A 55,262-nucleotide genomic window follows, 5' to 3' on the forward strand; every position below is an offset into this window, starting at 1 on the left:
GTGATCTAGGTTTAGCGAACAGCGTTTGGCAGTGCTTTCAAGGGGTTAGCAAAATGAAATTAGAAATAGCACGAGGTTTTTTCCTTGGCCTCGCACTCAGCGTAACGGCAATCGCCGCCGCAGCCTGGCAGGAGCCCGGCCCACGCGTACTGGAAGCGCAAGCCTGCACCGCTGTGGAACCCTGTCCAACCGCGCCTTTGCGCAAGCAGGTACAACCCGCAGCCAACCCGGACGCCAACCTGCTGGTGCTAATGTTCGGCCTCAGCGCCGCGATGAAGGGCGAGCAGTAACGGCATACGCTCAGCCACTACTCGCGAAACGGGCCTACCAGTATTACCGGACGGCCCGCCATAGGAGTCCTCCGCGCAGTTCGAGCAATCTCCTCCTGCTTACCAGCATCACTTGCAAGCACCTAGATCCCCACTTGCTAATCGCTACCTGCAATATCGAGTGATGGCTAATATCGCTTCGCAGCTAAAGCCCCTCCTACAAGAACGTGGCGATACCAGCGGCCTTACATTCACGCCCCCACAATCAACCGCTCGATGATCTCCCGCCCCTCAGGATGCTCCGGCCCCCGAATCCCAAACTCCTCGCGCAACACCCTGAGCACCTCATCGACACTCTGCAACTGGACCCGCTCACTCGCCTGCCCCAGGCGGTGAATGGCGAAGCTGCCATTGTTAAGCGTCTTGCGCAGGCCTGGCCCGGTGCGGGCGGCGATCATCTGGCCGAGGAAAGGCGAATCCGGGTGGGTGCACACGTACCAATTTCCCACCACGTAATCGATATCCGCCACCTGCTGCAGATCGAACACATACATCGCCCGCCAGCTGCCGGCGACCAATGCGCGCAGGGTGTAGGTGTCGTCCACCAGCGTCAGGCGATAGGGCTCATGCGGTGTGGCCTGCTCAGCCTCGCTATCGAGTAGCAGTGGGCCCGTCGGCACCATACCGCCGAAGCCGACGTCGCTGATGTAGCGCACGCCATCGATGGTCACCAGCACCAGCATATGGGTGCGTGCCGGCAGGGCGTCTTCCGGCCCGCCCATCACTACACGGCCGGTCAGCCCACGCGCGTCGAAGCCCAGCGCCTGCAACAGCAGCAGGTACAGGCGGTTGAGCTCGAAGCAGTAACCGCCACGGCCCTGGCGTAGCAGCTTGTCCTGAATCGCGGCGGGTTCGACCTCCACCGGCACGCGCAGCATGCTGGCCAGGGTTTCGAAGGGGAATTCGGCAGTGTGTCGCGCCTGCAGCTCACGCAGAGTGTCGAGGTTCGGCGGCGGCGCCGACGAGCACCCCAGGCGCCCGAGGTAGGTGTGTAGATCCAGCATGAATGGCTCGGTCATCGCGCATCTCCCTTTCTACTGCCGGCTGTTTTACCAGAGGGCGGGGATAGACGTATGCGATGAGCCGCGTGGCGAGCTCGAGTCAGCGCTCTCGGTTTGCGGCAGTCGGCACACACAAATCGACAGAAATGCGCCAATCTATTGTTCATCGCACGAGCTTGCCCGAGGACTCCATGATGCGCCTGCGCCATTGCTGCACCCTTTCCCTGTTACTCGCCCTGGGCGGCTGCGGCGTCGGTGAGACGGCCGCCACGGCGACACTCCAGGCTGAGCAGGCCAAACAGGCTCAGCAGCAAATGGAGCAGCTCAAGCAGCAGATTGACCAGGCCAACGCGGCGAACACCCAGCGCCTGCAGGAGGCCATCGATCAGGCGCAGTGAGCGGCGTCTCCTGGGGGATTTCCATCCAGCGGAGCGCTGCTTGCAACGAGCAACGCGCCGCCTGACAACAAAAAGGCCGATCACGTGATCGGCCTTTTCGTTAGCGCTTCAACTCACTCAGCCATTGCTGGGGAAGGCGAACTGCGCCGCTTCGTGACTCTTGCGCGCCGGCCAGCGCTGGGTGATGGCCTTCTTGCGGGTGTAGAAGCGCACGCCATCCGGGCCGTAGGCATGCAGGTCGCCGAACAGCGAACGCTTCCAGCCGCCGAAGCTGTGGTAAGCCACCGGCACCGGCAGCGGTACGTTGACGCCGACCATGCCGACTTCGATCTCGTCGCAGAACAGGCGCGCGGCTTCACCGTCACGAGTGAAGATGCAGGTGCCGTTGCCGTACTCGTGATCGTTGATCAGCTGCATGGCTTCTTCCAGGCTGCCGACGCGGACGATGCACAGCACCGGGCCGAAGATTTCGTCGGTGTAGATGGTCATCTCCGGGGTCACCTTGTCGAACAGGGTGCCACCGACGAAGTAACCGTTCTCGTTGCCAGCGACCACCAGATCACGGCCGTCGACCACCAGCTTGGCGCCCTGCTCGACCCCAGCGTCAATGTAGCCCTTGACCTTGTCGCGCGCGGCAGCGGTGACCAGCGGGCCCATGTCCAGGCCGCAGGAGGTACCGGCACCGATTTTCAGCGCCTGGATCTGCGGGACGATTTTCTCGACCAGCGCATCGGCGATCTGGTCACCCACGCACACGGCCACGGAGATGGCCATGCAGCGCTCGCCGCAGGAGCCGTAGGCCGCACCCATCAGTGCGCTGACGGCGTTGTCCAGGTCGGCATCGGGCATCAGCACGGCGTGGTTCTTGGCGCCGCCCAGGGCCTGCACGCGTTTGCCACGCTTGGTGCCTTCGCTGTAGATGTATTCGGCGATCGGGGTCGAGCCGACGAAGCTCAGGGCCTTGACCTCAGGCGCTTCGATCAGCGCATCGACCGCGTCCTTGTCGCCGTTGACCACGTTCAGCACGCCCTTGGGCAGGCCGGCCTGGTTCAGCAGTTCGGCGATGAACAGGGTGGAGCTCGGGTCGCGCTCGGATGGCTTCAAGATGAAGCAGTTACCGCAGACGATGGCCAGCGGGTACATCCACAGCGGCACCATGGCCGGGAAGTTGAACGGGGTAATTCCTGCCACGACGCCAATGGGTTGCAGATCGGTCCAGGCGTCGATGTTCGGGCCGACGTTGCGGCTGTATTCGCCCTTGAGAATGTCCGGGGCGGCGCAGGCGAACTCGACGTTCTCGATGCCGCGCTTGAGTTCACCGACGGCGTCTTCGAGGGTCTTGCCATGCTCGGCGCTGATCAGTGCGGCGATTTCGTTCTCGTTCTGCTCCAGCAACTGCCTGAAGCGGAACATGATCTGCGCGCGCTTGGCCGGCGGGGTGTTGCGCCAGGCCGGGAAGGCAGCCTTGGCGGCGTCGATGGCCAGTTGCATGGTGGCGCGATCAGCCAGGCCGACGGCGCTGGTGGAGTCGCCGGTGGACGGGTTGTACACCGGGGCGCTGCGACCGTTGCCGGCAACGCGTTCGCCGTTGATCAGGTGCGGGATGTGGCTCATGGGGTTCTCCAAGGTCTGGCGTAGGGTGGATGACGCTCTTTTCATCCACCTTGGGGATTCGATGATTGGTGGATGGGTAAAGCGCCATCCACCCTACGGTTCAATCCAGTTTGTTCAGGACATCGCCAACGGCATTGAAGACGCGGTCGAGGTCTTCGATCTTGGCGTTGAAGGTTGGGCCGAACTGCAGGGTGTCGCCACCGAAGCGCACGTAGAAACCGGCCTTCCAAAGAGCCATGCCGGCCTCGAACGGACGGATCACCGCGTCACCGTCACGCGGGGCGATCTGCAGAGCGCCAGCCAGGCCGCAGTTGCGAATATCGATGATGTGCTTGGTACCCTTCAGGCCATGCAGCGCGGCCTCGAACTTCGGCGCCAACTCGGCGGACTGCTGGATCAGGTTCTCGCGTTTGAGCAGCTCCAGCGTCGCCAGACCAGCGGCGCAGGCCACCGGGTGCGCCGAGTAGGTGTAGCCGTGGGTGAACTCGATCATGTGCTCCGGCGACGGCTGCTGCATGAAGGTGTTATAGATCTCGCTGCTGGCGATCACCGCACCCAGCGGGATCGCGCCGTTGGTGATCTGCTTGGCGACGTTCATCAGGTCCGGGGTCACGCCGAAGAATTCCGCGCCGCTCCACTTGCCCATGCGGCCGAAGCCGGTGATGACTTCGTCGAAGATCAGCAGGATATTGTGCTGGGTGCAGATTTCGCGCAGGCGCTGCAGGTAGCCCACCGGCGGCACGAGGGCGCCAGCGGAGCCGGACATCGGCTCGACGATCACCGCGGCAATGTTGGAGGCGTCGTGCAGCTCGATCAGCTTGAGCAGTTCATTGGCCAGTTCCACGCCGCCAGTTTCGGCCATGCCCTTGGTGAAGGCCATGCCCGGCTGCAGGGTGTGCGGCAGGTGGTCGGCGTCCATCAGTTGGCCGTACATCTTGCGGTTGCCACCGATGCCGCCTAACGCGGTACCAGCGATGTTGACGCCGTGGTAGCCACGGGCACGGCCGATGAAACGAGTCTTGGAGGCCTGGCCTTTGAGGCGCCAGTAGGCCTTGGCCATCTTCACCGCGGTGTCGGCGCACTCGGAGCCGGAGCCGGTGAAGAACACGTGGCTGAGCTCGCCCGGCATCAGGTCGGCGACCTGCTCGGCCAGTTTGAACGACAGCGCATGGCCGAACTGGAAGCCCGGCGAATAGTCGAGGGTACCGAGTTGCTTGGCCACGGCCTCCTGGATTTCCTTGCGCGAGTGGCCGGCGCCGCAAGTCCACAGGCCGGACAGGCTGTCGTAGACCTTGCGGCCCTGGTCGTCGGTCAGCCAGCTGCCTTCGGCGCCGACGATCAGACGCGGGTCGCGCTGGAAGTTGCGGTTGGCGGAGAACGGCATCCAGTGCGCATCCAGCTTGAGCTGGCTGGCCAGGGACGGGGTTGCGGTCTGCGGCATGTTCATCGGAGGAGCCTCGAGCTGGCGGCGTTTGGAAGATTTGTAGTCCGACAAGCCATATAGGCAACATGCGAATCGCGGCTAAAGCCGCTCCTACAAAAACCTGTCTGTTGCCAGCAAAGGTGCCACGGGCATAGAGTCAGTAAAACAGTACTCTTCTTATCTTCAGTTCAAGGCCTACTAAACAAATGAGCAGCCGCCGCCCCGATCCGCTGGCCCAGGTCAGCGACTTTGAAATCCGCCTGCTCAAGCTGTTTCGCAGCGTGGTGGAATGCGGCGGTTTTTCCGCAGCCGAAAGCGCCCTGGGCATCGGCCGCTCGGCCATCAGCCAGCAGATGAGCGACCTCGAACAACGCCTCGGCCTGCGCCTGTGCCAGCGCGGCCGCGCCGGTTTCGCCCTGACCGAGGAAGGCCGCGAGGTGTACCAGAGCACCCTGCAATTGCTGGCGGCGCTGGAAAGCTTTCGCACCGAGGTCAACGGCCTGCACCAGCACCTGCGTGGCGAGCTGAACATCGGCCTGACCGACAACCTGGTGACCATCCCGCACATGCGCATCACCAACGCCCTGGCGCGGCTCAAGGTGCAGGGACCGGACGTGCGCATCAACATCCGCATGACGCCGCCGTCAGAGGTGGAACAGGGCGTGCTCGACGGCCGCCTGCATATCGGCGTGGTACCGCAGGTCGGCGCCCTCTCCGGCCTGGAATACCAGGCGCTGTACGACGAGCGCTCGCTGCTCTACTGCGCGGTCGGCCACCCGCTGTTCTATGTCGATGACCAGCAGCTTGAAGACCAACGTCTCAACGCTCAGGAGGCCATCGCCCCGACCTTCCGCGTGCCCCCCGAGGTGCAGAGCCACTACCAGGCGCTGAACTGCACGGCCAGCGCCTCGGACCGCGAAGGCATGGCCTTCCTTATTCTCACCGGGCGCTATATCGGCTACCTGCCGGACCACTATGCCCAGGCCTGGGTCCAGCAGGGTCGCCTACGCGCGCTCAAGGCCAGCAGCCGCTTCTACGACATCAACCTGGCAGCGGTCACGCGCAAAGGCCGCCGTGCGCACCTGGTGCTGGAGAGCTTTCTCGAGACCCTGGCTGAGGCCTGACCGCACACCAAAAAAGCGCTCGAGCACCAATAACGGGCAAGCCCTTAGTCCCGGTGGCCCCCGAACAACCCAGTCGAAACCAGACTTACCGCTGCAGAACGCCGATATCATGTCGCCATATTAATGACGGCAAGTTTCTTGCTGGCAAATCGCCTGGGCGATGATCGCACTGCGCTTACTCCCTTCGCATGGCCGGCCACTCGGCTGTCGTTACTCCTGGTTCTCGAGGCTCATGATGTTCTTCTTCAAACCGGTTCTGGCGTTGATGAACCGCGCGCGTTACGCCCACAAATTCCTGCTGATCTTTACTGTGTTCATGCTGCCCTACTGCTGGCTATCGGTGAGCAAGCTACTCGACGTCAACGCCACGCTGGAGCAGTCGCAGCACGAGCTACAAGGCCTGCAGACCATCGAGCACTACCTGCCGGTGTATCGCCAGGCCCTGGAGCAGGCCGGCATGCATGTGATCGGCTATGCGCGTAACAAGGACGACGCCAAGCAGGAGATCGAGCGCCGCAGCCAGAGCTTCGTCGCGGCCATCGCGGAACTCAATTCCAGCCTCGATAGCGGCGTGTTCGCCGACATGAAGCTCGCCGAAAGCGACCCCGGCTTCAGCCTGGACAAGAAACTGTCGGTGCAGGGCCTCAGCTCGCAGATGATCGAGCACGTCGCCTCGGTGCACGACCTGAGCGCCAACATGCGCGAGATCGCCGCCTTGTCCAAGTTGAGCCAGGACAGCAACCCGCGCATCTACCGCAACGTAGACCTGCTGCTCAATCAACTGCTGCCGCTGTACGAAGTGCTGACCCAGACCCGCACCTATGCTGGCTACATGACTGCCTACGGCTTCCTCGAATCCTCGTCGCGTTCGGCCATCACCAACCAGCTCAGCACTCTGCAACGCTACGCCGGCGGCATCGAGGCCAAGGGCAACGCCGAGGCCCAGCAGTTGATGACGAGCGCCGCGCGAGATGCCGCCGAGCAATACAAGCGCGAGATCGTCGATATCTATACCCGGAGCGGCTACTTCGACCAGAACGCGGTGGAACACTGGCTGCAGCGCTACGAATCCTATGCGCCGCAGGCAGCCGAGCTGGACAAGGCCGCGAGCCTGCTGCTGGAGGAAACTGCCGGACTGCTGCAGGCTCGCACCGACGCCGACCTGCGCGAACTGGTGCTGTGGGCTGGCACCCTGCTGGTGGTGATCGCCTTGCTGGTGTACCTGTTCGTTGGTTTCTACCTGTCAGTGCGCGGCGCCATTCGCGACCTGACCAATGCCACCCGACGCATGGCAGAAGGTGACCTGCGTCAAAGCGTGAAGACCGCTGCGCGTGACGAGCTGGGCGACCTGGCCCAGGACTTCAACGAGATGCAGACGCGCATGAGCGAGCTGATCGCCCAGGTCGCACGCTTCTCCGAAACCACCCTGGACAAGGCGCAGAGCGTCAGCGACAGCGCCTCCACCAGCCAGCGCAGCGTCGAGCGTCAGGCCAATGAACTGGAGCTGATCGCCACCTCGATGAGCGAGCTGGTCAGCAACGTTCAGGAGGTCAGCCAGAACTCCCACGTGACTGCCGACAAGGCCAATACCGCGGGCGAGAAATGCCGCGAAGGCCGCGTGCAGGTCGATCACGCCGTGTCGCGCATCAACCAGCTGTTCAGCGAGATGGACGACTCCATCGGTGCCATCACCTCGGTAGAAAAGGAAAGTGAGGAGATCGCCAAGGCCGTCGACCTGATCAAGAGCGTCGCCGAGCAGACCAACCTGCTCGCCCTCAACGCCGCCATCGAGGCCGCACGTGCTGGCGAACAGGGCCGCGGCTTTGCCGTGGTCGCCGACGAAGTACGCAGCCTGGCTATTCGCTCCCACGAGCTCACCGGCGAGATCGACCAGACCATCGGTCGCCTGCGCCAGCAAGTCGGCAGCGCGGTGAAGACCATTCGTGGCAGCCACCAGAGCGCGGCGCAGAGCGTCGAGCAGATCACCCTGACGGCGAACATCTTCGAGCAGATCACCGGCAGCATGGATCAGATCATCGACCACAACATCCAGATCGCCTCGGCCGCCGAGCAGCAGGCTGCGGTGGTTCAGGGCGTCGAGCAGAACACCCTGGAGATCAAGAGCCTCAGCGACAGCAACGCCCATGAAGCGCAGAGCACGGTGAACGTCAGCGACGAGCTGACCGGCATGACCCGCAACCTGCACAGCCTGATTGCCAACTTCAAGGTATGACCCGCGTGGCCGTCAGCGAGACCCGATCACGGCCGGCCTGGGGTGACGCAGCCGACGCAAACGGGCTTTTTCACGCCGTAATGCTTGTCACCCAGGCGGTGCTGGGGTATCTGTGCAAACGCCCCGCTCCCTGATCAGTCCGGAATCGCCTCATGACCTTCGAAGTCCCCGCCCACAGCGCCAACGACAAGCCCGCCGGACGCATCCGCCAGAAGAACGAAGAAGCCATCATCAAGGCTGCCGAGGAAGAATTCGCCCGGCACGGTTTCAAGGGCACCAGCATGAACACCATCGCGCAGAACGTGGGCCTGCCCAAGGCCAACCTGCACTACTACTTCAACAACAAGCTGGGGCTGTACCTGGCGGTGCTGAGCAATATCCTCGAGCTGTGGGACAGCACCTTCAACAACCTCACGGTCGACGACGATCCGGCCGAGGCGCTGGAGCATTACATCCGCGCCAAGATGGAATTTTCCCGGCGCCAGCCGAAGGCTTCGCGCATCTTCGCCATGGAAGTGATCAGCGGTGGCGACTGCCTGTCGCAGTACTTCAACCAGAACTACCTGGACTGGTTCCGTGGCCGTGCCGCCGTGTTCGAAGGTTGGATCGCCGCCGGCAAGATGGACCCGGTCGATCCGATCCACCTGATCTTCCTGCTGTGGAGCAGCACCCAGCACTATGCGGACTTCGCCTCGCAGATCTGCCGTGTGAAGCAGAGCTCGCGCCTGACCAAGCAGGACTTCGAGCAAGCCTCCGATCAACTGGTACAGATCATTCTCAAGGGCTGCGGCCTGACGCCTGCTGCCAAAGCCTGATGGCCTTCACTCTGCTCGGCCCTTGTGAATACCGCGAGGAGATTCGCAAAAGCCGCTTCATCGCCCTCGCCGCACCGATTGCCAGCGCGGCCGAAGCTCAAGCCTTCATCGACAGCCGCAGCGACCTGGCGGCCTCGCACAACTGCTGGGCATGGAAAGTCGGCAACCAATATCGCTTCAACGACGACGGCGAACCGGGCGGCACCGCGGGCAGGCCAATCCTCGCCGCCATCGAAGGGCAGGACTGCGATCAGGTCGTGGTGCTGGTGATTCGCTGGTACGGCGGCATCCAGCTCGGCACCGGCGGGCTGGCCCGCGCCTACGGCGGCAGCGCAGCGAAATGCCTGCAGGCCGGCGAGCGCCGCGAACTGGTGCTGCGCCAATCCTTCACCTGTCATTTGCAGTTCGCCGAACTGCCCTTGTTCAAGGCACGCCTGAACGAGTTCGACAGCCTGATCGAGAGCGAGAATTACGACGCCACCGGCGCACGCCTGCAACTGGCCGTGGCGCCGGCCGAGCGCGCCGCGCTGGAGCGTTTGCTGGGCGATATCAGCCGCGGCCGCGAAAGCCTGAGGGCGCCATGAAGCGGACGACTACTGCACTGCTGCCGCTGCTATGGCTGGCCCTGCCGGCCCAGGCCGAAGTCCTGGAGCAGTTGCAGAAGCATTACTATGACCTGCAGGTGGCGTCCGGCGAGTCCCTCAGCCGCGCCATCGACCAGGCCTCGCCGATTAGTCAGAACGGCCAGATCTACCACGCCTATACCCGCTGGAAGGTGCAGTGGAATTTCTGGTGGCGCGAGCAACGCGACGGTCGCTGCCAGATCGACCTCACCCGCACCCGGTTGAGCGCCACCATCACCCTGCCCCGCCTCGGTGGCGGCGACGCACAGCAGCGCCAGCGTTTCGAACAGTATCTGGGCGCACTGCGCGAACATGAACTGGGCCATTACCGCATCGGCCAGGCGGCGGCCGCCGAGATCGACGCGGCGCTGCTGGCGACACCTGAATACCCCAGTTGCACCGAGCTGCAACAACAGGCCAACCAGCGCGCCAATACCGTGCTGCAACGGCATGTCGAACATGAACGCCGTTACGACCGCGACACCGGTCACGGCCGCAGCCAGGGCGCCTGGTTGACGGAATAACACTGCAGCAAAAATGTAGGAGCGGCGCCCCGCCGCGAATCGTGCCTGGACGCACTCGAAAAGCTTCGCCCCGGGGCTGGCCTCCTACAAGGGATTGCCGTGCCGGGCTTATCGGATCGGCATTCGCTATGCTGATCTTCTTTCTCATCCGCAATGGAGCCTGACATGACTGCCCCCCGATCCATTCTGATCATCGGTGCCTCACGTGGCCTCGGCCTTGGTCTGGCCGGTGAATTCGCCGCCCAGGGCTGGGCCGTGACCGCCACCGTGCGCAGCGCCGCGCAACAAGCGCCGCTGCAGGCACTGCCCGGCGTGCGCGTAGAGCAACTGGAGATGACTGATCCGGACAGCCTCGAGCAGTTGGCCAACCGCCTAAGCGACCAGCGCTTCGACGTCATCTTCGTCAATGCCGGGGTCGCCGGCCCCGAGCACCACAGCACTGCACAGGCCAGCGCCGAGGAAATGGGTCAGCTGTTCCTGACCAACGCCGTCGCCCCGCTGCGCGTGGCCGAGCGCCTGCTGCCGAACCTGGCCGCCGAGCATGGGCTGATCGTGTTCATGAGCTCGATCCTCGGCAGCATCGAGGCGGGTGCCGGCCTGGGCATGCCGCTGTACGGCGCCAGCAAGGCTGCGCTCAACCACCTCGTGCAGTGCTTCGTGCGTACTCAGGACAACCCAAAACTCGGGGTAGTGCTGATGCATCCGGGCTGGGTACGCACCGACATGGGTGGCGCCGACGCCCCGCTGGATATCGACAGCAGTTGCAAGGGCATGGTCGAACAGGTCAGCGCTGCCGTCGGCCGGCCAGGCCTGCGTTACCTCGACTACCAGGGCAATGCGCTGCCCTGGTAAGCCTCACTGCGACCCGATCGATATTGGTCCGTGTCATGTGGCCAATATGCAATCGATGGGTTGAGCTTGGCGAAACCCATCAATCGTTCCCCGGGTTTCGCTGCGTTCTACCCAGGCTACTTGCTGGGGCTTCGAGCAAAACCCAAGGCATTGGAGTTACGAATCGCGGCTGAAGCCGCTCCTACACGAATGCCGCCCTATATACCGTAGTAGCACGCGCGAATACGGTGCATTGTGCACAGCGCACGGAGAGACGCGCACCAATGGCAGGCATTGCAGTGCGCTCGGCCATAGGCGAGAGCCCATTAAATGGGTTTTCTGACTCACTGGCCAAGTTTTTGCTTTATCCCCGCTCAGTCATGTTCATGAGCGCTTCCCATGTCCGCCCCACCCGCTTCCCCACGCCTGCAGCTGACCGCCATCAGCAAGCAATACCCCGGCTGTCTGGCCAACGACCGTATCGACCTGACCATCGCCCCCGGTGAGATCCGCGCTCTGCTCGGCGAGAACGGTGCCGGCAAGAGCACCCTGATGAAGATCATCTACGGCGTGACCCAGCCCAGCAGCGGCGAGATTCGTTGGCAGGGCCAGGCCCTGAAGATGCGCGATCCGGCCATGGCGCGCGGCCTGGGCATCGGCATGGTGTTCCAGCATTTCTCCTTGTTCGAGACCCTGAGCGTGGCCGAGAACATCGCCCTGGCCATGGGCGCGGGCGCCGGTACACCGAAGCAACTGGAGCCGAAAATTCGCGAGGTGTCGCAGCGCTACGGCATGGCGCTGGAGCCGACGCGTCTGGTGCACAGCCTGTCCATCGGTGAGCGCCAGCGGGTGGAAATCGTCCGTTGCCTGATGCAGGACATCCAACTGCTGATTCTCGACGAACCCACCTCGGTGCTCACCCCGCAGGAGGCCGACGAACTGTTCGTCACCCTGCGCCGCCTGGCCGCCGAGGGCTGCAGCACCCTATTTATCAGCCACAAGCTCGGCGAGGTGCGCGCGCTATGCCAGAGCGCCACGGTACTGCGAGGCGGGCGCGTGTCCGGCCATTGCGTGCCGGCCGAGTGCAGCGACCTGGAGCTGGCGCGACTGATGGTCGGCGACGCCGAGGGGCTGGAAAGCAGTTACCCGAAAGTCAGCGGCGGCCTGCCACGGCTGCGCGTCGATGACCTGAGTTGGCACAACCCCGATCCGTTCGGCTGCTCGCTGGAACGCATTCGCCTGGAGGTGCGTAGCGGCGAGATCGTGGGTATCGCCGGGGTGGCCGGCAATGGCCAGGACGAGCTGCTCGCCCTGCTCAGCGGCGAAACCCGCATGCCGCGTGGCGAGCGTGAGCGGGTCAGCCTGGATGCCGCAGCGGTAGCCAATTTGCACCCGGATGCGCGGCGCGGGCTGGGCCTGGCCTTCGTCCCCGCCGAGCGCCTCGGCCATGGTGCGGTGCCGGAGATGAGCCTGGTGGACAACGCTCTGCTCACCGCCTTCGGCCAGGGCCTGGTCAAAGGGGGGCTGGTGCAGCGCAGCAAGGTACGTGCGCTGGCCGAGCAGATCATCCAGCGCTTCGCGGTAAAAACGCCGGATGCCGACACCGCCGCACGCAGCCTGTCCGGCGGCAATCTGCAGAAATTCATCCTTGGCCGCGAGATTCTGCAGAACCCGAAACTGCTGGTGGCCGCGCATCCGACCTGGGGCGTGGACGTTGGCGCCGCTGCGGCCATCCACCGCGCGCTGATCGCCCTGCGCGATGCCGGCGCGGCGATCCTGGTGATCTCCGAAGACCTCGACGAGCTGTTCCAGATCAGCGACCGCATCGGCGCACTGTGCAGCGGGCGGCTGTCGCCGCTGGCCGAGACGGCTCAGGTGTCCACCGTGGAAGTCGGCCGCTGGATGGCCGGTGAGTTCTATCAACCCGCCGCTGCTGCGGCCTGCTGACGGAGCCCGTCATGCTGTTATCCCTGGAACCGCGCGGCCAAGAGTCGCGCCCCATGCTCTGGCTGTCGCCGCTGCTGGCCGCCGTACTGACGCTGGTGAGCGGCATGCTGCTGTTCACTCTGCTCGGCCATGACCCGCTGGAAACCCTGCACACCCTGCTGATCGCCCCGGTCAGCGACTGGTACGGCGTGTCTGAGCTGCTGGTCAAGGCACTGCCGATCCTGCTGTGCGCCCTGGGCCTGGCGGTGGCCTACCAGGCGCGCATCTGGAACATCGGCGCCGAAGGCCAGTTGCTGATCGGCGCCCTGGCCGGCAGTGCCATGGCCTTGCAACTGATCGACTGGGAAAGCCGCTGGGCACTGGCCTGGGTGGTGCTGGCCGGCACCGCTGCCGGTGCGGCCTGGGCCGGGCTAACCGCCTGGCTGCGCACCCAGTTCAACGCCAACGAAATCCTTACCAGCATCATGCTCAACTACATCGCGCTGAACCTGCTGCTGTTCTTCGTGCATGGCCCGCTGAAGGACCCGGCTGGTTTCAACTTCCCTGAGTCGGCCATGTTCGGCGATGCCAGCCGCCTGCCGCTGGTCAGCGAGGACGGGCGCCTGCACGGCGGCCTGTACCTGGCGCTGCTGGCTCTGGTGGCGGTGTGGGTACTGCTGCACAAGAGCTTTCTCGGTTTTCAGATCAAGGTGCTCGGCCTGGACAAGCGCGCCGCCGGTTTCGTCGGCTTTCGCGAGAAGCGCCTGGTGTGGTTCGCCCTGCTGGTCAGCGGCGCGCTGGCCGGCATGGCCGGCGTCGGCGAAGTGGCCGGGCCGATTGGCCAACTGGTACCGCAGGTCTCGCCCGGCTACGGCTACGCGGCGATCACTGTAGCCTTTCTCGGCCGTCTCAATCCGCTCGGCATTCTGTTTGCCAGCCTGTTGATGGCGCTACTGTACCTGGGCGGCGAGAACGCGCAGATGAACCTCAACCTGCCGCAGGCGATCACCCAGCTGTTTCAGGGAATGATGCTGTTCTACCTGCTGGCCTGTGACGTGCTGATCTTCTACCGGCCACGGCTGAAGTGGAAATGGGCGAAGCGCGGCGCCAAAAACAACACCGAGGCCATGGCCTGACAAAGAACCTGTAGGAGCGAGCTTGCTCGCGATCCTTGGCGACACTGATCGCGAGCAAGAATTGGGCGTCCCCCTCGCGCCTACAAAGCTATACACAAAGGAATCCCCATGGATCTCGATCTGTTGACCAATATTTTCTACGCCATGGCGCGCACCGGCACGCCGCTGCTACTGGTGGCCCTGGGCGAGCTGGTGTGCGAGAAGAGCGGCGTGCTCAACCTCGGCCAGGAAGGCATGATGCTGTTCGGCGCGGTGATCGGTTTCATCGTCGCCTTCAGCACCGGCAGCCTGTGGCTGGGCGTGTTGCTGGCGATTGCCGCCGGCATGCTGCTGTCGATGCTGTTCGCCGCTGTGGCGCTGGGCTTCAATGCCAACCAGGTGGCCACCGGTCTGGCGCTGACCATCTTCGGCGTGGGGCTGTCCACCTTCGTCGGCGCCGCCTGGGTCGGCAAGCCGCTGAGCGGTTTCGAGCCCATTGTCATTCCGCTGCTGGCGGACATCCCGCTGATCGGGCGCATGCTGTTCGCCCAGGACGTGCTGATCTACCTGTCCTTCGCCCTGTTCGCGCTGGTGGCCTGGGTGCTGCTGAAAAGCCGTATCGGCCTGATCATCCAGGCCGTTGGCGAAAACCCGGACGCCGCCAGTGCCATGGGCCTGCCAGTGCTGCGCGTGCGCACCCTGGCGGTGCTGTTCGGCGGCGCCATGGCCGGTCTGGCGGGCGGATACCTGTCGCTGGCCTACACGCCGATGTGGGCGGAGAACATGACCGCCGGCCGCGGCTGGATCGCCCTGGCGCTGGTGGTGTTCGCCAGTTGGCGCGTGTTCCGTGTGCTGCTCGGCGCCTACCTGTTCGGCCTGGCCAGCATCCTCCACCTGGTGGCGCAGGGCATCGGCCTGTCGATCCCGTCGAACCTGCTGGCCATGCTGCCCTACGTCGCCACCATCGTGGTGCTGGTGCTGCTCTCGCGCGATGCGATCAAGACCCGGCTGTATGCGCCGGTGTCGCTGGGCCAGCCGTGGCAGCCGGGGCATTGATGTGCACATGAATCGCGGCTGAAGCCCCTCCTACAGGGTGTGCGTCGCTTGTGTAGGAGCGGCTTCAGCCGCGATAAGCTCTACAGCCACACCGCATCCCATAGCGGGTAATCCACTACCCGTTTCACCAGGCCTGCCCGCACAGGATTGGCAATCACGTAACGCGCAACAGCTCGTAAATCCTCTTCCTGACGCACAGCCCGATCATGAAAGCCGGGCTGCCATAACGGGCCAACCCGAGACAAACGCTGATTGATCTGCCGTGAGCTGCGGCCTTTCACCTGGCGCATCAGCTCATTCAAGGTGGCGCTCTCCAGCTGCACTAGCCAATGAAGATGATCAGGCATCACCACCCATGCCAGCGAGTGCACTAGTCCGGTCTCATGAGCCTCGCGAAGCTCGGCGACCAATAGTCGCCCGAGAGAGAAATCCTGGAGAAGCGCTTCTCGGCCATACAGTACGGCCGTCAGTAAATAGATCCGACCAGTTTCGGAATAACGTCCACGGCGTAGTGCTCCTGCATGTGGTTTGTCTGAACGAAGCATTCCTTTGCCTCCTGATCGTGATTGGTTCTGTATAGCAGTTGATCGCGGCTGAAGCCGCTCCTACAAAAACACCGCGCGCCGTGTAGGAGCGGCTTCAGCCGCGATAGGCTTGTTGCCCCTGACTTCAGAGTCAGCTATCTTCGCCGCACGTCATTTCCGACGCACCTGGATCAGCAGACAGGGTCAACACTGAGCTGGCTTACCTGACATCAACCTCAGAGGAGCCTGCTCATGGCAGCTACCCGTATCTGGATCAAGAACCCCCTCGCCATCTTCACCGCCAATGACCTGGACGCTTCCGGCGGCCTGGTGATCGAGGATGGCCGCATCGTCGAAGTGCTCAGCAAAGGCCAGCAACCTGCCGCGCCCTGCCAGCAAGTGTTCGACGCCCGCGAGCACGTGGTGCTGCCGGGCCTGATCAATACCCACCATCACTTCTACCAGACCCTCACCCGCGCCTGGGCGCCGGTGGTCAACCAGCCGCTGTTCCCCTGGCTGAAGACGCTCTACCCAGTCTGGGCACGCCTCACTCCCGAAAAGCTCGCCCTGGCCAGCAAGGTGGCGCTGGCCGAACTGCTGCTGTCCGGCTGCAGCACCGCGGCCGATCACCATTACCTGTTCCCCGGCGGCCTGGAGAACGCGATCGATGTGCAGGTCGAAGCGGTACGCGAACTGGGCATGCGCGCCATGCTCACGCGCGGTTCGATGAGCCTGGGCGAAGCGGACGGCGGGCTGCCGCCGCAGCAAACGGTGCAGCAGGGTGAGGTGATCCTGGCGGACAGCCAGCGCCTGATCGGCCAGTACCACGAGCGCGGCGACGGGGCGCAGATCCAGATCGCCCTGGCGCCCTGCTCGCCCTTCTCGGTGACTCAGGAAATCATGCGCCAGAGCGCCGAACTGGCCGAGGAGCTGGACGTGCGTCTGCACACCCACCTGGCCGAAACCCTCGACGAGGAGGACTTCTGCCTGCAGCGCTTTGGCCTGCGCACCGTGGATTACCTGGACAGCGTCGGCTGGCTCGGCCCACGCACCTGGCTGGCCCATGGCATCCATTTCAACCCCGACGAAATCACCCGCCTGGGCGCTGCCGGCACCGGCATCTGTCATTGCCCCAGCTCCAACATGCGCCTGGCTTCGGGCATCTGCCCCAGCGTCGAGCTGGAAGCCGCCGGTGCGCCGCTGGGCCTGGGCGTCGATGGCTCTGCCTCCAACGATGCCTCGAACATGATCCTCGAAGCGCGCCAGGCGCTGTACATCCAGCGCCTGCGCTACGGCGCCGAGCAGATCACCCCGCAGCGCGTGCTTGGCTGGGCCAGCAAGGGCTCGGCGAAACTGCTGGGGCGCAGCGACATCGGTGAACTGGCTGTAGGCAAGCAGGCCGACCTGGCGCTGTTCAAGCTCGATGAGCTGCGCTTCTCCGGCAGTCACGATCCACTCTCCGCACTGCTGCTGTGCGGCGCCGACCGCGCCGACCGGATGATGATCGGCGGCACCTGGCGCGTTATCGATGGGCAGATCGAAGGGCTCGATGTGGCGCAGCTGATCGCCAATCACCGCCAGGCGGCGCGTGAGCTGATCAACGGCTGAGGACGATCCGCAGGGTGAGCCGTGCGCGCTGGTGAACCAAGGTGCGCACGGCGCACCCTACGAGCGGTCAGCGATTAATCGGCTGTAGGAGCGAGCTCTGCTCGCGAAGGCTCATACCTCGAACGCTTCGCGAGCAGAGCTCGCTCCTACCTGCGTACATCCCACAAGCAGTCGCCCTTTGCGCACCACAAAACGGCAACTACACGCGCTGCGCACCAAGACCGTTCCATCCCGCACAACCGCATCTGCATGAAATGGGTCCGCCACGGCTATCTGTCTTGTTGGTCAGCTTTTTGCAGTCATGGGATCAGCCAACCAACGGCCATCCCAATACCAAGACTGGAGCTGCACCCACCATGTTCGAGAAGAGCAAAAAACCGCTGCTGCGCACCCTCGTCGCCGCCCTGGGCTTTGGCGCCATGCTCAGCGCCTCCGCCGCCGATCCCTTGAAAGTCGGCTTCGTCTACATCGGCCCCATCGGCGACCACGGCTGGACTTACCAGCACGAACAAGGCCGGCAAATGCTGATCAAGGAAATGGGCGACAAGGTCACCACCAGCTTCGTCGAGAACGTGCCGGAAGGTGCCGACGCCGAGCGGGTGATCCGCAACATGGCCAAGGGCGGTTTCGACCTGATCTTCACCACCTCCTTCGGCTACATGAACCCAACCATCAAGGTGGCCAAGCAATTCCCCAAGGTGACCTTCGAGCACGCCACCGGCTACAAGCAGGACAAGAACGTCGGCACCTACCTGTCGCGCTCCTATGAGGGGCGCTACGTTGGCGGCTTCCTCGCGGCGAAGATGACCAAGACCAAGAAAGTCGGCTACATCGCCTCCTTCCCGATCCCGGAGGTGATCCGCGACATCAACGCCATCCAGCTGGCGCTGGACAAGTACAATCCGGGCACCGAGATCAAGGTGGTGTGGGTCAACACCTGGTTCGATCCGGGCAAGGAATCCGACGCTGCCAACGCGCTGATCGACCAGGGCGTGGACGTGATGTTCCAGCACACCGACAGCCCGGCACCGATCCAGACCGCTGAGCGCCGTGGCATCTACTCCGTCGGCTACGCCTCGGACATGGCTCACTTCGGACCCAAGGCAGTGCTCACCTCCATCGTCAACGACTGGGGCCCGCACTACGTCAAATCCACCCAGGCGGTGATCGACGGCAGCTGGCAGCCACAGGACTTCTGGGGTGGCCTGGCCGAGGACACCATCGAACTGCCGATCAGCGACCTGGTGCCGGCTGACGTGAAGAGCGAAGCCGAGCAGATCATCGCCGACATTCGTAGCGGCGCGTTCCACCCCTTCACCGGCCCGATCAAGGACCAAAGTGGCGCGGTACGCATCGCCGAGGGCGTGAGCGCGACCAACGCCGAGCTGGCCTCGATGAACTACTACGTGGAAAACGTGAAGGCCGAAATGCCGAAGTAAGCAGATTGGTAAAGCCTGCGGCTGAAGCCGCTCCCACACCTGTAGGAGCGGCTTCAGCCGCGATAATTTGGAAATCACCGATGCCGTCCCTGCTTATCTCAGCAGAACCGCATCACCGTGGCGCCGGCCTTTGGTGCCACGCATCGCTGCCCTGGGTACGAGAAGACTCGCAGCAACATCCCGGAGCTTTTATGAACAGCCTGCCCATCATCGACATCGCCCCGCTCTACGCCGCCGACGCTTCGGCCTGGCCTGCCGTCGCCGAGCAGATCGACCGCGCCTGCCGCGACTGGGGCTTCTTCTACATCGTCGGTCACCCTATCGGCGCCGAGCGCATCGACGCCCTGCTCAGTGCGGCGAAGACCTTCTTCGCACTGCCCGCAGAAGAGAAACTCAGGATCGATATCACCCAGACCACCCACCATCGTGGCTACGGCGCCATCGCCACCGAGCAGCTCGACCCGAGCAAACCGAGCGATCTGAAGGAAACCTTCGACATGGGTTTCCACATGCCCGCCGATCACCCCGAGGTGCTGGCCGACAAACCCTTGCGCGGACCGAATCGCCACCCGGAGATGCCCGGCTGGGAGGTGCTGATGGAACAGCATTACTCCGACATGCAGGACCTGGCCAAGACCCTGCTGCGCGCCATGGCCATGGCGCTGGACATCGAGCACGACTTCTTCGACGCGCGCTTTCATGAGCCGATCAGCGTGCTGCGCATGATCCACTACCCGCCGCGCCACACCGCCACCAGCAGTGATCAGCAAGGCGCTGGCGCGCACACCGATTACGGCTGCATCACCCTGCTCTACCAGGACGATGCCGGCGGCCTGCAGGTACGTGCACGCGATGGCGAGTGGATCGACGCGCCACCGATTGCCGGCAGCTTCGTGGTCAACATCGGCGACATGATGGCGCGCTGGAGCAACGACCGTTACACCTCGACGCCACATCGCGTGATCAGCCCGCTGGGAGTGGATCGCTACTCGATGCCGTTCTTCGCCGAACCGCATCCCGACACGCTGATCGACTGCCTGCCGAACTGCTCCAGCGCGGATGACCCCGCCAAGTACACACCGGTGACCAGCGCCGAGTACCTGCTGTCGCGCTTCGCCGATACCTATGCCTATCGACGTGAGGAGGCATAGCAGGCTGTTGAAAAACTACCTGCGTTGCCATTGCTGCGTTAAAAACAGGCTCAAAATGCTCATTTACAGCTCGTAAACTGCGCTTTTTCGCCTGTTTTTGCCTTGCACTGGCTGCCTCGCCTACGTTTTTCAACGGCCTGATAGGGCTGATTGCCACGTAGGGTGGATGACGCTTTTTTCATCCACCGCTTCAGCATCGGAGCCTGCACATCGGCGGACATGAAAAGCGGTGTCCACCCTACGCAGCGGGCTAGGCGACGCAGCACGATCCTGTCCCAGCGGTTAAACTTTGCCGATTCCCAAGCCTGACAACGAGAACCGAACATGCCCGAATGGCTGAATGCCCTGCCCAAGGCTGAACTACACCTGCATCTGGAGGGTTCGCTGGAGCCCGAGCTGCTGTTCGCCCTGGCCGAACGCAACCAGATCGCCCTGCCCTGGGCCGATGTCGAGACCCTGCGCGCGGCCTACGCCTTCAACAACCTGCAGGAATTTCTCGACCTGTATTACGCCGGTGCCAACGTGCTGCGTACCGAGCAGGATTTCTACGACCTGACCTGGGCCTACCTGCAACGCTGCAAGGCGCAGAACGTCATCCACGTCGAACCTTTCTTCGACCCGCAAACCCACACCGACCGTGGCATTCCCTTCGAGGTAGTGCTGCGTGGCATCCAGCAGGCGCTGCTCGACGGCGAGAAACAGCTGGGCATCAGCCACGGTCTGATCCTCAGCTTCCTGCGCCATCTTCCTGAAGAAGAGGCGTTCAAGACCCTGGAACAGGCCATGCCGTTCCGCGATGCCTTCATCGGCGTCGGCCTCGACAGCTCGGAAAAGGGCTTCCCGCCGCGTCTGTTCGAACGGGTGTTCGCCAAGGCACGTAGCGAAGGTCTGCATGCGGTGGCGCACGCTGGCGAGGAAGGCCCGCCCGAGTACATCTGGGAAGCGCTGGACCTGCTCAAGATCAAGCGCATCGACCACGGCGTACGCGCCATCGAAGACGAGCGACTGATGCAGCGCATCATCGACGAACAGATCCCGCTGACCGTCTGCCCGCTGTCGAACATCAAGCTGTGCGTGTTCGAACATATGGGCCAGCACAACATCCTCGAGATGCTCGAGCGCGGCGTGAAGGTGACGGTGAACTCGGATGACCCTGCCTACTTCGGCGGCTACGTCGGCGAGAACTTCGCCGCCCTGCACGAACACCTGGGCATGACCGAGGCACAGGCCAAACGCCTGGCACAGAATAGCCTGGACGCGCGCCTGGCTTGAGCAAGAACATCGCCGCTGAAGCGCCTCCCACAATACCCACGCTTCGTGGGAAGGGCTTTAGCCGCGACGGTACACTCAGTGCTCCGAGAGCTTGCGCCGCTTGCCGGTCACCATCGACAACGGCAGGTTCTCGCGCAGCCGATAGCTCTCGAACAAGGCGGCGGCGATATGCAGGCCGACCAACGCCATCAGGCCGTTGGCACAGAATTCGTGGATTTCCAGCGGCAGATCCGCGCCCCAGAAATAATCGACCTCCTCCATCAGAAAGCCGGTCACACCCAGGCCGAGCATCAACGTCATCATCAGGATCATCACCAGCGCGCCCAGCGGCGAATGCCCCATGCGGTGATACGGCTGCCCGGAAATCAAGGCGCGCAGGTGCTCGCTCAAACGCGCACGGCTCGGCCAGAAATCCGCCCAGCGCGCCGCCGGCGTACCGACGAAACCCCACACCAGGCGGATCGCCAGCCAGGCCACCGCGTAGTAGCCGAACCAGCGGTGCCAGTTCTCACCCTCTTCGGTGAAGAAGTAGTTGGCCAGGAAAGCGCCGGCCAGGGACCAGTGGAACAGACGCACCACTGGATCCCACAAGCGCACGGTCGAGGTGCTCATCAGCCTTCCACGTTGCTCTTGACCGGCTTGCCGCTGACCGGGTCGAAGTAGATTTCGACCTTCTTGCCGTCCTTGTTGTGGCCGTAGATTTCGTAGCAGTTGCCGCCGGTGATCTTGAACTTCTTGATCTCGTAGCCCTGGGCTTTCAGGTCGGCCTGGAACTTGTCCTGATCCTGCCACTGCGCCTTGTCGGCGGTGGTGCATTGGGTAGCAGCGAAGGTCAGCGGGCTGGCCAGGGCCAGAGAAAGCAGAAGCAGTTTGCGCATGGTGAAGTCCTCTCGGATGCAGGGGAAAGTGGGTCTGCGGGGACTACTTTCGCGCCGCAACCTTAAGGCCGTATTAGCATGCAAAAAATCGTAGCCCGGAGGCAATCCGGCAAGGTCGGCAGAGGTCCCCTCTCCCCCAGCCCCTCTCCCATGAATGGGAGAGGGGAGCAACAGCACTGAGGCGTCAGAAGTCGAAATCGACCTTGGCCCAGAAGGTGCGACCCGGCTCGTCGATGCGGGTGTCGGCCGGGAAGCCGAAGCCGGCGTCGCCGGCCCGGTTGAGGTGCTCGGCATAGCGCTTGCCGAGCAGGTTATCCACACCGGCGCTGAGCTTGACCTGCTGGCTGACGCGGTAGGCGCCGTTGAGCGAGAATACGCCGAAGCCGGCACTGTCACCGAAGTCCTGCCCAACCACGTTGCCGCGCCCGTCGGCGATGCGCCCTTGGCCGTCGACCACACGCCAGAGCGCACCGGCGCTCCAGGCGTCACGCTGGTAGCTCAGCCCCAGGCGCGCCTCCAGCGGTGGCATCTGCGGCAGTGCCTCGCCGTCGCTGCTGTTCTTGCCCCAGGCGTAGGCCAGGGTTGCATCGGCCTTCCAGTTGGACGCGAAGGCGTAGGCCACACCCAGTTCGCCGCCCATGATGCGCGCGTCGACGTTGTCGGCCTGGGTGCCCATACCGCGATAGTCGAACAGGATGTAGTCCCGCACCTGCCCGGCATAGGCCGACGCCCAGGCCTGCAGCGCCTCGCCCTGATACTGGATGCCGATATCGAGCTGGGTGGTCTTCTCCGGCTCGATACCATCGAAAGCATTGCGCGAGCCAGCCGGGCCGTTCAGTCCCGCCGAGAACAGCTCCCAGTAATCCGGGAAACGCTGCACATGGCCGATGCCCGCATAGAGGGTGGTCGACGAACCGGACAGGTCGTGCTCATAGCGCACGAAGCCGCTGGGCAGGGTCTCGGCGCGTGTCTCGCCCGCCGTCGGGTTGGGCCGCGCCATGCCCATCATGCTGCGAAAACTCTGCCGGAAATCCTTGGCCGAGGCACGATCCACGCGCGCCCCGGAGACCAGCCGATAACGTTCGGCCAGGCTCCAGGTGGCCTCGGCGAACGCGCCGTAGTTGTGCATCAGCGCGTCCCTGTTCCAGGGGAAGCGATCGGCGTCGGTGTAGCCCGTCATCATGCTGTAGGTGGAGCGGCGGGCACGGTGCTCGCTGCGCTGCGCATCGATGCCGGTGATCAGTTCGAGGTCGTCCCACGTCCAGGTCGCGGCCAGGCGTGCGCCCAGGGTACGCCGGTCGACCTGCGAGGCCATGGGCATGGCCATCATGCTGCTCGGGTTCGGCATGCGCAGGCGGAAGTTGTCCATGATGTGGTCGGCGTAGTTGTAGTAGATCTTGGCCTCGACCTTGTCCAGCACGCCGCCGAGGTTGCTGCGTTCGATGCGCAGGCCCAGGCTTTCGCGCTTGAACTGGGTGCCGTCCATGCCGCGCCCGGCGTAGCGCGCCTCGCCATCGCCACGGCCGGCGCTTAGCTCGATCAAGGTGTCGGCATCCGGCGTCCAGCCCAGTGCCACATCGGTGTTCCACTTGTCCCAGCGCGAGGCGATGGTGTCGCCATCACCGTTGTCGTAGTCGTCCGAGTGCGAACGGTTGGCCATCACCCGCAGGTAGCCCTGCTCGCTGCCGACGGCGCCGTCGATCAGGCGGTCGAAGCGCCCATTGGAGCCGGCCAGCACGCTGGCATGCAGGCGCGCGCCGAGTTCGCCGAAGCGCGCAGGCTCGCGCTCGAAGCGCACCACACCGGCCGAGGCGCCGGGGCCCCAGATCACCGTCTGCGGGCCCTTGGTCACGGTCAGCAGGTCATAGGTTTCCGGGGCGATATAAGAGCTGGGCGCGTCCATCCGACCGGGGCAGGCACCCAGCATCTGGCCGCCGTCGGTGAACAGCAGCAGGCGCGAGCCGAACATCCCGCGCAGCACCGGGTCGCTGTTGCTGCCGCCGCTGCGAATCGCGGAGAAACCGGGAATGGTCTTGAGGTAGTCGGCGGCATCGCTGGCCGGCACCGGCTGGCGTGGGTCCTTGGGATCGGCCACCACCGTCAGCGGCGAGCTCTGCTGGATTGCCGTGATCACCGTGGGCGGCAGTTGGTGGACATGCTCCTCGGCATGCAGCGGCGCGATGGCACTCAGGCCACAGGCAACGGCCAGGGCAGACAGGGGAAAACGAGGGCGCACGGAAGCGGCGCCCGTAACGAAGGAAACGGACATGCGGATACCTGAAAAGTCGATTGGCGAAGAGGCCTGGCAAACGCCTCAGTAGCTGGAAAACTTCAGGTGAGAACCGGCGGTGCGCGTGACAGCGCATGAGGGAAATGGGCAGTCTGCAGCGACTGCGCCGGTAACGCCCCGCACACCTCATGGCGCGGCTGCAGGCGCCCCGCAGCGGACCAGTTACTTTCGGCCAGCGCCGGGCAGTGGGAGAGCAACGAACAGTAGCCGCAGGCGTCCACCTGCAGCACCGGCTGGCTCCTGTCGAGCGCGACCGGCACGCTGCCCGCCCCATCATGACAGCCGAGCTGGTTCAGCCAGCGCCAGTCAGCCGGTTCGGCACGCAGTTGCGACGCCAGTGGCGCCAGCACTATCAGGACGAACGCCAGCAGCCCGAGCTGGGCGGCGAGCGTACGTCTGCGTGCCGTGAACAGCATCAGTGCTGATGCTTGCCGTGGTCGTGGGCGTCGCCATGATCATGGCCAGCCGGCGCGTCTTGCTGCACGGCGACGTCGACCTCGACCTTGCCGGCCTTCTCGAACGTCAGCGTCAGCGGGAAGCGCTCACCGTCCTTGGCCTGCTGCTTCAGGTCGAACAGCATGACGTGGTAGCCCATGGGCTCGAATTTCACCTCGCCACCGGCAGGGATGGCGACGTCCTGCACCTGCTGCATCTTCATCACGCCATCTGCGTGCACATGCTCATGCAGCTCGGCCTTGCCGGCCACCGGAGTGCTGACGGCCAGCAGGCGATCAGCCTCGCTGCCCCTGTTGTGCACAACGAAATAGGCGGCGGCAGTCGGCGCCACTGGCGGCATCTCACGCGACCAGGGGTGATCGATATGCAGCTGGCCGACTTCGTACTCGTGGGCCTGGGCCAGCATTGCGGGCAGGATCAGAACAAGGCCTAGCAGGGTTTTGCGCAGGTTCATGCGGGTTGTCTCCGGGTTGGTATCGTTGAGAATCATGGCACGCCTCAACTGGCGAGACGCGTGCTGGGAAGCAAGCCGAGGGAGCGGTCGAGCGCCCACATCAGCAACAGTGAGGCGCCCACCAGCGGGAAGATCATGCCCAGCGCGATCATCACGCCGATGGCGGTCTTCCAGCGCGGCAGATCGTGGCGCAGCGGCGGTACGCCGAGGCGACCGGCCGGGCGGCGCTTCCACCAGATCACCAGGCCACTGACCGCGCTGAAAATGATCAGCAGGCAGACCAGCGCCATCAGGATCTGGTTGGCAAGGCCGAACATCTTGCCTTCGTGCAGCTTCACCCCGCTCTCGACGGCTCGTGCAACCATGCCGTAATCAGCCCAGCGCACATCGGCCAGCACCGCACCGCTGTATTGATCCAGATGCAGGGTGGCGTCGTTGCGCGGGTCATCGGCGAACAGCGCGACGCTGTAAACGCCACTGGCCCCCTGCGGGAAGCTGATGCTGTAGCCGCGTTGCACGCCGCGAGCGTCGGCCGTATCGACCACCTGCTGCAGGCTGATGCGTGGCGCAGCCGGGCCCTGGTCGTGACCGGCATGGCCACGATGCGCCGCATGCGGATCGGACGCCGGCAGCGGCGTGACCTCCGCCGCCCAGGACACGGTCTGCTCGCGGCTGCTGTTGAGGCTGCCGGCAAGCTGCCCGGACTTGGGCACGTCATCCCACATCGCCGCGGGAAACTGGTTCCAGGCGCCGGCGAACTGAGCCCCCCAGAAGCCGGTCCAGGTCATGCCGGTGAGCAGCATGAACAACAGCAGCAGGGAGCCCCAGAAGCCGGTCACGGCATGCAGGTCGCGCCACAGCAGGCGACCTCGGGCATGCAGGCGCGGCCAGAGTACGCCGGCCGGATTGCTGCCGCGCGGCCACCACAGGTACAGGCCGGACACCACCAGCACGATGCCCCAGCCCGCGGCCAGCTCGATCAGGCGATCGCCCAGGGTGCCGATCATCAGATCGCCGTGCAGGGTACGCGCCACCGCCTGCAGGTTCCATTGCGCGTCCTGCTCGCCGAGCAGGGTGCCACGGTAGGGATCGACGAACAGGTTGAGCAGGCGGCCGTCGCGCTCGATGACGAACTGCGCACTGCGCCCTTCGCCGACCGGAGGCAGGTACTTGCTCAGCGTCGCGCCAGGATAGAGCTGCTCGACCAGCGCCAGCTGCTGGTCGGCACTGACGCGCTGCTCGCTGGCCGGCGCCAGCATCAGGTGCGGATACAGCCAGGTGTCGAGCTGCGGTTTGAACAGATAGATGATCCCGGTGACCGACAGCAGAATCATGAACGGGATGACGAACAACCCGGCATAGAAATGCCAGCGCCAGGCCAGGTTGTAGAACGACGGGGCCGCACGCTCACGGGCAGGTGCGGTGCAATCGGGGGAAGACGCCATGAAGCTTTCTCCAGCCCGCCGCAGTCGTGGACACACGGCGAGGCATTCGCATGATAGGGACGCCCTGAAGGGGCGGACGGATCAGGCGAGCAAAGGAGAAGCGCGGGGATTGGCTGGTGGCCAGCGATAGCGGGTGAGTCGCGGCAGATGCAGCGCGGACAGCGGCCAGTTGCGCTCGGCAGCCAGCAGCCCGAGCAGGCCGAAGAAGGCGGCGAGAATGATGGCGCTGAACAGGCTGGCCAGGGCGCAGTTGGCGCCGGTAGCCGGGTTCGGTGCGACGATGCCGGAGCCGCTCAGGTCGGCGCCCGCGCCGAAGTTGCCCTCGAACGAACAGTACTGCCCGTCCAGACCACTGAGCTGCATGCCGGCCATCTGGCCGTGGCTGATGGCACAGACGAACGCACTGAACAGGATGCTGAAGTACAGCACCCAGGCAGTCAGTGAGCGGTCGTTACGGGCCAGTTTCATGGGGCGCGACTCTAAACAGAGGATGCCAGTGCGACACTGCGGTGCGTTGCCGCAGGCGTTGTGTACGAGAGTCTAGCAGGGGTTCGGAGCTTTATAGCGTTGAGTGCTAACACCACGGCGCAGCGTCCAGCAACCGCTGGCAGCGTAGTTGCACGAACTTGCGCAGCAGATGCACCGCCTTGCTCAGTTGGGCACGGTGGGCACACACCAGATACAGCGGCGTCGGCTCGCCCAGCCAGTTCGGCAGCAGCACCTGCAGACGCCCTTCACGCACGTCTTCGGCGACATCCAGCCAGGACTTGTACACCACGCCCCGCCCGGCCACGGCCCAGCGCCGGGTTACATCGGCATCGTCGCAAACCCGGTTACCCGCGACACTCATCAGCACCTCGCGCTTGCCATCCTGAAAGCGCCAACGGTCATGCGCGCGGCCATGCAGCATATAGAGGAGGCAGTTGTGATCGCGCAGATCCTCCACCGTCTGCGGCGCACCGTAGCGAGCGAGATAGGAAGGCGAGGCGCAGAGCACCCGACGATTGTTCGGCGCCACCGGCAGCGCCACCAGGCTGGAATCCTCCGGTGCGCCGTAGCGCAGGGCGATATCCACCGGCTCACGAAACAGATCGGCTACCCGGTCTGCCAGCAGCAGGCGCAGCTGCAGTTGCGGATGCTCGTCCTGGAACTCGTCGAGCCAGGGCAACAGCGTATTGCGACCGAGATCCGAGGGTGCCGACAGTTGCAATACACCGCAGATACCCTCCTGACTGCCGACCAGTTGCTGACGCCCCTCCTCCAGACTCTGCAACGCCAGCCGGGCATGCACCAGATACAGCTCGCCCTCGGGCGTCAGACGCAGGCTGCGCGTCGAGCGCGCCAGCAGGCGCACCTGCAACTGCTGCTCCAGTCGCTTGAGGGCGGCGCTGGCGACTGCCGGCGATACATCCAGCTGCCGCGCCGCTGCGGACAGGCTTCCAGTCTCGGCGGTACGCACGAAGAGTTGCAGGTCGTCGAAACGCAGCATGGCGGCTCACTTTCAAATTAATGATGAAAGAGACTCTATTACCAGCTGCTTTTTCTTGCCACACAAATAAACGAGCATGGCTCCAATCCCCCTACCGGAGCCCGCCATGACCACTGCTCTCACACTGATCGCCACCATCAAGGCCCTGCCAGGTCATGCAGAGGCAGTGGCCGCGGGCCTGCAACGCCTGGTCACGGCCACCTGCGCAGAGCCCGGCTGCCTGCAGTACGCGCTGCACCGCAACAAGATGGACCCGGACCAGTTCGTGATGATCGAACAATGGCGCGACGCCGAAGCATTGGACCAGCACCGCGCAGCGCCCCATTTCCTATATTTCACCAACGCATTCGGCGAGCGGCTGGCGGGCATCGATCTGCTCCCACTGCAACCCCTTACCTGAATACTCGAAGAGGACCATTTCCATGAAAGCCGTCGCTTACTACCAATCCCTGCCGGCAGACCACCCCGAAGCGCTGCAGGACGTGCAACTGAGCGAGCCTACTCCGGGTGCGCACGATCTTCTGGTCGAGGTTCGGGCCATCTCGGTCAACCCGGTCGATACCAAGATCCGCCTAGGCGTCGCGCCGGAGAACGGCGCGGCCAAGGTACTGGGCTGGGACGCGACCGGCATCGTCAAGGCCGTGGGCAGCGAAGTCAGCCTGTTCCAGCCCGGCGACAGGGTGTTCTATGCCGGTGCCATCGACCGCGCCGGTGCCAACAGCGAGCTGCACCTGGTCGATGAGCGCATCGTCGGTCATATGCCGGGCAGCCTGTCGTTCGCCGAGGCTGCAGCCCTGCCGCTGACCGCCATCACCGCCTGGGAACTGCTGTTCGAGCGCCTGCAGGTTGCCGAGGGCTCGGCGGATCAGGGCCAGAGCCTGCTGATCGTCGGTGCCGCCGGCGGCGTCGGTTCGATCCTCACCCAGCTGGCACGCTGCCTGACCGGCCTGACCGTGATCGGCACCGCCTCGCGTCCGGAAACCCAGGCCTGGGTCCGCGAGCTGGGCGCGCATCACGTGATCGATCACAGCAAGCCGCTGAGCGAGGAACTGGCGCGCATCGGTGTCGGCCAGGTCACCCATGTCGCCAGCCTGACCCAGACCGACCAGCACTACGCGCAACTGGTCGAGTGCCTGGCGCCGCAGGGGCGTCTGGCGCTGATCGATGATCCGCTGCAACCGCTGGATGTGATGCAGCTCAAGCGCAAGAGCCTGTCGTTGCACTGGGAGCTGATGTTCACCCGTTCGCTGTACCAGACCGCTGACATGATCGAGCAGCATCGTCTGCTGGAGCGGGTCTCCGATCTGGTCGACGCCGGCGTGATCAAGACCACCCTCGGTGAGCATTTCGGCACCATCAACGCCGCCAACCTGCGTCGCGCTCATGCGCTGCTGGAAAGTGGCAAGGCCAAGGGCAAGATCGTGCTCGAAGGCTTTTGAGGCGCGACGGTGGGCTGGGTCGCATGTGATGAGTCGGTGTGGTGGGCTGAAACGGAAAACCGCCCGGCCCACCCTACAGACTGAATCTCAGCCCTGATTGCGATGTCGTAGGGTGCGCTGTACGCACCGAAAAAACCGGCTAGTACCTGGTGCGCACAGCGCACCCTACCTCTCTGCTTCAGCCCCACCTCGCCTGACCCAGTCACGTTGACTTCGCGGTACCGCTTATCGCAAAGCGGCCGTCACGCTGGTCGGCTGTTTGACCCAGATCAGAAAATGATCATGCAAGCGGACTATCCTGACTGTCCCCAAGTAGCGCCGACGACTCGTCGCACTCAAGGAGGTGGTCAGCATGAAGATTGTCGTCCAACCGCAGAACCAGGGCGGCGAACGCCTGTGGCAGGTTCGCCTGGATCAACATTGCGTGAGTTTTCGCAGCGAAGCAGAGGCGCACCAGTTCGTCGCCAGGCTGGAAGCGCGACTGCGCGCGCCACATCGTTTGCCGGAGCTGCCCGAACAGCGCCGCGCGAGCTGAAGCTCAGCCCCGATTGCGCTGTCGCAGGGTGCGCTGTGCGCACCGAAAAAACGGGCTAGCCCCTGATGCGCACAACGCACCCTACCCCTTGCCAGGCACCTAACCGCCCGGCGTCAGGCGCAACGCCGGGCTGTGCAGCATGTCCAGCACGGTATCGACCAGTGCAGGCGCCTGCTGCGCCAGGTCGAAGTTGGGCACCAGCAGCCAGTTGGCCTCGATGCCTTCCATATAGGCATGCAAGCAGACGGCCGCGCGCGCGCAGTCCAGCTCGCCCGGCAACTGGCCCTTGTTGACCGCGTTGCTCAGCGCCTTGGCGATGCGCTGATCGCATTCCAGGCTCAGCGCCTGCATGCGCTCGCGCAGACCGAGCAGCTCACCGGTGTATTCGCACTTGTAGCGCAGGATGTCGTGGATGCGATGGGTCTGCGGCTCGCTGGCCAAACGCGTCAGCGCCTTGATCAGCAACTCACGCATGCAGCCCAGCGGGTCCGGCTCGTCCTCGCTCTCACTGGCACGCGCCAGCTCCTCGAGCGGTAGGCGCAGACGTTCGAGCATGGCCTGGAACAGGTCTATCTTGTTCTCGAAATGCCAATAGATGGCGCCGCGGCTGACACCAGCCTCTTTCGCCACCTCAGCCAGAGACGCACGGGAAACGCCTTGGGCATGGAACACCCGCTCGGCGGCATCGAGTATCTGCACCCGTGTCGCCTGCGCTTCCTCTTTGGTTCTTCTGGCCATCTGTCACCTGCTGTCGCATTGCCGTAACCCTTCGGTAAGGAAGGACGGGCGAGAGTATGCAGGCAGCTTTAGGCATTTACAAACATTCACGTACGTAAGTATATTCCTCCATCGATTTTTTCCCCTGCCTTCGTCCCCTTCGCCCCTTGGGCCATGATTCGATAAAACGAGGTTCTCAGATGCACTCGAAGCCAGCCTTCGCTGTCTTGGTTTCCGCCATCGCCGTGGCAATGCTCAGTCTCACCGGCTGCCAGGAATCCAGCGCCCCACAGACCCAGCAAACGCCGCAAGTCGGAGTGGTCACGCTCGAAGCCAAACCCTTTGCACTGACCAGCGAAGTACCGGGTCGCACCAGCGCTTATCGCATCGCCGAGGTGCGCCCACAGGTCAACGGCATCATTCAGAAGCGCCTGTTCACCGAGGGCAGCGAGGTCAAGGCAGGTCAGCAGCTGTACCAGATCGACCCGGCCACCTACCAAGCCACGTTCAAGAGCGCGCAGGCCACGCAGCTTTCCGCCAAGTCCCTGGCTGATCGCTACAAGCTGCTGGTCGCCGACAAGGCCGTCAGCCAACAGGCCTATGACGAAGCCCGCGCTGCCGGTCTGCAGGCCGATGCCGCGCTGGAACAGGCACGCATCGACCTGCGCTACACCAAGGTGATGGCGCCGATCAGCGGTCGCATCGGCCGCTCCGCAGTGACCGAAGGTGCACTGGTCAGCAACGGCCAGGCCAACGCCATGGCCACCATCCAGCAGCTCGACCCGATCTACGTCGACGTCACCCAGTCGAGCAAGGAACTGCTGCGCCTGCGCCGTGACCTGGCCGAGGGCCGTCTGCAGAAGGCCAGCGACAGCGCCGCCAAGGTCGCGCTGAAGCTGGAAGACGGCAGCCGCTACGCCCATGAAGGCAAGCTGGAGTTCTCCGAAGTGGCGGTGGACGAAAGCACTGGTTCGGTGACCTTGCGCGCCGTGTTCCCCAACCCGGACCACCTGCTGCTGCCGGGCATGTTCGTGCATGCCGAGCTGCTCTCCGGGGTCAAACAGAACGCCATCCTCGCCCCCCAGCAGGGCGTGACCCGCAACCAGCGCGGCGAGCCGACGGCGATGGTGGTGGGTGCAGACAACAAGGTTGAACTGCGCGTGCTCAAGGCCGATCGCACCGCCGGCAGTGCCTGGTTGGTGGAGGAAGGCCTGAACGAAGGCGACCGTCTGATCACCGAAGGCCTGCAGTTCGTGCAGCCCGGCGCCGAGGTCAAGGCCGTCCCGGCCAGCAACGTCAAGACCGAACAGCCTGCCCAAGACGCCGAACAAGCCAGCGGCCAGGACTAACGGAGAAGTACTGAATGTCCAGATTCTTTATCGACCGGCCGATCTTCGCCTGGGTGATCGCCCTGGTGATCATGCTGGCGGGTGGCCTGTCCATCCTCAAGCTGCCGATCAACCAGTACCCGAGCATCGCGCCGCCTGCCGTTGCCATCCAGGTCAGCTACCCGGGCGCCTCGGCGCAGACGGTGCAGGACACCGTGGTGCAGGTGATCGAACAGCAGCTCAACGGCATCGACGGCCTGCGCTATGTCAGCTCGTCGAGCAACTCCGACGGCAGCATGGAGATCATCGTTACCTTCGAACAGGGGGTGAACCCGGATATTGCCCAGGTTCAGGTGCAGAACAAGCTGCAACTGGCCACCCCGCTGCTGCCACAGGAAGTCCAGCAACAGGGCATCCGCGTGACCAAGTCGGTGCGCAACTTCCTGATGGTCATCGGCGTGGTGTCGAAAGACGGCAGCATGACCCGTGAGGACCTGTCGGACTACATCGTCTCCAACCTGCAAGACCCGATCTCGCGGACCAAGGGCGTCGGCGACTTCCAGGTGTTCGGCGCGCAGTACGCCATGCGCATCTGGCTCGACCCGGCCAAGCTCAACAGCTTCCAGCTGACCCCGGTTGACGTGCGCAGCGCCATCCAGGCGCAGAACGTGCAGATTTCCTCCGGCCAGTTCGGCGGCCTGCCTGCGTCGCCGGGCAACCAGCTCAACGCCACCATCATCGGCAAGACGCGCCTGCAGACCCCGGAAGAGTTCCGCAAGATTCTGCTCAAGGTGCAGGCCGATGGCTCCCAGGTGCGTCTGGGCGATATCGCCAAGGTCGAGCTGGGCGGCGAGAACTACGCCATCAACGCGCAGTTCAACGGCCTGCCGGCCTCGGGTCTGGCGATTCGTCTGGCCACCGGTGCCAACGCCCTGGACACCGCCAAAGCGGTACGCGAAACCATCTCCAATCTCGAGCCGTTCTTCCCGGCCGGCATGGAAGTGGTCTTCCCTTACGACACCACGCCGGTGATCTCGGCCTCCATCGAAGGGGTGGTGCACACCCTGTTCGAGGCCATCGTGCTGGTGTTCCTGGTGATGTTCCTGTTCCTGCAGAACCTGCGCGCCACCATCATCCCGACCATGGCGGTGCCGGTGGTACTGCTCGGCACCTTCGGCATACTTGCCGCGTTCGGTTTCTCCATCAATACCCTGACCATGTTCGCCATGGTCCTGGCCATCGGCCTGCTGGTGGACGACGCCATCGTGGTGGTGGAGAACGTCGAACGGGTGATGCGCGAGGATGGGCTATCGCCCAAGGAAGCGACGCGCAAGTCCATGGGCCAGATCCAGGGCGCACTGGTGGGCATTGGCCTGGTGCTCTCGGCAGTATTCTTGCCGATGGCGTTCTTCGGCGGCTCTACCGGGGTGATCTACCGGCAGTTCTCCATCACCATCGTCTCGGCCATGGCCCTGTCGGTGCTGGTGGCGCTGATCTTCACCCCTGCCTTGTGCGCCACCCTGCTCAAACCCATCGACAGCGACCACCACGAGGCCAAACGCGGCTTCTTCGGCTGGTTCAACCGCACCTTCGACCGCGGCAGCAACGCCTATCAGCGCGGCGTCGCCGGCATGCTCAAGCGCAAGACACCCTACCTGCTGCTGTATCTGGTGATCGTCATCATCATGGCGTGGATGTTCACCCGCATCCCCACCGCCTTCCTCCCCGAGGAAGACCAGGGCGTGCTGTTCGCCCAGGTGCAGACGCCATCGGGCTCCAGTGCCGAGCGTACCCAGGTGGTGGTCGATGAAATGCGCCAGTACCTGCTGGAAGACGAAGCGAGCACAGTCAAATCGGTGTTCACCGTCACCGGCTTCAACTTCGCCGGCCGCGGCCAGAGCTCCGGTATGGCCTTCATCATGCTCAAGCCCTGGGGTGAACGTCCCGGCGCCGAGAATGGCGTAGCCGCGCTGGCGCAACGTGCGCAGATGCACTTCTTCAGCTTCCGCGATGCGATGGTGTTCGCCTTCGCCCCGCCGGCGGTCATGGAGATGGGTAACGCCACCGGCTTCAACTTCTTCCTGCAGGATCAGGCGGGTGTTGGCCATGAGGTGATGAACGAGGCACGCGACAAGTTCCTGCAACTGGCCAACCAGCACCCGGTGCTCGACAGCGTGCGTGCCAACGGCCTGCGCGACGAGGCGCAGTACCAGTTGCTGATCGATGACGAGCGCGCCCGCGCCCTCGGCCTGTCGCTGTCGGACATCAACAGCACCCTGTCGATTGCCTGGGGCGCCAGCTACGTCAACGACTTCATCGACCGCGGTCGGGTGAAGAAGGTCTACCTGCAAGGCGCGTCCGAAGCGCGCATGAGCCCGGAAGACCTGAACAAGTGGTACGTGCGCAACGACCAGGGCCGCATGGTGCCGTTCAGTGCCTTCGCCAGTGGCGAATGGACCTACGGTGCACCCAAGCTGGCGCGTTACAACGGCGTCTCGGCGGTGGAAATCCTCGGCGCGCCGGCGCCCGGCTACAGCACCGGTGATGCCATGGCCGCCGTCGAGGAAATCGCCACGCAGCTGCCACAGGGCGTGGGCTATTCCTGGACCGGTCTGTCCTACGAGGAACGCCTGGCCGGCTCGCAGACCACCGCGCTGTTCGTGATCTCCGCCATCGTGGTGTTCCTCTGCCTGGCAGCGCTGTACGAGAGCTGGTCGATCCCGTTCTCGGTGATGCTGGTGGTGCCGCTGGGGATCATCGGCGCCTTGATGTTCACCGAGCTGCGTGGCCTGTCCAACGACGTGTTCTTCAAGGTCGGCCTGCTCACCACCATCGGTCTGTCGGCGCGTAACGCGATTCTCATCGTCGAGTTCGCCAAGGCCCAGTACGAACAGGGCATGACCTTCGCCGAAGCGGCCATCGAAGCCTGCCGCATGCGTCTGCGCCCGATCATCATGACCTCGCTGGCCTTCATCCTCGGCTGCCTGCCGCTGGCCATCGCCAGCGGTGCCGGCGCCGGCAGCAAGCACGCCATCGGCACCGGGGTGATCGGCGGCATGCTCAGCGCGATGATCCTGGCGATCTTCTGGATTCCACTGTTCTACGTCGTGGTCTGCTCGATTTTCGAGAAGAAGCGCCCCGAGCCGACCCGTGAAAACGAGAAGGAGGTACTGCAATGAGGCAGTCCCTGTTGTCCCTGGCCGTGGCCGCCGCTCTGCTCAGCGGCTGCAGCCTGATTCCCGACTATGAACGCCCGGACGCTCCGGTTGCCGCCGACTGGCCGCAAGGCGAAGCCTATGGCAGCGCCGCCAGCGAAGGCAGCCGCGCGGCGGCCGACCTGCAATGGCGCGAGTTCTTCCGCGACCCGGCGCTGCAGCAACTGGTGCAGGTGGCGCTGGAAAACAACCGCGACCTGCGCGTCGCCGCGCTGAACGTCGAAGCCTACCGCGCGCTGTACCGCATTCAGCGCGCCGACCTGCTGCCTTCGGTCTCCGCTGATGGCGCCGGCACCCGCCAGCGCCTGCCAGCCGACCTGAGCCAGACCGGTGAAGCCCGCACCAGTGGCCAGTACAGCGCCACCCTGGGCGTCAACGCCTGGGAGCTGGACTTCTTCGGTCGTATCCGCAGCCTCAGCGAGCAGGCCCTGCAGCAGTACCTGGCCACCGAACAGGCCGCGCGCAGCACGCAGATCAGTCTTGTGGCCAGCGTCGCCAACGCCTACCTGCAGTGGCAGGCGGATCAGGCGCTGCTCGAACTGACGCGGGACACCCTGAAGACCTTCGAGGAAAGCTACCAGCTGACCCAGCGCAGCTTCGACGTCGGTGTCACCGATGCCCTGGCCCTGAGCCAGGCGCGCAGCGCGGTAGACAGCGCCCGCGTCAGCCTGGCGCAGTACCAGCGCCTGGTCGCTCAGGACCGCAACGCCCTGACCCAACTGCTTGGCACCGGCCTGCCCGCCGATCTGCCGCAGGGGCTGGCATTGAACGCCGAACTGCTGGAGCAGGTACCCGCTGGTCTGCCAGCCGACCTGCTGCAGCGTCGCCCCGACCTGCTGCAGGCCGAATACCAGCTCAAGGCCGCCAACGCCAATATCGGCGCGGCGCGCGCGGCGTTCTTCCCCAGCATCAGCCTGACCGCCAATGCCGGCACCGCCAGCAGCCAGTTGTCCGGCCTGTTCGACAGCGGCTCGGGCACCTGGCTGTTCCAGCCGCAGATCAGCCTGCCGATCTTCAACGCCGGCCGTCTGCGCGCCAACCTCGACTACGCCGAGTTGCAGAGCGATATCCAGGTCGCGCAGTACGAGAAAACCATTCAGGTGGCCTTCCAGGAAGTCGCCGACCGCCTCGCCGCGCGCACCACCTACCGCCAGCAACTGGACGCCCAGCGTGCCCTGCTGGAGACCACCGAGACCTATTACGACCTGGCCGAACGGCGCTACCGCACCGGTGTGGACAGCTACCTGACCCTGCTCGACGCCCAGCGTCAGCTGTTCAGCGTGCGCCAGCAGCTGATCACCGACCGCCTGGCCCAGCTCAGCAGCGAAGTGGAGCTGTACAAGGCCCTGGGTGGTGGCTGGAGCAATACGGGGAGCAACGCCCCACAAGGTTGACCGCGCGTACCCGCTTCAAGGACGACCTTACCCAACGCGCCGCCCCCGCAGTCTTTGCGGGGGCGTTTTTTTGTCGATTCGACACTCCGTCGTACCTGAGTCCAGGCCATACCTGTGTGAGCGACACCAGTCTTTCGAAAACCACTGGCCAGCCGCCCTCACACACAATTTGCCCGGCGCAGCGGGTGTTCTGGTTTGGAATGGGTTTTCGACAGCGGCCAGCCGGGGCGCCGCGATGCCTCCACAGTGGCGAGACTCTATGCGTCCCGGCCAACCTGGTAAGCTTTGGGAGTCACTCCGAACCAGCCCTTGAATGCCTTGTAGAAAGCGCTCGCTTCGGCAAAACCCAACTCGCGACTGAGCTGTTCGACTCGGCACCCCGGCTGCGCCAGGCGCTGCACGGCATAGTTGCGACGTACCTCGACCAGCAATTCGGAAAAGCTGCACTGCTCCGCACGTAGGCGGCGGTGAAGGGTCTGCCGACTGATCCCCAGGCGCTCCGCCACTCGCTGAACTGACAGCTCGCCGCTCGACAAGCCATACTCGATCTGCTGTTGTACCTGTGCGCGCAAGCTGCGCTGTGCCGGTAACTGCGCCTGCATATCGCTCACCCGCTGCTGCATCAACCCCTTGAGATAGGGGTTTGCACTTGTCACCGGCAACTGCAAATCACTCGCCTGCAACTCCAGGTAGTCCGCGTCCTCGCCGAAACGCACCGCCACGCCGAACACCTGGCGGTAGACCACCGGTGCCGCCAGTGGCGCATGACGAAAGCCCACCGCCTGTGGCACCAGGCGCACCGCCGTGAGCTGGCGCGCCCAGCACAGCGCCGAGCTGAGACTGTGCTCGCAGGCCACGGGGTGGCCGAGCAGCGGTGCATGGAACAGGAAGTGAATGCGAACGCGCGTGCCGAGCACCTCGACCCGCAGGCTCTCGCCCTCACTCATCACCGGGATGTAGCGACGGAACAACTCCAGCGCCTCGCCCAAGGTAGCGCTCTGCGCTGCCAGGTGGGCGACCGGCCCACGGGTATGCAGGCCGCGCCGCTGGCCGACCAGCAGGCCAATCTCAGGTGGAGCCCCGCGACTGGCGGCATGGTCCCAGAGATGCACAGCCCAGCGCACCGGCACACGCATCTCCAAGTTTCTTAGCTGTTCCAGCTCGATGCCCAGCACCTGCAGATCCGTCGAACCAACCAGCCCGAGCCCTTGCAGCGACAGGTACAGGTCCAGCAGCTGTGAGGCGGTAGCGCTGGGGCTGTTCGCCAACGACATGGAATGCTCCTTGCGCCAATCGAGGGAGTTCGATTGTGCGCCGCCCATGAGACGAATTGCCAGTTTCGTGCAACCCCTGGCTATCAACAGCGGGGCGCTGACTGACTAGATTGACCGAAAAACAACAAGACCGAGTGCCTCGCACCAACTGGAGTTCCGCCCCAATGAGCCACGCCGACCTGATCACCCTGCCCCGTTTGCTGTCCCGACTACCGCGTCTGCTCGTAGACCTGCCCGGAATCGTCAAAGGCCTGCACATCGGCAATCGCAGCCGCGGTGCCTACCCCGCCAGCCTGGCCCGCTGCGTCGAGACGGCCGCGCGAGAAAACCCCGAGGGCGTAGCCTTGATCCAGGACGACGAGCAGCTCAGCTACGCCGAACTCGATCGCTGGAGCAACCAACTGGCGCACTACCTGCGTGCCCATGGCCTGTGCCAGGGCGACAGCGCAGCGCTGATGTTCGAGAACCGCTTCGAGTTGCTCGCTGCGGTCATCGCCTGCGCCAAGCTCGGCGCGGTCAGCGCGCTGATCAACAGCAGCCAGCGCGGCCGCGTGCTGGCACACAGCATCGGCCTGGCGGCCCCGCGCATGGTGCTGGTTGGCGAAGAGCTGCTGGAGGCTTTCAACGAAGTGGCAGGCGACATGGCGCTGCCCGACGACGCCCGCGTCTACTTCGCCGACCGCCCGACCTGGCGCGACCCGGGCGAGGCGCCGAGAGGTTGGCTGCATCCGGCCGCGACGCTGCAGGACTACCCCGTTGAGGCGCCAGTGCTGGAGCGCGCCGTGCGGGCCGACGACCCGTGCTTCTTCATCTACACCTCGGGCACTACTGGCCTGCCCAAGGCCGTGGTGTTCAACCACGGGCGCTTCCTCAAGGGTTACGGCGCCTTCGGTTTCGCCGCCGTGCGCCTGGGCCGCACGGACCGCATGTACGTCAGCCTGCCGTTCTATCATGGCACCGCCATGGTGGTGTGCTGGGGCTCGGTGTTGGCAGGCCAGTCGGCGCTGATCATAGTGCGCAAGTTCAGCGCCAGCCGTTTCTGGGAGGAGGTGCAGCAGCATCGGGCAACCGCCTTCGGCTATGTCGGCGAGCTGTGTCGCTACCTGCTAGACCAGCCGCAACGTCCCGGGGATACCAATAACCCGATCCGTGTAATGGTAGGCAACGGCCTGCGCCCAAGCCTCTGGCAGGCATTCAAGCAGCGCTTCGCGGTCGAGCGGGTCATCGAACTGTATGCCTCAAGCGAGGGTAATGTCGGTTTCACGAACTTGCTCAACCTGGACAACACGGTTGGCTTTTCGCCCTACCCCTACGCCATCGTCCGCTACGACCAGGAACACGAGGCGCCGCTACGTGAGAACGGCTGCCTGCAGCGCGTGGCAAAGGGCGAAACCGGTCTGCTGCTGGGCAAGATCACCGACAAGACGCCCTTCCACGGCTATACCGACGCGCGTGACACAGAGCGCTGCATCCTGCGCGACGTGTTCGAGCCGGGCGACGCCTGGTTCAATACAGGCGACCTGATGCGCGACATGGGCTTCCGCCACGCGCAGTTCGTCGACCGTCTCGGCGATACCTTCCGCTGGAAGGGCGAGAACGTCTCCACCACCCAGGTCGAGGCCGTACTAGACAGCATCGAGCACATCAGCGAAACGGTGGTCTACGGCGTGGAAATCGCCGGCACCAACGGCCGCGCCGGCATGGCCTGTGTGCGCCTGAACTGCGCGGCAGAAGATTTCGACTTCCACGCCCTGCTCGGGCAACTGCGCCTGGCACTGCCGGCCTACGCCATCCCACTGTTCCTACGCCTGAGCGCGCAGATGGAGACCACCGGCACCTTCAAGCACAAGAAGGCACCGCTCAAGGAGCAGGGCTTCGACCCGCAATGCTGCAGCGACCCGCTTTATGCCTGGCTGCCAGGCACCGAGCGCTATATCCCGCTGACCCACGAGCTGCACGCCGCAATCCTCGCCGGCACCTACCGCTACTAGCCGCTGCGTAGAGCCAGTCGCCCCCAGCAGAAGTCGGTCCGTGAGGACTGGCTTTTTATCATGGCTTCGTCGCGTCTAGACCAACACGAAGCTGCAACGGCTCCACCAGCGTATCCAGCAAAGACTCGCGACAGGCGCCATCTGCGGCGAACAACAGCGCCAGCAAGCCCCTGGGTAATGGCTGGAGCAATACGGGGAGCAATGCCCCACAAAGTTGATCGCGCGCTACAGGATTGGTGCTGCTTCGCCGCTCAGCTCAGCCCCGCCAACAGCTGCGCGCAATCCTGCGCATGCAGCTCGGTCAGCTCCGGCCAGGGGTTGTCCGGCAGGTTGACCAGCACGCTGCGCGCACCGGCGGCCTGGGCGCATTCCAGGTCGAAGCGGTAGTCGCCGACCATTACCAGCTCGCGCGGCGTAACGCTCCAGCGCTCGGCCAGGTGCAGCAAACCACCCGGGTGCGGCTTGGGCGGGGCTTCATCGCGCCCGAGGATGTCCGCCCTGGCAAAGCAGTCATCCAGGCCGATGGCCTGCAACGTCAGCAAGGCCAGCGAGTGAGCATTACGCGTGAGGATGCCAAGCTGGCAACCTCGCTCGCACAGGGTGCGCACCAGTTCGATGGCGCCCGGCGCCGGGCGCGAGGCCACTGCCAGCTCGCGTTCGTGCTCCAGCAGCCAGGCATGCTTCTGCGCGGCTTCCTCTGCCGGCAGCGCAGCCAGGTGATGGAGGATGTCGTCTTGCTCAGGGATGTCGAGGGCGCGTTTTATCGCCACGAAGTCATGCACCGCCAGGGTCAGGGTGCCGTCCATGTCGAACACCCAGTGACGTGCTCCGCGCAGTGCCTTCACTTCCAGTCCTCACGCACGCGGGTCAGACCTTCCTGGGCAGCCGAGGCCACCAGTTCACCCTGGCGGTTGTAGATGCTGGCGCGGGAGAAGCCGCGCGCATTGCCGGCCCAGGGGCTGTCCATGGCGTACAGCAGCCAGTCGTCCATGCGCAGGTTGCGGTGGAACCACAGCGAATGATCGAGGCTGGCCACCTGCATGAACTTCTGGAACACCGACACGCCATGCGGCTGCATCGAGGTGGTCAGCAGGTTGAAGTCACTGGCGTAGGCCAGCAGGTACTTGTGCAGCTGCGGGTCATCCGGCAGATCGCCGGCAGCGCGGAACCACACGTACTTGGCCGGCTCGCAGGGCTGCGGCGCGAAGGGGTTGATCAGGGTGACCGGGCGGATCTCGATGGGCTTGTCGCTGGTCAACCGCTCACGCATGCGCTCGGGAATCATAGGCGCCACCATGCGTGCCAGCTCGGTTTCCGATTTCAGATCCTCGGGACCGGGGACGTCCGGCATCTCGCTCTGGTGGTGAAAGCCTTCCTCGTCGTACTGGAAGGATGCACTGCAGAAAAAGATCGGCTGGCCCTTCTGCACCGCCACCACGCGACGGGTGCTGAAGCTGCCGCCGTCGCGGGTGCGCTCGACCTGATAGACCACCGGCAGGCTGGCATCGCCAGGGCGCAGGAAATAACCGTGCATGGAGTGCACATGGCGCGCCTCCTCGACCGTCTGGCTGGCAGCGGAGATGCACTGGCCAAGCACCTGGCCGCCGAACAGCTGGCGAAAACCGAGATCCTGGCTGCGGCCACGGAACAGGTTTTCCTCGATCTGCTCCAGGCTGAGCAGCGCCACCAGATCATCGAGAACCTGAGTCATGGGGTATCGTCTCCTTGCACGGGGGGTATACGCAATTGCGGGTAGGCCGGCAGCGATGTCAGGCGTTCGTCCCACACGGCGCGTCCAAGGGTGAAATGGTAAAGACTTTGCAGCCCGCTGTCGGCATCTCCGAGCAACTCGCGCAAAGCATCGTCGAAATAACAACCAATGCCCGTACCGGAAAGCCCAGCCGCTTCGGCTTCCAGATAGAGCAACTGACCGATCTGGCCACACTCCCAGTAGAGCCGTGGATAGCGCCAGGCGCCATCCGCCACGGCGCGCTCCACCCGCGCCAGCATGGCCAGGGCCACACAGCCGTCGGCGGCAATGTCCTGGCCGCAACTGAGAAAGCCCGCCAGGCCACGGGCATCGCCTTCGAGCAGGCGATACAGCGGCAGCTCCTCGTCCACCCGCTGCCACAGATAATCCTCGCGTAGCGGCTGCACGCCGCTGCCCGTGCGATCCAGCCAGTACAGACCGGGCGCCAGCCCCTGCACACGATGGACGAACAGCAGCAGGTCGATCTCGTTCGGCTCACCGCTCACGGCGAACGGCACCGGCGATTGCTCCGGCATCAGACGGCGCAGCCAGGCCAGCAGCAGTGCAGCCTGGATGCCGCTGCGACCGTCCATGGCCTGCGCACTGCGCCGACGATGCAGGATCGGCCGCAGCGGCAGGCCGGGATTGTCCGCACGAACGCTGGCGCCATCCACATTCCAGACGGCGCTAGGACGAGCCGGCGCACGGCACAGCCCGTGTACGCGCTGCAGCTCGGGCCAGTGGCGATACTCATGGGACAGGCGATTGGGCAAACCGCTTCGCTCAAGCTGCGCCACTGCCGTTAGCAGGGCCTCGGGCAGCGCGAATTCCATCGTCTGCGCCGGGCCGATCCATAGCAGGCAGTCGCCGTGTTCGGCCTCGTGAAAGCCCGCACCGTCCAGCCCCAGCAGACCGTCCAGACGCGCTTCGGCCACGCCGTGCAGCATGCGCACCTGCCAGCCCTGCACGCTGGCGGCGATGGCCAACGCCGCCAGGGCATGCCCCAGGTCGTGCTGGCAATAACGATAAGCCCGCTCGCCGTATTTCCAGGCTTCGCGCCAGGCAATGCTGCTCAGCCCCAGGAGAAAACCGCCGTGCGGTAGGCTGTTCGCAAGCTGCTGACCGAGCGGCGCAGGCAGGTCGCAGCGCACCTCCAGCGCATGGATATCCGGGGCATAGTGGGCCAGCACACCGTCCTCGCCGACGACGCCTGGCGGCAACAGCAGATAGGCCTCGGTTGGGTGCAGGTTGCCGGATGACGGGTTGACCCGCAGCGCCCAGCGGCTGCCGCCAGCCTCCTTCCAGGCGGAAATGGCCAGGCTGTCGTACAGCAGTTGCGCGACGCTGGCGCGGTCCAGCGGCGCGGGCGGCGTCTGCGGCCCGGCGAATGCCGCGTCGTAGGCTGGCCCCTCCTCCAGCGGGCGGTGGTACAACTCGATCAGCCGGGCACCGTCGTAACGGCGAAACGGTGCCGGCTGGGTCGCCCAGTCCAGTTGCCCCGGCCCCGGTGCGAAGCGCTCGGGGGCATGCTTGCTGAGCTGGTGATAGGCGAGCACATCCTTCATCGCCCGGCCTCCCACTGCTCGCGGTGAATGCGGTAGAGCACATGCGGCTGCAAGGGATGACCGGCCGGCACGCGCGGATGGAGAAAGTCGCCGGCCGCGTCACGCTGCATGCCGATGCTGCGCATCACCGCCTGCGACGGCAGATTGGCCGGCACGGTGAAGCTCAGCACCTCGTCCAGCGCAAGGCGTTCGAAGGCCACGGCCAGTGACGCGCGCGCCGCCTCGCTGGCATAGCCCTGACGCCAATGGGCACGCGCCAGGCGCCAGCCGACCTCCACAGCCGGCACGAACGGCGCATCGAAGCCGACGTGCGCCAGGCCGGTGACTCCGATCAGTTCGCCACTGTCGCGCCGCTCCAGCGCCCAGAAGCCAAAACCGTGCTCAGCGAAATGCGCACGGATGCGCGCCAGCAGTTGCGCGCTCTGCTCCGCGTCCAGAGGCGACGGGAAATGGCGCATCACCTCGGCATCGGCATTGAGTGCGGTCAGCGCCGGCAGATCAGTGTCGCGCCAGGCGCGCAGCAACAGCCGCTCGGTGGAAGTTTCGATCAGGGGCATGGCGGTTGTCTCGATTGGCTGCGACCATAACGCGTCGACTCGATGAGCCCTTATTGTATGCCGCATACAGCCCCCTTCGCGGCCAGGCATCGTTTCCCCATGAAGAAATTCCGCCTGCTGCGTGATCACCTGGTCGACAGCGGCCTGACTGGCGAGCTGTCATACGAGAACCCGCGCAGAAAATATCTGGCAGAGCCAGGCATAAAGGACGACGACAGATAGCATGTACCACGGAGAAAAATTCAACGCCTGGAGCCACCTGATCGGCGCCGTTCTGGCGGCCATCGGGGCGGTATGGTTGCTGGCACTGGCCAGTTCCACGGGCGACCTGTGGAAGATCGTCGCAGTGGCCATCTACGGCGTCACCCTGCTACTGCTGTACAGCATCTCCACCCTCTACCACAGCGTGCGCGGCCCAGCGAAACGGGTGATGCAAAAACTCGATCACCTGTCGATCTACCTGCTGATTGCCGGCAGCTACACCCCTTTCTGCCTGATCACCCTGCGCGGCCCCTGGGGCTGGACCTTGTTCGGCATCGTATGGGGCCTTGCGGTGATCGGCATGCTGCAGGAAATCAAACCCCGCTCCGAAGCACGCGTGCTGTCGCTGATCATCTACGCAGTGATGGGCTGGATCGTGCTGGTGGCGGTAAAACCCCTGATCGCCGCCCTGGGCATGACCGGTTTCAAATGGCTGGCAGCCGGTGGCGTGCTCTACACCGTGGGCATCATCTTCTTCGCCTACGACAGCCGCTTTCGCCATTGGCATGGCATCTGGCACCTGTTCGTCATGGCCGGCAGCCTGCTGCATTTCGTGGCGATTCTGTTCTACGTGCTGTGACAACTTTCTTGCGCCGATTGAAAGACGTTCAACCTGGGCGGTCTGTTTCGCGTGTGCTGATAAAGCCAAACTGTTCCCCACTGCCTACCTGACGCAGGGCGAATCTCCGCCGTCGTTGATCACCGAGGCAGCCGCGACAGCGGATAACGCATTTTTAGCCTATTCGCCCTTCCCAGCGCACAACAGGAAACCTGTAATGACGTCTCTTTCTCGCCCCATCCGCCGTGCGGCCAGCGCCACCCTGCTGGCTCTTTCCATACCATTGTTCAACTCGGCCCTTGCCGCCAACGTCGGCGACCTGGAAGTGGTCGCCGAACTGCCGATCCGCCCCGGCAACGTCGCCCCCAGCGCGGACAACCGGGTGTTTGCCACGGTCCATCCCTTCGGCGCACCGGCTGCCGCTCAACTGATCGAAATCACCGGCCGCGACAGCTACAAACCGTGGCCCACCAGCACGGTGCAACGCGGTACCGCCGCTGCCAACGATGCGCAGATCGATACGCCGCTGGGCATCGCCATCGATGGCAAGAACCGCCTGTGGATAACCGACATGGGCCTGAACCTGGGCAAGACACGCCTGTGGGGCTTCGATGTTGCGACTGGCAGTGAGCTGTATCGCATCGAACTGCCCGCCGATATCGCGCCCAAAGGCAGTTTTATCCAGGACCTGGCCGTCGACGACAACGCTGGCTGGATCTACCTGGCGGACATTGCCAACCCCGGGCTGATCGCCGTAGAAATCAGCAGCGGCAAGACGCGGCGCTTCAGCGGTCATGCCGCGCTGCAAGCAGAGCCCGACGCCAGGATGGTCATCGGCGGCGTGCCGATTCAGTTCCAGGGCAAGCCTGCCAACGTGGCGGTCAATCCGATCACCCTGTCGGCCGACCATGCCACCCTGTACTTCGGCGCCATGAACGGCAAGACCTGGTACTCGTTGCCCAGCAAGCTGCTGCGTGACGGCGCCAGCGACGAGCAAATCGGGGCGGCCATCCAGCGAGTCGGTGCCAAGCCCGTTTCCGACGGCGCCGGCACCGACACCAAGGGCCGGCATTTTTTCACCAACCTCAACGACAATGGCATCGACCTGCTCGACACCGATGGCACGCTCAAGCCGCTGGTACGCGACGCCCGACTGGACTGGCCGGACAGCGTGCATGTGGGCCACGACGGCTGGCTGTATATCTCGGTCAATCAGTTGTACAAAACCCCGGCCTTCACCGGCGGCACCGACAGCGGCAAACCGCCTTATCGCGTGATGCGCGTATGGCCGGGAGAATAAGCCACCTCGTACCATGGCCCGCATCATCCATGCCCTGACAGCGATCATCGTGGCCACTGTGCCTATCGGTTTGATCACCGATTACATCACCAGGGTCGTCCCGCAGCGCAGGCCGGTGTTGCGGGCCAATGGAGGGTCAGTGGCGACATTCGCCGGCAGCTCGGAGAAGGTTTCGATCAGGGGCGTGGCGATTGTCTCGATTGGCTGCGACCATAGGGCGTCGATTCGATGAGCATTTGGTGTATGCCACTACCGCTGGTCTACCACGAGGATTACAGCCCGCCCTTCCCGGCCGGGCATCGTTTCCCCATGGAGAAATTCCGCCTGCTGCGCGATCACCTGGTCGACAGCGGCCTGACCAGCGATGCCGCGCTGCAACGCCCCGAGCTGTGCCCGGCGGAGATTCTCGCCCTGGTCCACTGCCCGGACTACATCGCCCGCTACATGGCTGGCGAGCTGTCATACGAGGACCAGCGTCGCCTCGGCCTGCCCTGGAGTGACGCCCTGGCACGGCGTACCGTGCGCGCCGTGGGCGGCTCGCTGCTGACCGCCGAACTGGCGCTGCGCCACGGCCTGGCCTGCCACCTGGCCGGCGGCACACACCACGCGCACTACGACTTTCCCTCCGGCTTCTGCATCTTCAACGACCTGGCAGTGATCGCCCGCTACCTGCTCGAAGCCGGCCGTGTGCACCGCGTGCTGATTTTCGATTGCGACGTGCATCAGGGCGACGGCACCGCGCGGCTGCTGGAAGACGAACCGGACGCCGTTACCGTGTCGCTGCATTGCGAGCAGAACTTCCCGGCACGCAAGGCGCAGAGCGACTGGGATATCCCCCTGCCACGCGGCATGGGCGACGAGGATTACCTCAAGGTGGTGGACGACATCCTCAACTACCTGCTGCCGATCTACCAGCCGGACCTGGTGCTCTACGATGCGGGCGTCGACGTGCACAAGGACGATGCCCTGGGCTACCTGCAACTCACCGACGCCGGCCTGGCGGCACGTGACGAAGCCGTGCTGCAGCACTGCCTGGGCCGGGACATTCCGGTGCTGGGGGTGATCGGCGGCGGCTACTCCAAGGACCACGCCGCCCTCGCCCGCCGCCACGGCATCCTGCATCACAGCGCGGCAAGGGTTTGGGCTGCGCGCGGGTTGGGTTGACCAGCACGTCTGGCGACACCTCGGCATAATCGCGTTTTGTCACTTCATGGAAATAGCGTCATGGACGATTCATTCGAGCTGAACAAGGCCAACTGGAACGAACGCGCCGCCCTGCACGCGGCCTCACCCGACTATCAGGTGCAGAAGTTCATCGACTCGGCCGAACACCTGTCCGATGTCGTGCGCTTCGACTTGCGTCGCCTCGGAGACATCCGCGGGCTGGAAGCGCTCCATCTGCAATGCCATATCGGCACCGACACCTTGTCGCTGGCTCGCCTGGGCGCGCACCTCACCGGCCTGGATTTTTCCTGCGCCTCGCTGGAACAGGCCCGCCGCCTGGCTGAGGCCTGCCAGCAGGGCATCCACTTCGTCGAAGCCTCGGTCTACGATGCGGCACAGGTGCTCGGCGAGCAGCGCTACGACCTGATTTACACGAGCATCGGTGCCCTCAACTGGCTACCACGCATCGATGATTGGGCACAGAACGTCGCGGCCTTGCTCAAGCCGGGAGGGCGGCTGTTTCTGCGCGAGGCACATCCCATCCTGCTGAGCCTGGACGAGACCTGCGAGGATGAATTGCGCATCGCCCATCCGTACTTCGAACACCGCGAGCCAGTGGTCTGGGATGACGAGCAAACCTACGTGCAGACCGAAGCGACGCTCACAGCCAGCGTTACCCACGAATGGAATCACGGCCTGGGTGAGATCATCTCGGCCCTGCTGCGTCACGGCATGACGCTCACCGCGCTGGAAGAACACGACTGCCTGCCCTGGGAAGCGCTGCCCGGACAGATGCAGCTGGGCGCTGACGGCGAATGGCGTCTGCGTTCACGGCCCGAGCGCCTGCCGCTGAGCTACACGCTGCAGGCCGTGAAGAATCGCTGACGAGCCGAGCCCTGATTAGCCTGCCAGCACCTTGTCCAGCGCCTGCTCCAGCGTCACCACGGTACGTTCGATATTGCCCAGCTTGTCCAACCCGAACAGGCCGAGGCGGAAGGTCTGAAAGTCCGCCGGCTCATCGCATTGCAGCGGTACACCGGCGGCGATCTGCAGGCCGACGGCAGCGAACTTGGCGCCGGTCTTGATCTGCCCATCGTCGGTGTAGCAGACCACCACGCCAGGCGCCTCGAAGCCCTTGGCCGCCACGCTGTTGAAGCCACGCGCCGCCAGCAGCGCACGCACCCTATCACCGAGTTCCTGCTGCTGCTCACGCACCTTGGCGAAGCCGAGAGTCTTCGCCTCGAGCATGGCATCGCGGAAACGCGCCAGGGCGTCGCTGGGCATGGTGGCGTGGTAGGCATGGCCGCCTTGCTCGTAGGCCTGCATGATCTGCAGCCACTTCTTCAGGTCGCAGGCGAAGCTGCTGCTCTGGGTCGCCTCGACGCGCGCTTGCGCCGCTTCGCTGAGCATCACCAGGGCGCAACACGGCGAGGCGCTCCAGCCCTTCTGCGGCGCGCTGATCAGCACGTCGATGCCACAGGCCTGCATGTCCACCCACAGCGTGCCGGAGGCGATGCAGTCGAGCACCAACAGGCCGCCGACGGCGTGCACCGCGTCGCTCACCGCGCGCAGGTAGTCGTCCGGCAGGATCATGCCCGAGGAGGTTTCCACGTGCGGGGCGAATACCACCTGCGGCTTCTGTTCGGCGATGGTGGCCAGCACTTCGTCCAGCGGCGCCGGCGCGAAGGCGGCCTGATGACCTGCGTCGACCGGGCGCGCCTTGAGCACCTGGGCCTCGGCAGGAATCCGGCCCATCTCGAAGATCTGCGTCCAGCGGTAGCTGAACCAGCCGTTGCGGATCACCAGGCACTTCTGATCGGTCGCCAACTGCCGCGCCACCGCCTCCATGCCGTAAGTGCCGCTGCCCGGCACCACCGCCACGGCATGGGCGTTGTAGACCTGTTTCAGGGTGGCGGAGATATCACGCATCACGCCCTGGAACGACTGCGACATATGGTTCAGCGAGCGGTCGGTGTAGACCACCGAATATTCGATCAGGCCATCGGGATCGATGTCGGGGCAGATCTGGGACATAACGGACTCCAGCCGAAAAGGTTCGACCAGAACCTGCCCGAACCCCGTGCAAATGACAAGGCCAGGGAGCACTCGGGTAGAATGCGCAGCCCTTCTCCTGCCTGCTCACCACCATGACCAAAGCCGCCAAGCCCACCACTCATCACGTCGCCATCATCGGCGGCGGCCCTGCCGGGCTGATGGCTGCCGAAGTGCTGGCTCAGGGCGGCGTGCGTGTGGAGCTGTTCGATGCCATGCCCTCGGTGGGGCGCAAGTTCCTGCTGGCCGGCGTCGGCGGCATGAACATCACTCACTCCGAGCCCAAGGACACCTTTATCGGCCGCTATGGCGAGCGCCAGGTCGAAGTCGCGGCGCTGCTGCGCGAGTTCGACGCCGATGCCCTGCGCGCCTGGATTCATGGCCTGGGCATCGACACCTTCGTCGGCACCTCCGGCCGCGTATTCCCCAGCGACATGAAGGCCGCACCGCTGCTGCGCGCCTGGCTGCGCCGCCTGCGCGAACTGGGCGTGACGATCCACACGCGCAGCCGCTGGCTGGGCTGGAACGCAGATGGCAGCCTGCGTATCGCCGGCGCGGACGGCGAACGCGCACTGGCCGCCGACGCCTGCCTGCTGGCACTGGGCGGCGGCAGCTGGGCGCGCCTGGGTTCCGATGGCGCCTGGACGGCCCTGCTGCAAGCGCGCGGCGTCGAGGTGGCGGCGCTGAAACCGAGCAACTGCGGCTTCGAGGTCGAGGGCTGGAGCGACTACCTGCGCGAGAAATTCGCCGGCGCGCCACTGAAGAACGTCGCCCTCGCCCTGCCCGATCAGCCCGCGCGCATTGGCGAGTTCGTGCTAACGGCGGGCGGCATCGAAGGCAGCCTGGTGTACGCCTTTTCCGCCGAGATCCGTCGTGCCATCGAGGCCGATGGCCAGGCCGTGATCAGCCTCGACCTGCTGCCACAGATGCCACTGGCCAAGCTGCAACAGGCGCTGGCCAAGCCGCGCGGCAAACACTCAATGGCCAAGCACCTGCATCGCCAGGCCGGGCTCGACGGCGTGAAGGCCGGGCTGCTGCGTGAACTGGCACCTGCTGCTGCCTTTGCCGAACCGGCCGATCTGGCGCCCTGGATCAAGGCGCTGCCGATCACCCTGTTGCGCACCCGGCCGCTGGACGAGGCGATCAGCAGCGCCGGCGGCGTGCCCTTCGCGGCGCTTGATGACGGTCTGATGCTCAAGGCGCTACCCGGCGTATTCTGCGCCGGGGAAATGCTCGACTGGGAAGCGCCCACCGGCGGCTACCTGCTCACCGCCTGCTTCGCCAGCGGACGGATGGCGGCACAGGGCATACTCGACTGGTTGCATCCGGGCCATAGCTGAAAACCGCTGTGACGCCACGCAGGCTACGGCTATGCTCAATCTCAGCGCCTCTCACACAGGTAATTTGCTGCCGTGATCCCTCTGCTGGTCTGCGACGACTCCAATATGGCGCGCAAGCAATTGATCCGCGCGCTGCCGGCTGAATGGCCGGTCACCCTCAGCCAGGCCACCAACGGCGAGGAAGCACTGGCATTGATCCGCCAGGGACAGGGTCAGGTCATGCTGCTCGACCTGACCATGCCGGTGCTCGACGGTTACCAGACCCTGGCCGCTTTGCGCGCCGAAGGGCTCAGCAGCCAGGTCATCGTGGTCTCCGGCGACGTTCAGGAAGAAGCCGTGCGCCGTGTGCGTGAACTTGGCGCCCGGGCCTTCATCAAGAAACCCGCCGACCCCGAGATTCTGCGCCAGACGCTGATCAAACTGGGCCTGTTCAACCCGCAGGGCACGCCAGCGGCGCAGGCCCAGGCGGTGGCATTGTCGGACCTGAAAGTCAGCTTCCGCGATGCCCTGCGCGAAGTCAGCAACGTTGCCATGGGCCGCGCCGCCGCACTGCTGGCCAAGGTGCTGGGTGTATTCGTGCAGTTGCCGGTGCCGCAGGTGAACATCTTCGAAGTCAGCGAACTGCACATGACCCTGCTCGATGCCCAGCGCGGCGAACGTTTCAGCGCCATCTGCCAGGGTTTCATCGGCGAGGCCATCGCCGGCGAAGCCCTGCTGCTGTTCCATGATTCGGAAGTGGAGGACATGGCGCGCCTGCTCGGCTGGCAGCCGAAGAACGAAGCGCAAACCTCGGAGATGCTCCTGGATTTGGCCAGCATCCTGATCGGCGCCTGCCTCGCCGGTATCGCCGAGCAGCTCGACCTGCGTTTCTCCCAGGGCCACCCGCAACTGCTCGGCCAGCACGCCAGCCTCGACCAGATCATCCAGGTCAACCGTCAACGTTGGCGCAAGACCCTGGCCGTTGAGATCAGCTACAGCCTGGAGGGCCACGCCATCCATTTCGACCTGCTGCTGTTGTTCACCGAAGACTCGATCAAGCGCCTGACCGCCAAGATCGGCTACCTGATGGAGTGAGACGATGCCCGCGCAGATCGATATCAAGGAAGTCCACTGGCTACTCGACATCGTGCAATGCATCGACGTTGGCGTGGTGGTGCTCGACCGCCAGTACCGCGTCGAGGTGTGGAACGCCTTCATGGAAAACCACTCCGGGCTTGGCCCGGACCAGGTGCAGGGCCGCTCGCTGTTCGAGCTGTTCCCCGACATCGACCGGCCCTGGCTGGAGCGCAAGGTGGAAAACGTGGTGCAACTGGGCACCCGCGCCTTCAGCCTGTGGCAGCAACGTCCGTACCTGATGCGCTTCAAGAGTTACCAACCGATTACCGGCCAGGCCGACTTCATGTATCAGAACGTCACCCTGTTGCCGCTGGCGGGCCAGCCGGTGGAGCATGTGTGCCTGGTGATCTATGACATGACGGCGGCTGCCGTGGCCGCACGAACGACTCAATGATCCGTAGCCCGGATTGCATCCGCGCTACGGTTCTGACGAAAAAGGGATTTACATGCTGCGCAGCGTTGAACTGAAAACCTTCGTCCCGGCACGGGACTTCAGCCTGAGCCAGGACTTCTACCAGGCGATGGGTTTCAAGCGTGGTTGGGGCGACGAACAGCTGACCTACTTCAGCCACGGCGACCACTGTGCGTTCCTGCTGCAGAACTTCTACGTGAAGGAGCAAGCAGAGAACTTCGTCATGCACCTTTTGGTGGAAGACGTCGATGCCTGGTGGCAGCAGATTCAGGCAGCACGCCTGGAGGAACGTTTTGGTACACGACTGATCGCGCCACAGGATCAGCCCTGGGGTATGCGCGAGTTCATCGTGTTCGACCCCAGCGGCGTGCTGTGGCGAATCGCGCAGAACATCTGAACATCACTGGCGGACAAGCTTCGCGTTGTCCGCCCTACGCACTATGCCCTGTCGCGGCTAAATCCCCTCCCACTTCGAAAGACATGCACCTGTGGGAGCGGCTGGGCGGCATTGCGCTTTAGCCGCGAGCTTCTCCAACAAGCTCCCCTTACTTCTTGCCACCCTTGGGCTTGCTGCCGAAGCTCGGCACCCTGCGCACCGCCTTGGCTTTGGGCTTGGCGTCCTCATCCTCGAACCAGCGGCCGAGGTGGATATTGCCCTTGCCCGCCGGTTTGGCAGCACCGGGGATCAGTTTCTGCTTGGGCTTCTTCGGTTTTTTCAGGACCTGGCCACCCACTGCTGTCTGCGGAACACGGTGATCGGGAATGAAGTCCGGCTCGTCGACACGCTTGATCAACTGCTGGGTCAGGTTCTCGATCGCCGCCAGTTGATCCACCTCGTCGGCGCAGACCAGGGAGATCGCCTCGCCCGTGCTACCGGCGCGGCCGGTTCGGCCGATGCGGTGCACGTAGTCCTCGGCGTTAATCGGCAGGTCGAGGTTGACCACCAGCGGCAGGTCATCAATATCCAGGCCACGCGCGGCCACATCGGTGGCCACCAGTATCTGCACCTCGCCAGCCTTGAAGCGTTCCAGTGCACGCAGGCGACTCGGCTGCGGCTTGTCGCCGTGGATCGAGTCGGCGGCCACGCCCATGGCCAACAGCTCCTGCTCCAGCTGGTCGACGCCCTTGCGGGTCTTGGCGAACACCAGCACCTGGCCCCAACGCTTGGCCTGCAGCAGGTGTAGGAACAGCTCGCTCTTGCGCTTCTTGTCCACCGGGATCAGCCACTGCTTGACGGTCTTGGCGGCGGCGTTGCGCGGGCTCACTTCCACCGATAGCGGGTCACGCAGCAACTCGCCAGCCATCTGCCGAATGGCATCGGAGAAGGTGGCGGAGAACAGCAGGGTCTGGCGCTTTTTCGGCAGCGCGCTGAACAGCTCATCCAGCTCGCGGGCAAAACCCAGGTCGAGCATGCGGTCGGCTTCATCCAGCACCAGGGTCTGCAGCTGGGAGAACTTCACGGCGTTCTGTCGATACAGGTCGAGCAGCCGACCTGGCGTGGCCACCAGCACGTCGACACCCTTGCGCAGCTTCATCATCTGCGGGTTGATGCTGACCCCGCCATACACCGCATAGCTGCTCAACGGCAGATGCTGGCCATAGGTCAGAAAGCTCTGCAGCACCTGCTCGGCCAGTTCGCGGGTCGGCGTCAGCACCAGCGCACGCACGCTGTTGCTGGTGACCTGCGGGCCTTCCAGAGTCAGGCGTTGTAGCACCGGCAGGGCAAAACCGGCGGTCTTGCCGGTGCCGGTCTGCGCGGCAGCCATCAGGTCGCGGCCCTTGAGCACAGCGGGAATGGCCTGGCTCTGCACCGGGGTCGGCGTCTGGTAGTCAAGGTCAGTAAGGGTGCGCAGCAGCGGCTCGATCAAACCGAGGGAAGCGAAGGTCATGGAGGGTAACCGCAGGAAGTAGAAGAACTGGCGCGTAGTTTACCCGTTCACACCTGCCGTAGGAGCGGCTTCAGCCGCGAAATTGCCCGGCAAGCTGCCAAACCGTGGGAGGGGCTTTAGCCGCGATAGCGATGCTCGTTGCTGAAGATTTGCCCACACAATTCCACAGCACTTCGCGGCTGAAGCGGAATGCCGCCCAGCCGCTCCTACAGATACGAGGCAAACTCAGCTGGCAGTGGCCAGCAACGCCCGCACCTGAGCGGCAGAGAGGTTCTGCAACTGGCAGAGAAAGGCATGATCGGCCTGCTGCCGGCCATGGCGCTCACGCAGCAGACCGAACAGGTGCAGCGTCAGGTTCGCGGCCATCTCGGCATCGGCCAGCGCACGGTGAGCACGACCGGTGTCAGGCAAGCCGGCCCAGGCGTTGAGGTTGCCCAGTTTGTGGCTGGGCGCCTCCGGTAGCAGGCGCCGCGACAGCAGCAGCGAGCAGGCGAAGGGCTGCGCACGACGACGGCGCACCCGAGCCAGTTCGGCGTCCCAGAACTTCTGGTCGAAAGAGGCATTGTGCGCCAGCAGCGGCCGCTCGCCGATGAAGTCGGCCACCTCGTTCATCACCTGATCAGACGGCGGCGCCTTGCGCAGCATGGCGTTGCTGATGCCGGTGAGCTGCTCGATGAACGGCGGCACCCAGGCGCCACTGTTCATCAGGCTCTGATAGCGGTCGACGATGCGCCCGTCCTCGATGATCGCCACGCCGATTTCGGTGGCGCGCGCCTGGCTCGGCGACACGCCAGTGGTTTCGAAGTCGATGACGGCGATGGATTCCACGTAAAACCTCAGTTATTGCGTAGTAACAGTTCGCCCTCGATGGGCACGTACAGGCTGGCGGCGCGGATCAGCGACTGCGCCGTCAGCCCCGGCGCGCCGAAGGCGATGGCTTCGACGCCACGGCTGCGCACGCGTTCGAGCAGCAGGTCGAAATCGCCGTCACCGGAGGCCAGCACGATCTCGTCGACGCGCTCGATGGCGTCGAGCACGTCGATGGTGATGCCCACGTCCCAGTCGCCCTTGGCCGAGCCGTCGGCACGCTGGATATAGGGTTTGAGCTTCACGGTGAAACCCAGCTTGCGCAGGATCTGCTGAAACTGCTGCTGCTTGGCGTCACCCCGGTCGATGGCATAGGCGTAGGCCTCGACGATCACCCCACGGCGGCTGACCTCGGCCCACAGCACGCTGTAGTCGAAATGGCAGCCATGCACCTGGCGCACCGTGTAATAGAGGTTCTGCACATCGGCGAATACGGCGATCTTCTTCACCTGGAGTCCTCGGGGGCGACGAAGGCGCCAGTATGCCAGAGCCGGGCGGCAGGCGCGCCCAGGGCTGGCC

The 55,262-nt window shown here is 64.4% G+C and carries 53 protein-coding genes and 1 pseudogene; 32 read left to right on the plus strand and 22 right to left on the minus strand.

All coding sequences use genetic code 11. The features are described from left to right. Positions 1–53: 53 nt before the first annotated feature. Positions 54–290 carry a hypothetical protein gene (locus tag AAEQ75_RS03815; RefSeq protein WP_273252752.1) on the plus strand — a complete coding sequence of 79 codons (237 nt, stop codon included), beginning with the start codon at positions 54–56 and terminating at the stop codon, positions 288–290. A 230-nt stretch (positions 291–520) separates the two neighbouring features. On the opposite strand, the gene AAEQ75_RS03820 is transcribed toward AAEQ75_RS03815, so the two are convergent. After that, on the minus strand, positions 521–1,348 hold the full coding sequence (locus tag AAEQ75_RS03820) for an arylamine N-acetyltransferase family protein (RefSeq protein WP_343350916.1): 828 nt from the start codon (positions 1,346–1,348) through the stop codon (positions 521–523). A 173-nt stretch (positions 1,349–1,521) separates the two neighbouring features. Here AAEQ75_RS03820 and AAEQ75_RS03825 point away from each other — a divergent pair, with 173 nt between their 5' ends. Continuing rightward, positions 1,522–1,728, plus strand: a complete 207-nt coding sequence (locus AAEQ75_RS03825; RefSeq protein WP_273252756.1) for a hypothetical protein — start codon at positions 1,522–1,524, stop codon at positions 1,726–1,728. A gap of 117 nt (positions 1,729–1,845) precedes the next feature. On the opposite strand, the gene AAEQ75_RS03830 is transcribed toward AAEQ75_RS03825, so the two are convergent. Beyond that, entirely contained in the window at positions 1,846–3,342 is a 1,497-nt protein-coding gene (locus AAEQ75_RS03830; protein WP_143504669.1) for a CoA-acylating methylmalonate-semialdehyde dehydrogenase, read from the minus strand. A gap of 100 nt (positions 3,343–3,442) precedes the next feature. Then, a complete protein-coding gene (locus tag AAEQ75_RS03835) occupies positions 3,443–4,789 on the minus strand; it encodes an aspartate aminotransferase family protein (RefSeq protein WP_273252759.1) in 1,347 nt (448 codons plus the stop codon). Positions 4,790–4,971: 182 nt separating this feature from the next. Here AAEQ75_RS03835 and AAEQ75_RS03840 point away from each other — a divergent pair, with 182 nt between their 5' ends. The 10 genes and pseudogenes from AAEQ75_RS03840 to AAEQ75_RS03880 all read left to right on the plus strand — a co-directional run bounded on the left by AAEQ75_RS03840 (position 4,972) and on the right by AAEQ75_RS03880 (position 15,012). Beyond that, positions 4,972–5,889, plus strand: a complete 918-nt coding sequence (locus AAEQ75_RS03840) for a LysR family transcriptional regulator (RefSeq protein WP_273252761.1) — start codon at positions 4,972–4,974, stop codon at positions 5,887–5,889. A 952-nt stretch (positions 5,890–6,841) separates the two neighbouring features. Then, positions 6,842–7,264: pseudogene (locus AAEQ75_RS21885) on the plus strand (HAMP domain-containing protein); the annotation flags it as partial. 144 nt (positions 7,265–7,408) lie between these two features. Next, entirely contained in the window at positions 7,409–8,122 is a 714-nt protein-coding gene (locus AAEQ75_RS21890) for a methyl-accepting chemotaxis protein (protein WP_430523453.1), read from the plus strand. 152 nt (positions 8,123–8,274) lie between these two features. Then, positions 8,275–8,937 carry a TetR/AcrR family transcriptional regulator gene (locus AAEQ75_RS03850; RefSeq protein WP_273252764.1) on the plus strand — a complete coding sequence of 221 codons (663 nt, stop codon included), beginning with the start codon at positions 8,275–8,277 and terminating at the stop codon, positions 8,935–8,937. Next, on the plus strand, positions 8,937–9,521 hold the full coding sequence (locus AAEQ75_RS03855) for an IMPACT family protein (protein ID WP_273252766.1): 585 nt from the start codon (positions 8,937–8,939) through the stop codon (positions 9,519–9,521). Before AAEQ75_RS03850 ends, AAEQ75_RS03855 begins: the two co-directional genes overlap by 1 nt. Continuing rightward, entirely contained in the window at positions 9,518–10,084 is a 567-nt protein-coding gene (locus AAEQ75_RS03860) for a DUF922 domain-containing protein (RefSeq protein ID WP_273252768.1), read from the plus strand. The genes AAEQ75_RS03855 and AAEQ75_RS03860 overlap by 4 nt, the downstream gene beginning before the upstream one ends. 165 nt (positions 10,085–10,249) lie before the next feature. After that, the gene (locus tag AAEQ75_RS03865; protein ID WP_273252769.1) at positions 10,250–10,936 is read left to right on the plus strand and encodes an SDR family oxidoreductase; all 687 of its coding nucleotides are present in this window, start codon (positions 10,250–10,252) and stop codon (positions 10,934–10,936) included. 378 nt (positions 10,937–11,314) lie between these two features. Continuing rightward, positions 11,315–12,862 carry an ABC transporter ATP-binding protein gene (locus AAEQ75_RS03870; protein WP_343350918.1) on the plus strand — a complete coding sequence of 516 codons (1,548 nt, stop codon included), beginning with the start codon at positions 11,315–11,317 and terminating at the stop codon, positions 12,860–12,862. Between the two features lie 11 nt (positions 12,863–12,873). Then, positions 12,874–13,977 carry an ABC transporter permease gene (locus AAEQ75_RS03875; RefSeq protein ID WP_106733557.1) on the plus strand — a complete coding sequence of 368 codons (1,104 nt, stop codon included), beginning with the start codon at positions 12,874–12,876 and terminating at the stop codon, positions 13,975–13,977. Positions 13,978–14,085: 108 nt separating this feature from the next. Next, a complete protein-coding gene (locus AAEQ75_RS03880; RefSeq protein WP_343350919.1) occupies positions 14,086–15,012 on the plus strand; it encodes an ABC transporter permease in 927 nt (308 codons plus the stop codon). An 80-nt stretch (positions 15,013–15,092) separates the two neighbouring features. Here AAEQ75_RS03880 and AAEQ75_RS03885 read toward each other — a convergent pair whose 3' ends face one another. Further along, positions 15,093–15,557, minus strand: a complete 465-nt coding sequence (locus AAEQ75_RS03885; RefSeq protein WP_125836789.1) for an REP-associated tyrosine transposase — start codon at positions 15,555–15,557, stop codon at positions 15,093–15,095. Between the two features lie 231 nt (positions 15,558–15,788). On the opposite strand from AAEQ75_RS03885, the gene AAEQ75_RS03890 reads away from it, so the two are divergent. From AAEQ75_RS03890 to AAEQ75_RS03905, 4 genes are all read left to right on the plus strand, one after another. Beyond that, positions 15,789–17,144, plus strand: a complete 1,356-nt coding sequence (locus AAEQ75_RS03890; protein WP_125836788.1) for an 8-oxoguanine deaminase — start codon at positions 15,789–15,791, stop codon at positions 17,142–17,144. Between the two features lie 356 nt (positions 17,145–17,500). Then, on the plus strand, positions 17,501–18,583 hold the full coding sequence (locus tag AAEQ75_RS03895) for a BMP family ABC transporter substrate-binding protein (RefSeq protein WP_125834542.1): 1,083 nt from the start codon (positions 17,501–17,503) through the stop codon (positions 18,581–18,583). 191 nt (positions 18,584–18,774) lie between these two features. Next, entirely contained in the window at positions 18,775–19,734 is a 960-nt protein-coding gene (locus AAEQ75_RS03900) for a 2-oxoglutarate and iron-dependent oxygenase domain-containing protein (protein WP_343350920.1), read from the plus strand. A 324-nt stretch (positions 19,735–20,058) separates the two neighbouring features. Beyond that, positions 20,059–21,006, plus strand: a complete 948-nt coding sequence (locus AAEQ75_RS03905) for an adenosine deaminase (RefSeq protein ID WP_104728709.1) — start codon at positions 20,059–20,061, stop codon at positions 21,004–21,006. A gap of 75 nt (positions 21,007–21,081) precedes the next feature. On the opposite strand, the gene AAEQ75_RS03910 is transcribed toward AAEQ75_RS03905, so the two are convergent. The 8 genes from AAEQ75_RS03910 to AAEQ75_RS03945 form a co-directional block, all read right to left on the minus strand. Beyond that, positions 21,082–21,618 carry a cytochrome b/b6 domain-containing protein gene (locus AAEQ75_RS03910; RefSeq protein WP_343350921.1) on the minus strand — a complete coding sequence of 179 codons (537 nt, stop codon included), beginning with the start codon at positions 21,616–21,618 and terminating at the stop codon, positions 21,082–21,084. Next, entirely contained in the window at positions 21,618–21,884 is a 267-nt protein-coding gene (locus tag AAEQ75_RS03915) for a PepSY domain-containing protein (RefSeq protein WP_343350922.1), read from the minus strand. The genes AAEQ75_RS03910 and AAEQ75_RS03915 overlap by 1 nt, the downstream gene beginning before the upstream one ends. Positions 21,885–22,068: 184 nt before the next feature. Then, positions 22,069–24,153 carry a TonB-dependent copper receptor gene (locus tag AAEQ75_RS03920; RefSeq protein ID WP_343350923.1) on the minus strand — a complete coding sequence of 695 codons (2,085 nt, stop codon included), beginning with the start codon at positions 24,151–24,153 and terminating at the stop codon, positions 22,069–22,071. A 62-nt stretch (positions 24,154–24,215) separates the two neighbouring features. Beyond that, a complete protein-coding gene (locus AAEQ75_RS03925; protein ID WP_343350924.1) occupies positions 24,216–24,590 on the minus strand; it encodes a DUF2946 family protein in 375 nt (124 codons plus the stop codon). Next, positions 24,590–25,084 (minus strand): copper chaperone PCu(A)C, encoded by a 495-nt coding sequence (locus AAEQ75_RS03930; RefSeq protein WP_343350925.1) that lies wholly within the window; start codon positions 25,082–25,084, stop codon positions 24,590–24,592. The genes AAEQ75_RS03925 and AAEQ75_RS03930 overlap by 1 nt, the downstream gene beginning before the upstream one ends. A gap of 44 nt (positions 25,085–25,128) precedes the next feature. Continuing rightward, on the minus strand, positions 25,129–26,529 hold the full coding sequence (locus AAEQ75_RS03935; RefSeq protein WP_343350926.1) for a PepSY-associated TM helix domain-containing protein: 1,401 nt from the start codon (positions 26,527–26,529) through the stop codon (positions 25,129–25,131). A gap of 81 nt (positions 26,530–26,610) precedes the next feature. After that, the gene (locus AAEQ75_RS03940; protein ID WP_343350927.1) at positions 26,611–26,997 is read right to left on the minus strand and encodes a DUF2946 domain-containing protein; all 387 of its coding nucleotides are present in this window, start codon (positions 26,995–26,997) and stop codon (positions 26,611–26,613) included. A gap of 106 nt (positions 26,998–27,103) precedes the next feature. Then, positions 27,104–28,018 (minus strand): LysR family transcriptional regulator, encoded by a 915-nt coding sequence (locus AAEQ75_RS03945; RefSeq protein WP_343350928.1) that lies wholly within the window; start codon positions 28,016–28,018, stop codon positions 27,104–27,106. A gap of 106 nt (positions 28,019–28,124) precedes the next feature. On the opposite strand from AAEQ75_RS03945, the gene AAEQ75_RS03950 reads away from it, so the two are divergent. The 3 genes from AAEQ75_RS03950 to AAEQ75_RS03960 all read left to right on the plus strand — a co-directional run bounded on the left by AAEQ75_RS03950 (position 28,125) and on the right by AAEQ75_RS03960 (position 29,992). Then, positions 28,125–28,418 (plus strand): putative quinol monooxygenase, encoded by a 294-nt coding sequence (locus tag AAEQ75_RS03950; protein ID WP_307323900.1) that lies wholly within the window; start codon positions 28,125–28,127, stop codon positions 28,416–28,418. Positions 28,419–28,440: 22 nt separating this feature from the next. Continuing rightward, a complete protein-coding gene (locus tag AAEQ75_RS03955) occupies positions 28,441–29,457 on the plus strand; it encodes a zinc-binding alcohol dehydrogenase family protein (RefSeq protein ID WP_074679294.1) in 1,017 nt (338 codons plus the stop codon). A 352-nt stretch (positions 29,458–29,809) separates the two neighbouring features. Next, on the plus strand, positions 29,810–29,992 hold the full coding sequence (locus AAEQ75_RS03960; RefSeq protein WP_074679292.1) for a hypothetical protein: 183 nt from the start codon (positions 29,810–29,812) through the stop codon (positions 29,990–29,992). Positions 29,993–30,091: 99 nt separating this feature from the next. On the opposite strand, the gene AAEQ75_RS03965 is transcribed toward AAEQ75_RS03960, so the two are convergent. Next, a complete protein-coding gene (locus AAEQ75_RS03965) occupies positions 30,092–30,730 on the minus strand; it encodes a TetR family transcriptional regulator (protein WP_343350929.1) in 639 nt (212 codons plus the stop codon). Positions 30,731–30,909: 179 nt separating this feature from the next. On the opposite strand from AAEQ75_RS03965, the gene AAEQ75_RS03970 reads away from it, so the two are divergent. The 3 genes from AAEQ75_RS03970 to adeC are packed head-to-tail and all read left to right on the plus strand — an operon-like array spanning position 30,910 to position 36,646. Then, positions 30,910–32,058, plus strand: coding sequence for an efflux RND transporter periplasmic adaptor subunit (locus AAEQ75_RS03970; protein ID WP_343350930.1), 1,149 nt, complete (start codon positions 30,910–30,912; stop codon positions 32,056–32,058). 14 nt (positions 32,059–32,072) lie between these two features. Continuing rightward, complete coding sequence (locus AAEQ75_RS03975) at positions 32,073–35,216, plus strand: efflux RND transporter permease subunit (RefSeq protein ID WP_074679286.1); 3,144 nt, start codon at positions 32,073–32,075, stop codon at positions 35,214–35,216. Then, positions 35,213–36,646 carry an AdeC/AdeK/OprM family multidrug efflux complex outer membrane factor gene (gene adeC, locus AAEQ75_RS03980; RefSeq protein WP_307323883.1) on the plus strand — a complete coding sequence of 478 codons (1,434 nt, stop codon included), beginning with the start codon at positions 35,213–35,215 and terminating at the stop codon, positions 36,644–36,646. Before AAEQ75_RS03975 ends, adeC begins: the two co-directional genes overlap by 4 nt. Positions 36,647–36,903: 257 nt before the next feature. Here adeC and AAEQ75_RS03985 read toward each other — a convergent pair whose 3' ends face one another. After that, positions 36,904–37,920: an AraC family transcriptional regulator gene (locus tag AAEQ75_RS03985; protein WP_279921946.1), complete on the minus strand. Its 1,017-nt coding sequence runs from the start codon at positions 37,918–37,920 to the stop codon at positions 36,904–36,906. 164 nt (positions 37,921–38,084) lie between these two features. Between AAEQ75_RS03985 and AAEQ75_RS03990 the strand changes: the two genes are divergently transcribed. Next, positions 38,085–39,911, plus strand: a complete 1,827-nt coding sequence (locus AAEQ75_RS03990; protein ID WP_343350931.1) for a long-chain-acyl-CoA synthetase — start codon at positions 38,085–38,087, stop codon at positions 39,909–39,911. 251 nt (positions 39,912–40,162) lie between these two features. Here the strand turns inward: AAEQ75_RS03990 and AAEQ75_RS03995 are convergent, their stop codons facing one another. The 4 genes from AAEQ75_RS03995 to AAEQ75_RS04010 are packed head-to-tail and all read right to left on the minus strand — an operon-like array spanning position 40,163 to position 43,783. Beyond that, positions 40,163–40,756: an HAD family hydrolase gene (locus AAEQ75_RS03995; RefSeq protein ID WP_343350932.1), complete on the minus strand. Its 594-nt coding sequence runs from the start codon at positions 40,754–40,756 to the stop codon at positions 40,163–40,165. Further along, positions 40,753–41,622, minus strand: coding sequence for an acyl-CoA thioesterase II (tesB, locus tag AAEQ75_RS04000; RefSeq protein ID WP_343350933.1), 870 nt, complete (start codon positions 41,620–41,622; stop codon positions 40,753–40,755). The genes AAEQ75_RS03995 and tesB overlap by 4 nt, the downstream gene beginning before the upstream one ends. Then, positions 41,619–43,226, minus strand: a complete 1,608-nt coding sequence (locus AAEQ75_RS04005; protein ID WP_343350934.1) for a SagB/ThcOx family dehydrogenase — start codon at positions 43,224–43,226, stop codon at positions 41,619–41,621. Before AAEQ75_RS04005 ends, tesB begins: the two co-directional genes overlap by 4 nt. Next, on the minus strand, positions 43,223–43,783 hold the full coding sequence (locus tag AAEQ75_RS04010) for a GNAT family N-acetyltransferase (RefSeq protein WP_343350935.1): 561 nt from the start codon (positions 43,781–43,783) through the stop codon (positions 43,223–43,225). The genes AAEQ75_RS04005 and AAEQ75_RS04010 overlap by 4 nt, the downstream gene beginning before the upstream one ends. A gap of 99 nt (positions 43,784–43,882) precedes the next feature. On the opposite strand from AAEQ75_RS04010, the gene AAEQ75_RS21895 reads away from it, so the two are divergent. From AAEQ75_RS21895 to AAEQ75_RS04035, 5 genes are all read left to right on the plus strand, one after another. Beyond that, on the plus strand, positions 43,883–44,005 hold the full coding sequence (locus AAEQ75_RS21895) for a hypothetical protein (RefSeq protein ID WP_430523471.1): 123 nt from the start codon (positions 43,883–43,885) through the stop codon (positions 44,003–44,005). Between the two features lies 1 nt (position 44,006). Next, positions 44,007–44,624, plus strand: coding sequence for a PAQR family membrane homeostasis protein TrhA (gene trhA / locus AAEQ75_RS04020; RefSeq protein ID WP_343350936.1), 618 nt, complete (start codon positions 44,007–44,009; stop codon positions 44,622–44,624). A 196-nt stretch (positions 44,625–44,820) separates the two neighbouring features. Then, complete coding sequence (locus AAEQ75_RS04025; protein ID WP_343350937.1) at positions 44,821–45,903, plus strand: L-dopachrome tautomerase-related protein; 1,083 nt, start codon at positions 44,821–44,823, stop codon at positions 45,901–45,903. A 243-nt stretch (positions 45,904–46,146) separates the two neighbouring features. Further along, the gene (locus tag AAEQ75_RS04030) at positions 46,147–47,067 is read left to right on the plus strand and encodes a histone deacetylase family protein (RefSeq protein ID WP_343352331.1); all 921 of its coding nucleotides are present in this window, start codon (positions 46,147–46,149) and stop codon (positions 47,065–47,067) included. 60 nt (positions 47,068–47,127) lie between these two features. After that, positions 47,128–47,952, plus strand: a complete 825-nt coding sequence (locus tag AAEQ75_RS04035; RefSeq protein ID WP_343350938.1) for a class I SAM-dependent methyltransferase — start codon at positions 47,128–47,130, stop codon at positions 47,950–47,952. A gap of 15 nt (positions 47,953–47,967) precedes the next feature. Here the strand turns inward: AAEQ75_RS04035 and AAEQ75_RS04040 are convergent, their stop codons facing one another. Then, positions 47,968–49,101, minus strand: a complete 1,134-nt coding sequence (locus AAEQ75_RS04040) for an aminotransferase class V-fold PLP-dependent enzyme (RefSeq protein ID WP_343350939.1) — start codon at positions 49,099–49,101, stop codon at positions 47,968–47,970. Positions 49,102–49,214: 113 nt separating this feature from the next. Here AAEQ75_RS04040 and AAEQ75_RS04045 point away from each other — a divergent pair, with 113 nt between their 5' ends. From AAEQ75_RS04045 to AAEQ75_RS04060, 4 genes are all read left to right on the plus strand, one after another. Then, the gene (locus AAEQ75_RS04045; protein WP_343350940.1) at positions 49,215–50,459 is read left to right on the plus strand and encodes a TIGR03862 family flavoprotein; all 1,245 of its coding nucleotides are present in this window, start codon (positions 49,215–49,217) and stop codon (positions 50,457–50,459) included. A gap of 72 nt (positions 50,460–50,531) precedes the next feature. Further along, complete coding sequence (locus AAEQ75_RS04050; protein ID WP_343350941.1) at positions 50,532–51,533, plus strand: response regulator; 1,002 nt, start codon at positions 50,532–50,534, stop codon at positions 51,531–51,533. A gap of 4 nt (positions 51,534–51,537) precedes the next feature. Beyond that, positions 51,538–51,969: a PAS domain-containing protein gene (locus tag AAEQ75_RS04055; RefSeq protein ID WP_343350942.1), complete on the plus strand. Its 432-nt coding sequence runs from the start codon at positions 51,538–51,540 to the stop codon at positions 51,967–51,969. 52 nt (positions 51,970–52,021) lie between these two features. Then, complete coding sequence (locus tag AAEQ75_RS04060) at positions 52,022–52,384, plus strand: VOC family protein (RefSeq protein WP_125834514.1); 363 nt, start codon at positions 52,022–52,024, stop codon at positions 52,382–52,384. Between the two features lie 148 nt (positions 52,385–52,532). Here AAEQ75_RS04060 and AAEQ75_RS04065 read toward each other — a convergent pair whose 3' ends face one another. The 3 genes from AAEQ75_RS04065 to AAEQ75_RS04075 all read right to left on the minus strand — a co-directional run bounded on the left by AAEQ75_RS04065 (position 52,533) and on the right by AAEQ75_RS04075 (position 55,192). Next, positions 52,533–53,876, minus strand: a complete 1,344-nt coding sequence (locus tag AAEQ75_RS04065; protein ID WP_343350943.1) for a DEAD/DEAH box helicase — start codon at positions 53,874–53,876, stop codon at positions 52,533–52,535. Between the two features lie 225 nt (positions 53,877–54,101). Further along, on the minus strand, positions 54,102–54,704 hold the full coding sequence (locus AAEQ75_RS04070; protein ID WP_343350944.1) for a 3'-5' exonuclease: 603 nt from the start codon (positions 54,702–54,704) through the stop codon (positions 54,102–54,104). Between the two features lie 8 nt (positions 54,705–54,712). Further along, the gene (locus tag AAEQ75_RS04075; RefSeq protein ID WP_099526217.1) at positions 54,713–55,192 is read right to left on the minus strand and encodes an NYN domain-containing protein; all 480 of its coding nucleotides are present in this window, start codon (positions 55,190–55,192) and stop codon (positions 54,713–54,715) included. Between the last annotated feature and the right edge of the window lie 70 nt (positions 55,193–55,262).

Source organism: Pseudomonas sediminis, assembly GCF_039555755.1.
GTDB classification, from domain to species: Bacteria; Pseudomonadota; Gammaproteobacteria; order Pseudomonadales; family Pseudomonadaceae; genus Aquipseudomonas; species Aquipseudomonas mendocina_D.

Coding starts and splice junctions, on each gene's coding strand:
- AAEQ75_RS03820 (WP_343350916.1), bottom strand. CDS start 1,348: ATGACCGAGCCATTCATGCTGGATCTACACACCTACCTCGGGCGCCTG.
- trhA (WP_343350936.1), top strand. CDS start 44,007: ATGTACCACGGAGAAAAATTCAACGCCTGGAGCCACCTGATCGGCGCC.
- AAEQ75_RS03955 (WP_074679294.1), top strand. CDS start 28,441: ATGAAAGCCGTCGCTTACTACCAATCCCTGCCGGCAGACCACCCCGAA.
- AAEQ75_RS03940 (WP_343350927.1), bottom strand. CDS start 26,997: ATGAAACTGGCCCGTAACGACCGCTCACTGACTGCCTGGGTGCTGTAC.
- AAEQ75_RS03965 (WP_343350929.1), bottom strand. CDS start 30,730: ATGGCCAGAAGAACCAAAGAGGAAGCGCAGGCGACACGGGTGCAGATA.
- AAEQ75_RS03910 (WP_343350921.1), bottom strand. CDS start 21,618: ATGAGCACCTCGACCGTGCGCTTGTGGGATCCAGTGGTGCGTCTGTTC.
- AAEQ75_RS03985 (WP_279921946.1), bottom strand. CDS start 37,920: ATGTCGTTGGCGAACAGCCCCAGCGCTACCGCCTCACAGCTGCTGGAC.
- AAEQ75_RS04055 (WP_343350942.1), top strand. CDS start 51,538: ATGCCCGCGCAGATCGATATCAAGGAAGTCCACTGGCTACTCGACATC.
- AAEQ75_RS03920 (WP_343350923.1), bottom strand. CDS start 24,153: ATGTCCGTTTCCTTCGTTACGGGCGCCGCTTCCGTGCGCCCTCGTTTT.
- AAEQ75_RS03840 (WP_273252761.1), top strand. CDS start 4,972: ATGAGCAGCCGCCGCCCCGATCCGCTGGCCCAGGTCAGCGACTTTGAA.
- AAEQ75_RS03970 (WP_343350930.1), top strand. CDS start 30,910: ATGCACTCGAAGCCAGCCTTCGCTGTCTTGGTTTCCGCCATCGCCGTG.
- AAEQ75_RS03900 (WP_343350920.1), top strand. CDS start 18,775: ATGAACAGCCTGCCCATCATCGACATCGCCCCGCTCTACGCCGCCGAC.
- AAEQ75_RS03925 (WP_343350924.1), bottom strand. CDS start 24,590: ATGCTGTTCACGGCACGCAGACGTACGCTCGCCGCCCAGCTCGGGCTG.
- AAEQ75_RS04065 (WP_343350943.1), bottom strand. CDS start 53,876: ATGACCTTCGCTTCCCTCGGTTTGATCGAGCCGCTGCTGCGCACCCTT.
- AAEQ75_RS04005 (WP_343350934.1), bottom strand. CDS start 43,226: ATGAAGGATGTGCTCGCCTATCACCAGCTCAGCAAGCATGCCCCCGAG.
- AAEQ75_RS21890 (WP_430523453.1), top strand. CDS start 7,409: ATGAGCGAGCTGGTCAGCAACGTTCAGGAGGTCAGCCAGAACTCCCAC.
- AAEQ75_RS03830 (WP_143504669.1), bottom strand. CDS start 3,342: ATGAGCCACATCCCGCACCTGATCAACGGCGAACGCGTTGCCGGCAAC.
- AAEQ75_RS21895 (WP_430523471.1), top strand. CDS start 43,883: ATGAAGAAATTCCGCCTGCTGCGTGATCACCTGGTCGACAGCGGCCTG.
- AAEQ75_RS03870 (WP_343350918.1), top strand. CDS start 11,315: ATGTCCGCCCCACCCGCTTCCCCACGCCTGCAGCTGACCGCCATCAGC.
- AAEQ75_RS03860 (WP_273252768.1), top strand. CDS start 9,518: ATGAAGCGGACGACTACTGCACTGCTGCCGCTGCTATGGCTGGCCCTG.
- tesB (WP_343350933.1), bottom strand. CDS start 41,622: ATGACTCAGGTTCTCGATGATCTGGTGGCGCTGCTCAGCCTGGAGCAG.
- AAEQ75_RS04060 (WP_125834514.1), top strand. CDS start 52,022: ATGCTGCGCAGCGTTGAACTGAAAACCTTCGTCCCGGCACGGGACTTC.
- AAEQ75_RS03875 (WP_106733557.1), top strand. CDS start 12,874: ATGCTGTTATCCCTGGAACCGCGCGGCCAAGAGTCGCGCCCCATGCTC.
- adeC (WP_307323883.1), top strand. CDS start 35,213: ATGAGGCAGTCCCTGTTGTCCCTGGCCGTGGCCGCCGCTCTGCTCAGC.
- AAEQ75_RS04045 (WP_343350940.1), top strand. CDS start 49,215: ATGACCAAAGCCGCCAAGCCCACCACTCATCACGTCGCCATCATCGGC.
- AAEQ75_RS03915 (WP_343350922.1), bottom strand. CDS start 21,884: ATGCGCAAACTGCTTCTGCTTTCTCTGGCCCTGGCCAGCCCGCTGACC.
- AAEQ75_RS03865 (WP_273252769.1), top strand. CDS start 10,250: ATGACTGCCCCCCGATCCATTCTGATCATCGGTGCCTCACGTGGCCTC.
- AAEQ75_RS03960 (WP_074679292.1), top strand. CDS start 29,810: ATGAAGATTGTCGTCCAACCGCAGAACCAGGGCGGCGAACGCCTGTGG.
- AAEQ75_RS03930 (WP_343350925.1), bottom strand. CDS start 25,084: ATGAACCTGCGCAAAACCCTGCTAGGCCTTGTTCTGATCCTGCCCGCA.
- AAEQ75_RS04030 (WP_343352331.1), top strand. CDS start 46,147: ATGCCACTACCGCTGGTCTACCACGAGGATTACAGCCCGCCCTTCCCG.
- AAEQ75_RS03855 (WP_273252766.1), top strand. CDS start 8,937: ATGGCCTTCACTCTGCTCGGCCCTTGTGAATACCGCGAGGAGATTCGC.
- AAEQ75_RS03945 (WP_343350928.1), bottom strand. CDS start 28,018: ATGCTGCGTTTCGACGACCTGCAACTCTTCGTGCGTACCGCCGAGACT.
- AAEQ75_RS03905 (WP_104728709.1), top strand. CDS start 20,059: ATGCCCGAATGGCTGAATGCCCTGCCCAAGGCTGAACTACACCTGCAT.
- AAEQ75_RS03895 (WP_125834542.1), top strand. CDS start 17,501: ATGTTCGAGAAGAGCAAAAAACCGCTGCTGCGCACCCTCGTCGCCGCC.
- AAEQ75_RS03835 (WP_273252759.1), bottom strand. CDS start 4,789: ATGAACATGCCGCAGACCGCAACCCCGTCCCTGGCCAGCCAGCTCAAG.
- AAEQ75_RS04035 (WP_343350938.1), top strand. CDS start 47,128: ATGGACGATTCATTCGAGCTGAACAAGGCCAACTGGAACGAACGCGCC.
- AAEQ75_RS03885 (WP_125836789.1), bottom strand. CDS start 15,557: ATGCTTCGTTCAGACAAACCACATGCAGGAGCACTACGCCGTGGACGT.
- AAEQ75_RS04040 (WP_343350939.1), bottom strand. CDS start 49,101: ATGTCCCAGATCTGCCCCGACATCGATCCCGATGGCCTGATCGAATAT.
- AAEQ75_RS03990 (WP_343350931.1), top strand. CDS start 38,085: ATGAGCCACGCCGACCTGATCACCCTGCCCCGTTTGCTGTCCCGACTA.
- AAEQ75_RS04010 (WP_343350935.1), bottom strand. CDS start 43,783: ATGCCCCTGATCGAAACTTCCACCGAGCGGCTGTTGCTGCGCGCCTGG.
- AAEQ75_RS03935 (WP_343350926.1), bottom strand. CDS start 26,529: ATGGCGTCTTCCCCCGATTGCACCGCACCTGCCCGTGAGCGTGCGGCC.
- AAEQ75_RS03850 (WP_273252764.1), top strand. CDS start 8,275: ATGACCTTCGAAGTCCCCGCCCACAGCGCCAACGACAAGCCCGCCGGA.
- AAEQ75_RS03815 (WP_273252752.1), top strand. CDS start 54: ATGAAATTAGAAATAGCACGAGGTTTTTTCCTTGGCCTCGCACTCAGC.
- AAEQ75_RS03880 (WP_343350919.1), top strand. CDS start 14,086: ATGGATCTCGATCTGTTGACCAATATTTTCTACGCCATGGCGCGCACC.
- AAEQ75_RS04025 (WP_343350937.1), top strand. CDS start 44,821: ATGACGTCTCTTTCTCGCCCCATCCGCCGTGCGGCCAGCGCCACCCTG.
- AAEQ75_RS03950 (WP_307323900.1), top strand. CDS start 28,125: ATGACCACTGCTCTCACACTGATCGCCACCATCAAGGCCCTGCCAGGT.
- AAEQ75_RS03975 (WP_074679286.1), top strand. CDS start 32,073: ATGTCCAGATTCTTTATCGACCGGCCGATCTTCGCCTGGGTGATCGCC.
- AAEQ75_RS03890 (WP_125836788.1), top strand. CDS start 15,789: ATGGCAGCTACCCGTATCTGGATCAAGAACCCCCTCGCCATCTTCACC.
- AAEQ75_RS03825 (WP_273252756.1), top strand. CDS start 1,522: ATGATGCGCCTGCGCCATTGCTGCACCCTTTCCCTGTTACTCGCCCTG.